Genomic DNA, 56,941 nt, shown 5'->3' with positions numbered 1-56,941 from the left:
CGCGCGCTGACGAAACAACAGCCTGAGTTAACGGCGCAGGTCGCTCATGCGCTGCTGATGCCCGATTATTTCAGCTACCGCCTGACCGGTGAAATGAACTGGGAATACACCAACGCCACAACCACCCAGTTGGTCAATATCAATACCGATGACTGGGACGAGACCCTGCTGGCGTGGACCGGCGCGAAAAAGAGCTGGTTCGGTCGCCCCTCACACCCTGGCAATGTTATCGGCGACTGGATTTGCCCGCAGGGCAACCGTATTCCGGTGGTAGCCGTCGCCAGCCACGATACCGCCAGCGCCGTTATTGCCTCTCCGCTGGCAAATAAACATAGCGCTTACCTGTCTTCAGGCACCTGGTCGTTGATGGGTTTTGAAAGCAAAAAACCTTACACCACTGACGAGGCGCTGGCCGCCAATATCACCAACGAAGGCGGCGCGGAAGGGCGTTATCGGGTACTGAAAAACATTATGGGTTTGTGGCTGCTCCAGCGTGTGCTGAAAGAACGGCGCATTACCGATCTGCCTGCGCTTATTGCCCAAACAGAAGCGCTGCCGGCCTGCCGTTTCCTGATTAACCCGAATGACGATCGCTTTATCAATCCTGACGATATGCGCGCTGAAATCCAGGCAGCCTGTCGCGAGATCGACCAGCCCGTTCCCGTCAGCGATGCCGAACTGGCGCGCTGCATTTTCGACAGTCTGGCGCTGTTGTATGCCGACATTCTGCACGAACTGGCAAATCTGCGCGGCGAAAAATTTACCCAACTGCATATTGTCGGCGGCGGATGCCAAAACTCGCTACTCAACCAGTTGTGCGCCGATGCATGTGGCATTCGCGTGATGGCCGGGCCGGTTGAAGCCTCCACCCTTGGCAATATTGGTATTCAGCTTATGACCCTCGACGAATTAAACAACGTCGATGACTTCCGTCAGGTCGTCAGCGCTAACTACGACCTGACAACCTATATCCCTAATCCTGATAGTGAAATTGCCCGCCACGTTGCGCAGTTTCAACCCAAACGACAGACAAAGGAGCTTTGCGCATGACCACTCAACTGGAACAAGCCTGGGAACTGGCAAAACAACGTTTCGCCGCAGTAGGTATTGATGTCGAGGAGGCGCTGCGCCAGCTCGATCGCCTGCCGGTTTCCATGCACTGCTGGCAGGGCGACGATGTTGCCGGATTCGAGAACCCGGAAGGTTCGTTGACGGGCGGAATTCAGTCGACCGGCAACTATCCGGGCAAAGCGCGTAACGCCACCGAACTGCGCGCCGATCTGGAACAGGCGCTGCGTCTGATCCCAGGACCAAAACGGCTGAACCTGCACGCCATTTACCTTGAGTCGGATACGCCGGTTGCTCGCGACCAGATCAAACCGGAGCATTTTAAAAACTGGGTGGAGTGGGCGAAAGCGAACCGGCTGGGGCTGGATTTCAACCCCACCTGTTTTTCTCATCCACTGAGCGCTGACGGTTTTACCCTCTCTCATCCAGACGCGAAAATTCGCCAGTTCTGGATCGATCACTGCAAGGCCAGCCGCCGCGTCTCGGCATACTTTGGTGAGCAGCTCGGTACGCCGTCGGTGATGAACATCTGGATTCCGGACGGCATGAAAGACATTACCGTCGACCGTTTAGCCCCGCGCCAGCGCCTGCTGGAAGCGCTGGATGAGGTCATTAGCGAGAAATTCGACCCGGCGCACCACATCGACGCCGTTGAGAGCAAACTGTTTGGCATCGGCGCGGAAAGCTACACCGTCGGCTCCAATGAGTTCTACATGGGCTACGCCACCAGCCGTCAGACCGCGCTGTGTCTGGATGCGGGCCACTTCCATCCCACTGAAGTGATTTCCGACAAAATTTCCGCCGCCATGCTCTATGTGCCACGGCTGCTGCTGCACGTCAGCCGCCCGGTACGCTGGGATAGCGACCACGTGGTGCTCCTGGACGATGAAACCCAGGCAATTGCCAGCGAGATCGTCCGTCATAACCTGTTCGACCGTGTGCATATCGGTCTGGATTTCTTCGACGCCTCTATCAACCGTGTCGCCGCGTGGGTTATCGGTACCCGCAACATGAAAAAAGCGCTGCTGCGCGCTCTGCTGGAACCCACAGATCAACTGCGTCAGCTTGAGGCCAGCGGCGATTACACCGCGCGTCTGGCGCTGCTGGAAGAGCAGAAATCTCTGCCGTGGCAGGCCGTCTGGGAAATGTATTGCCAGCGTCACGACACGCCGACTGGCAGCCAGTGGCTGGACAGCGTTCGCACCTACGAAAAAGAGATCCTGAGCAAACGTAGCTGACAGCGACACCTGATCTGTAGGCCGGATAAGACGCCCGCGTCGCCATCCGGCAATAAATGAAACACGATTGCCGGATGGCGCTGCGCTTATCCGGCCTATGTAAGACCCGAATAACCTTCGGGCAATGAATGGGAACACGAACATGCAAAATATTACCGATTCCTGGTTTGTCCAGGGCATGATTAAAGCCACGTCTGATGCATGGCTGAAAGGGTGGGACGAACGTAATGGCGGTAACCTGACGCTGCGTCTGGATGAAGCCGATATCGCACCGTTTGCGGCTAATTTCCACGAAAAACCGCGCTATATCACGCTAAGTCAACCCATGCCGCTGCTGGCGAATACGCCGTTTATCGTTACCGGTTCCGGCAAATTCTTCCGCAACGTGCAGCTCGATCCGGCAGCCAATTTAGGCGTGGTCAAAATCGACAGCGACGGCGCAGGCTACCACATTCTGTGGGGCTTAACCCACGACGCGGTACCCACCTCTGAACTCCCGGCGCATTTCCTTTCCCACTGCGAACGCATCAAAGCCACCCACGGCAAAGACCGCGTCATTATGCATTGCCATGCGACTAACCTGATCGCCCTCACCTACGTACTGGAAAACAACACTGCGCTGATCACCCGCAAACTGTGGGAAGGCAGCACCGAATGTCTGGTGGTATTCCCGGACGGTGTCGGCATTCTGCCGTGGATGGTGCCAGGCACCGATGAAATCGGCCAGGCCACCGCGCAAGAAATGCAGAAACATTCGCTGGTGCTGTGGCCGTTCCACGGCGTGTTCGGAAGCGGACCTACGCTGGATGAAACCTTCGGTTTGATAGATACCGCAGAGAAATCCGCTGAGGTATTAGTCAAAATCTATTCGATGGGCGGTATGAAGCAGACCATCACGCGCGAAGAACTGGTCGCACTCGGCAAACGTTTTGGCGTGACACCGCTGGCCAGCGCCGTAGCGCTGTACTGATACCTGCCAACTCAACGCCGGATGCGGCTTTGCCTTATCCGGCCTACAGGCCGGTGCGCATTTTACCGTAGGCCCGATAAGCGTAGCGCCATCGGGCAACAGGGAATTTTTTTAAGGAGAATAGTGATGAGCTTTATGTTGGCACTGCCAAAAATTAGCCTGCATGGCGCTGGAGCGATTGCCGATATGGTGAACCTCGTGGCGAATAAGCAATGGGGCAAAGCGCTGATCGTTACCGATGGTCAACTGGTAAAGCTGGGCCTGCTGGATAGCCTGTTTAGCGCACTGGATGAACATCAAATGTCTTACCACCTGTTTGATGAGGTGTTCCCAAACCCGACAGAAGAGCTGGTGCAGAAAGGTTTTGCGGCGTATCAGAGCGCAGAATGTGACTACATTATCGCCTTCGGCGGCGGCAGCCCGATCGATACCGCAAAAGCGGTGAAAATTCTGACCGCCAACCCAGGTCCTTCTACCGCCTACTCCGGCGTCGGCAAAGTGAAAAACGCCGGCGTACCGCTGGTAGCGATTAATACTACGGCAGGTACCGCGGCAGAGATGACCAGCAACGCGGTGATTATCGACTCTGCCCGTAAGGTCAAAGAGGTAATCATCGACCCGAATATCATCCCGGATATTGCCGTGGATGACGCCAGCGTCATGCTGGAAATCCCCGCTTCTGTGACCGCCGCAACCGGCATGGATGCCCTGACCCATGCGGTGGAAGCCTATGTCTCCGTTGGCGCGCATCCGCTTACCGACGCTAACGCGCTGGAAGCGATTCGCTTAATCAATTTGTGGCTACCGAAAGCGGTTGACGATGGCCATAACCTCGAAGCCCGTGAGCAAATGGCATTCGGCCAGTACCTGGCGGGTATGGCGTTCAACAGCGCCGGTTTGGGGCTGGTTCACGCGCTGGCGCACCAGCCGGGCGCAACTCACAACCTGCCGCACGGAGTCTGCAACGCTATCCTGCTGCCAATTGTCGAGAACTTTAACCGTCCGAACGCCGTCGCGCGTTTTGCCCGCATCGCACAGGCGATGGGCGTGGAGACGCGCGGTATGTCTGACGAAGCCGCAAGTCAGGAAGCGATTAACGCTATCCGTACGCTGAGCAAACGCGTCGGCATTCCAGAAGGTTTCAGCACGTTGGGCGTCACAAAAGAAGATATCGAAGGCTGGCTGGATAAAGCCCTCGCCGACCCGTGCGCGCCGTGTAACCCGCGCACCGCCAGCCGCGATGAAGTTCGCGAGCTGTACCTGGAGGCGTTATGATCCGCAAAGCCTTTGTGATGCAGGTAAATGCCGACGCGCACGAGGAGTATCAGCGTCGTCATAACCCAATCTGGCCGGAGCTGGAAGCCGTATTAAAATCTCACGGCGCGCATCACTACGCGATTTATCTCGATCAGGAGCGCAATCTGCTGTTCGCCACCGTTGAGATTGAATCCGAGGAGCGCTGGAATGCCGTTGCCAGCACCGACGTTTGCCAGCGTTGGTGGAAACATATGCGTGACGTTATGCCCGCGAATCCGGATAACAGCCCGGTCAACGCAGAGCTAAAAGAGGTGTTTTATCTGCAGTAAGTCGTGTGCCCGGTGGCGCAAGCTTACCGGGCCTACGGTTTTATTTTTTGTCGGCCGGATAAGGCGGTTACGCCGCCATCCGGCAAGTTCAATTCTGCTCCGCTACCAGGATAGCCTGAGTATCCGGTTCCAGCGCTTTAAAGATATGCGCCTGGTCGCCGGGATAACAAATGTAATCGCCCTCCGCCAGCTCTTCCGGCGCCTCGGTTAAGCCGACGAGGGCTTTTCCCTGCGTAACAATAATATGTTCCACCGACCCCGGCGGATGCGGGTGAGAGATCCGGTCGGCCCCCGGCTGCGTCAACAGCAGATAGATATCACGCCGCGCGCCGGGCGGACATGCCGCCAGTAATATCGCCTGATAATGCGCCTGCTCCGCCACCACTTTGGTGCCTTCTCCGCGGCGAATCACCTGCGTTTTTTGTACCTGCGGCTCCAGCAGCCTGGCAAAGGGAATGTCGAGCGCGACGCATAGCGACCATAACGTCTCCAGGCTGGGGTTGCCGTTCCCTGCTTCCAGTTGTGAAAGCGTAGATTTAGCGATGCCTGCGCGCCGCGCAATCTCCGCCAGCGACAGTCCGGTTCGCTGGCGTTCGCGTACCAGACTTCTGGCAATGACGCTAATAGGTTGTGTCATAAAGCATCCAACGTTCACTATAACGAACGAAATGTTCGTCTTGTAAAGCAAATCTGTTCCGTTCATTATAATGAAAATTCGTTCGATATGACTAAAGAAGATGAAACACTATTTTTCCTGTCTCAAGGGAGACACGATAAAAGCGATATTTTTAGTGTGCCTGGCCGTGGGCGTCGTCGGCATGTCCTATGGCTCACTGGCGATGGCCTACGGTTTCCCACTGTGGGTGCCGTTTGTCCTCTCTATTTTTGTACTGGCGGGCGCGTCCGAATTTATGTTTATCGGCATTGTTGCCAGCGGCGGCAATCCGTTAGCGGCGGCGGCGGCAGGACTGCTGGTGAATGCGCGCCACGTGCCGTTTGGCGTAACGGTGCGCGATTTGGTTGGCACCCGCGCCGCCAGCTTTTTCGGCTGCCATATTATGAATGATGAGAGCGTGGTGTTCGGCCTGTCGCAAAAAACACCCGAACAACGTAAAGCCGCCTACTGGCTATGCGGTCTGGGCGTCGCCCTATTCTGGCCGATTGGCACACTGATTGGCGCTGGTGTCGGCAAACTGCTCCCGGCCCCAGAAACCATTGGTCTGGATGCCGTATTCCCGGCAATCTTACTGGCGCTGGTGATCCCGGCGTTTAAAAACCGCACCACATTGATTCGTGGTTGCAGCGGCGCCGCGCTGTCGCTTGCCGCCGTTCCCTTTGTGGCTGCCGGATTGCCGGTGTTGCTTTCGCTGCTTGGCCTACTGGCGAGGAAAAAATAATGGGCAATATGACGCTATTTATTATCGGTATTGCTCTTTTATCTGCGGGAACCTATTTGATGCGCCTCGGCGGCGCGAAACTTGGCAGCCGTCTGGCGCTGTCTGAGCGTTCACAGGCGCTGCTCTCGGATGCGGCAACGGTGCTGCTATTCTCCGTCGCGCTGGCGACCACCTTTTACGAAGGCGAACATTTTGCCGGAATGGCGCGCGTTCTTGGGGTTGGCTTCGCCGTATTTTTAGCCTGGCGTAAAATGCCGCTTATTGTGGTGATTATCGCCGCTGCAGTGGTGACCGCGTTATTACGAATGGCGGGTATTAATTAACGTCTTACAGAATAGTTGGACGTGACACCCTATAAGTGATGAAGGCTGGGCCGCCCTATGCTGAAGTAGCCCAGAACTTTCGCATCAGGCGGGATAAATGCTTTCCATATGAATGCCGATCCTCAATGACACTGTCAGAGTAACTTCAACATCTTGTGATAGCTTCAGATTACTGGTTTTCCTAATAACTCTCTTTAGTTAATGTTTACGTCAGCTATTTTACGGATATTGCCTGACGAAATACATGAACGAAAAAAGCGCCTGATCGGCGCTTTTTATTGGCGTTATAGCGTAATTTTATAGGCACTTGCGCCAGCCTGTGCGCAGTTAATGTGCCGTCACTCAACGCAGGCGGTTATAATCATCCACCATCTCGTTATAACTTCTCAACGACGCCGGATAAGAATCCGCAACCATCCATCCTGTTGCAGGGTCCTGCACCCGTTTCTTTTCAAAATCAGAATACTCAACATTGTCTCTGATACGACGAATATATTTTTTAGCTTGTAGCTGATAATCAGCCGCAGAGCTGATGAAAGAAGAATTACGGCCATCAGTATTCACTTCTTTCAATTGCGCAATCATTGTTTCCAGTTCCGCGACTTTTTTCATCATCGCTTCGGCATCAAAGGTATCGGCAGAAATAACCTTGTTGATCTGCTTTGCCGAGATCATGACAGCCAGAGAATAATAGTTAAATGTTTTACCTTCCGCTTCTTCTATTCTCTTCAACTGTGTCAATTGCCGCCTGTCATTTATTTCCTGAATAGCCTCATGATATTTTTCCGAGACGGGTTTAAAATCCTCGATATTCTTCAGTAATGTCTGATGCAGCGCCTTACCTTTAGCAAAGGCATCATCTTTATAGTTTTCCTGGGTATAATATTTTTCCATTTCGTTAATGGTATTACCCAGCGCGGCAGCGCTATCAATATAGCTAACGGCAACGCCATCAATAGGCTCAAGTAATGGCGTTAAGGCGGCCACCTGTTTCATCTCTTTCTGGCAATTCGTTATGTAAGACTCCGTAATACCATAAATGCCATAAACCAGGCTCTCTTTCCCTGTCGGACCTTTTTTAAAGTCTTTCACCCAATCCGCGTAACGCGCCAAACTGTGCTGAACGGGCAATTGAAGTTTATTAAAACAATCGATATAGACATCCATTTTTTCACTATAAACTTCTTCAGCGTCAACCTCCGGCTGAGCTGGCGTTTCTGGTTTCGCCGCCGGGGGCTGCGCTGGACTTTCGCCAGATTGCGTTTCCGGCGTCTGAGAAGGCGCTGGCGTCGCAGGCTGACTGCTGGCGGTCGGCGTCGCCTCGGTTTTAACATTATTGTCATCACATCCTGTTGCGCCCAGGGTCATTAGCGCAATGATTATCGCTGAGGATAATAAATTCCTTTTCATTTAATTGCCTTCTGTATATTTACGTTGGGGTTCTCTTATTTTAACGAACACATTGATATTGATAATGTTAATTATAATGAAATATGGATTAAGTATTTTTTGTGTTGAATAAATCACATACCTGTTTTTTTTCATTAAAATGAATCTGTAAATTTCAATGATATTATTTATAGGTTATTCTAATGAAAAAGGATTTGTTATCATCAATTATTATCGCTATGCTGATGACTGCCGGGCTAAGCGCTTGTGATGAAAAAAAAGCGGACGAACAACCTGTAGCTCGGAGTGCGGATTCATCAGCGAGCAATACACAATCCACATCAGCGGAAAGCGCAGATGCGAACGATGTTCTTAACCAAAAGCTGAATGTTTACATTGATTGTTATAATAATCTCCAGGCAGATATTTACCGTGCTGTAAATCGTTATGCTAACACATTCGACGATTTCCGTACCGGTCCTACCGGTAAGGAAGACGATCCCTCTCCGCTGGTTCCTGTGTATCCTGCATTTATCCAGGACTGCCGGAAAGACATCAAGGCGGCGGCTGAATTAAAGCCGGCGTTTGCCTCTCTGGATAGTGCTGCTCTGGCATTTATTAATGCGGCTGGGCCACTAGCTGAAACAATCAATAGTATGAATAAATACTATGATCAAGATAACTTCAAGGATGATGCCTTTGCTGGCGCTAAAGCGTTCCATAAAACGTTTATAAAACAGTTCGATGAGTTTGATCCCATTGCGAAGAAATATATCGCCGAGATTAACATTATGAGTGGGCAGCATGCGGCTAATGAAATTAAGGCGACCGAGAAGAAAGAAGGTAAATCCATTAAGTACTATACGCTTTTGACGATGCAGGAAGCCGAGACGCTTAATGACGCTGTAGCTGATGATTCTTTTGATGTGGCGGCAGTAAGCAAACAGCTCGCTGATTTTGAAGAGCATACTCAGAAGCTAAACGAGAAGATCAACGTTGATATAGATAAACATCGTAGCTTCCCTGGTTTTATTTCTGAGCTGGAAAAATTCCAGGGCAAGGTGAAAAAACGCATTCGGCGCGTGCGCGATAACGTGGCGTATACCTCGCATGAGCAGGACTACCTCAATAGCGGCAGCGGTGATATGGTAGATGGTTCTTATGAGGCTGTGGTTAAAGCTTATAACGAGCTCATCGATACCTATAATGGCTATCATCTTGAGCGTGAGTTCTAAGCTTTTCACGCTGCAAATCGCGTGCATATGACCGCTAAACTGAACAAATAAGTCGTTAGCGACTGTCGAAAGAGCGCCCCAGGGGCGCTTTTTTCGTTCGAAGTATTACCGGGTAGCAAGCGCCTCGTGAATGGCTGGAATAAGCTGCGGCCCAGCATAAAAACGATTAAAACCTGTATGGCCTCGCCACTATACGTGATTCCGTTATCAAGAGAGGCTGTAAAATTGAGAAAATATATATTTTACGCAAATGTAGAGGGTACTATTTTAGTCTGCGATTAACCGCTGCGGATGGGTATAAATCGTCGCCCGACCCGGCTTACAGAACCCCACCAGCGTAAGATTACACCGTTCAGCGACGTCAACCGCGAGCGTGGTGGCAGCAGAAACCGCAAACAAAATTTCCACACCGCACATCGCCGACTTCTGCACCATTTCGTAACTCGCACGACTGGAAACCAGCGCCGCGCCTTGCCGCCATTCCTCACCTTCCGTAGCGCGGCGGCCGAGCAGTTTATCCAGCGCAACGTGGCGTCCGACATCTTCATGGCCCCCCGCCAGTTCACCCGACGGCATGACCCACGCCGCAGCGTGCGTACAACCCGTCAGCTTACCCGTCGGTTGAAAATCATTCAGATGTTTTAACGCGCGATCAAGGTTACCGAGATTAAACGTTTGGCTAAACGGCAGCGGTTGCACCGGCTTACCAATGTCATTGAGCTGTTCCACGCCACACACGCCGCAACCGGTGCGTCCGGCCAGCGCGCGACGACGCGCTTTCAGCCCCATAAATCGACGGCTGGAAAGATCAATCTGCACTTCAAGTCCGTTACAGGACGGCACAACGTCCATGCCATAGATTTCACGCGGGCTGTCAATGATCCCTTCCGACAGAGAAAACCCCATTGCGAAATGCGTCAGATCTTTCGGAGAGGCCATCATAACGACATGCGAAATGCCGTTATACACCAGTGCCACTGGCACTTCCTCGGCAACATCATCAAGTTGGGAGGACTGCAAATCCTCGCGTTTCCAGAGAGTCAACTGGCGTGAGGTTGTGAAATCAGTCACATTTAGGACTTCTTCAGACAGTATATTGTTCACTTTATTTTAACCATATAAGAACACACACACCAACATTATGGTATTCTGTTACAACTCCTCCCGGATGGAGGAAAATTTATCCAATTCTGAACCTTTGCGGGCCCGTCCGCAAAGAAAAATAACAACCACTCCCTGAGCGTTTCGGATAGAGAAATGTGAAAGAGAAGTGACAATGTCGAAACAAGGAGCAAACCATGCAGGTCAGCAGAAGGCAGTTCTTTAAGATCTGCGCTGGCGGTATGGCAGGCACCACGGCGGCGGCACTGGGCTTCGCGCCCGGCGTAGCGCTAGCGGAAACACGGCAATATAAACTGCTGCGCACCCGCGAAACCCGTAACACCTGCACCTACTGTTCCGTTGGCTGCGGGCTGTTGATGTACAGCCTCGGCGACGGTGCGAAAAACGCCAAAGCATCTATTTTCCATATCGAAGGGGACCCGGATCATCCGGTAAGCCGTGGCGCGCTGTGCCCGAAAGGGGCCGGTCTGGTGGACTTTATCCACTCTGAAAGCCGCCTGAAATTCCCGCAATACCGCGCGCCGGGTTCAGATAAGTGGCAACAGATCAGTTGGGAAGAAGCGTTTGACCGCATCGCTAAACTGATGAAGGAAGATCGCGACGCCAACTATCAGGCGCAGAACGCCGAAGGCGTTACCGTTAACCGCTGGCTCACCACCGGGATGCTGTGCGCTTCCGCATCCAGTAACGAGACGGGTTATTTAACGCAAAAATTCTCCCGCGCGCTGGGTATGCTCGCGGTCGACAACCAGGCGCGTGTCTGACACGGACCAACGGTAGCAAGTCTTGCTCCAACATTTGGTCGCGGTGCGATGACCAACCACTGGGTCGACATCAAGAACGCCAACCTCGTCGTGGTGATGGGCGGTAACGCCGCAGAAGCTCACCCGGTCGGGTTCCGCTGGGCGATGGAAGCCAAAATTCACAACGGCGCAAAGCTGATTGTGATCGATCCGCGCTTTACGCGTACCGCGTCGGTGGCCGATTTCTATGCGCCAATACGCTCTGGTACTGACATTGCCTTCTTGTCAGGCGTGATGCTGTATCTGCTGACTAACGAAAAATACAACCGTGAATACACCGAGGCCTATACCAATGCCAGCCTGATCGTGCGTGAAGATTTTGGCTTCGATGATGGTCTGTTCACTGGCTATGACGCAGATAAGCGGCAGTACGATAAAACCAGTTGGCACTATGAGCTGGACGAAAACGGTTTTGCCAAACGCGATACGACACTGCAACACCCGCGCTGTGTCTGGAATCTGTTGAAACAGCATGTCTCACGCTATACGCCGGACGTGGTAGAAAATATCTGCGGTACGCCGAAAGCGGACTTCCTGAAAGTGTGCGAGTACATTGCAGAAACCAGCGCAAAAGATAAAACCGCGTCGTTCCTGTACGCGCTGGGCTGGACGCAGCATTCCATCGGCGCGCAGAACATCCGTACTATGGCAATGATCCAGCTTCTGCTCGGTAACATGGGGATGGCGGGCGGCGGCGTTAACGCCCTGCGCGGTCACTCCAACATTCAGGGACTGACCGACTTAGGACTGCTGTCGCAAAGTCTGCCGGGCTACCTGACGCTGCCGAGCGAAAAACAGACCGACCTGCAAACCTATCTGGCTGCCAATACGCCGAAGCCATTGTTGAAGGATCAGGTCAACTACTGGGGCAACTATCCGAAATTCTTCGTCTCAATGATGAAGGCCTTCTTTGGTGATAAAGCGACAGCGGAAAATAGCTGGGGCTTCGACTGGCTACCGAAGTGGGACAAAGGCTACGACGTGTTGCAGTACTTCGAGATGATGAAACAGGGCAAGGTCAACGGCTATATCTGCCAGGGCTTTAACCCGGTGGCCTCATTCCCGAACAAAAACAAAGTGGTCGCGTCGCTTTCCAAACTGAAGTACCTGGTGACTATCGATCCGCTCAACACCGAAACGTCCACCTTCTGGCAAAACCACGGTGAGTCGAACGACGTTGATCCCGCAAAAATCCAGACCGAAGTGTTCCGTCTGCCTTCCACCTGTTTTGCCGAGGAAAATGGTTCCATCGTTAACTCCGGTCGCTGGTTACAGTGGCACTGGAAGGGCGCGGACGCCCCGGGAATTGCCATGACCGACGGCGAAATCCTCGCCGGTATCTTCTTACGCCTGCGTAAGATGTACTCTGAACAGGGCGGCGCCAACCCGGAACAGGTGCTGAATATGACCTGGAACTACACCAAACCATACGAACCCGCCTCTGAAGAAGTGGCGATGGAAAGTAATGGTAAAGCGCTGGCCGATCTTATCGACCCGGCAACCGGCGCGGTGGTAGTGAAGAAAGGTCAACAGCTCAGTTCGTTCGCGCAACTGCGTGATGACGGTACGACGTCCAGCGGCTGCTGGATTTTCGCCGGTAGCTGGACGCCGGAAGGCAACATGATGGCGCGTCGTGATAACGCCGACCCGTCTGGTCTCGGCAACACGCTGGGCTGGGCATGGGCATGGCCGCTTAACCGCCGCATCCTCTATAACCGCGCCTCCGCCGATCCGCAGGGTAATCCCTGGGACCCGAAACGTCAGCTACTGAAATGGGAAGGCGGAAAATGGGCCGGATGGGATATTCCGGACTACAGCGCCGCCGCGCCCGGCAGCGACGTCGGACCGTTTATCATGCAGCCGGAAGGGATGGGCCGCCTGTTTGCTATCGATAAGATGGCGGAAGGGCCGTTCCCGGAACACTACGAGCCGTTTGAAACGCCGCTGGGCACTAACCCGCTGCACCCGAACGTTATCTCTAACCCTGCCGCCCGTATCTTTAAAGACGATGCCGACGCGCTGGGTAAAGCGGATAAGTTCCCGTATGTCGGAACCACTTACCGTCTGACCGAGCACTTCCACTACTGGACCAAGCACGCGTTGCTTAACGCTATCGCCCAGCCGGAACAGTTTGTGGAAATTGGCGAGAAGCTGGCGAATAAGCTCGGTATCGCGCATGGCGATACCGTGAAGGTCTCCTCGAACCGCGGCTATATCAAAGCCAAAGCGGTGGTGACCAAGCGTATTCGCACGCTGAAAGCGGACGGCAAGGATATCGATACCATCGGTATTCCTATTCACTGGGGCTACGAAGGCGTGGCGAAAAAAGGCTTTATTGCCAATACGTTAACGCCTTTCGTCGGTGATGCGAACACGCAAACGCCGGAGTTTAAATCCTTCCTTGTGAACGTGGAAAAGGTGTAACGGAGACGACCTATGGCTTATCAATCGCAAGACATCATTCGTCGTTCCGCCACTAACGGTTTCACCCCCGCGCCCCAGGCGCGGGACCACCAGGAAGAGGTGGCGAAACTCATCGACGTCACCACCTGTATCGGCTGTAAAGCGTGTCAGGTGGCGTGCTCCGAGTGGAACGACATCCGTGATGAAGTGGGCAATAACGTCGGGGTGTATGACAACCCGGCGGACTTAACTGCGAAATCCTGGACGGTGATGCGCTTCTCGGAAGTGGAACAGAACGACAAACTGGAGTGGCTGATCCGTAAGGATGGCTGTATGCACTGCGCCGATCCCGGCTGCCTGAAGGCCTGTCCGGCGGAAGGGGCGATCATTCAGTATGCTAACGGTATTGTCGACTTCCAGTCCGAGCAGTGTATCGGCTGCGGCTACTGTATCGCTGGCTGCCCGTTCAACGTGCCGCGCCTCAACCCGGAAGACAACCGCGTCTATAAATGTACGCTGTGCGTTGACCGTGTGGTGGTCGGCCAGGAACCGGCCTGCGTGAAGACCTGTCCAACCGGCGCCATTCATTTTGGCTCGAAAGAGGATATGAAAACGCTGGCGGGCGAGCGGGTGGCCGAACTGAAAACCCGTGGTTACGACAATGCAGGGCTGTACGATCCGGCCGGCGTAGGCGGTACGCATGTCATGTACGTGCTGCATCATGCCGACAAGCCGAATCTGTATCACGGTCTGCCGGAAAACCCGGAAATCAGCGAAACCGTTAAGTTCTGGAAAGGCGTCTGGAAACCGCTCGCCGCGTTCGGTTTTGCCGCGACCTTTGCCGCCAGCGTCTTCCACTATGTCGGCGTCGGCCCGAACCGCGCGGAAGAGGAAGATGACAACCTGCATGAAGAGAAAGACGAGGTGCGCAAATGAAACGACGTGACACCATCGTGCGCTATACGGCGCCGGAACGCATCAACCACTGGATCGTCGCCTTCTGCTTCGTGCTGGCGGCGGTGAGCGGGCTGGGCTTTTTATTCCCATCCTTCAACTGGTTGATGCATATCCTGGGCACCCCACAACTGGCGCGAATTCTGCACCCGTTTGTGGGCGTGGTTATGTTTGCCTCGTTCATCATCATGTTTTTCCGTTATTGGCACCACAATCTAATCAATCGGGATGATATCTTTTGGGCGAAGAATATTCGTAAGATCGTCGTCAACGAGGAAGTGGGTGACACCGGGCGTTATAACTTCGGTCAGAAATGCGTATTCTGGGCGGCGATTATCTTCCTGGTGCTGCTGCTGGTGAGCGGGGTAATTATCTGGCGTCCGTACTTTGCGCCTGCTTTCTCAATCCCGGTGATCCGATTCGCGTTAATGTTGCATTCTTTTGCCGCAGTAGCGTTAATTGTGGTTATCATGGTGCATATCTACGCCGCCCTTTGGGTGAAAGGCACCATTACCGCGATGGTGGAAGGCTGGGTAACCCGGTCGTGGGCGAAGAAACATCACCCGCGCTGGTACCGAGAAGTCCGCAAGACAACGGAAAAAGAAACTGAATGAGTATTCGCATAATCCCGCAAGATGAGCTGGGGTCGAGCGAGAAACGTACGGCGGATATGATTCCGCCGTTATTGTTCCCCCGACTCAAAAACGTCTACAACCGCCGCGCCGAACGTCTGCGCGAGCTGGCTGAAAATAACCCGCTGGGCGATTACCTGCGCTTTGCCGCGCTTATCGCGCACGCGCAGGAAGTGGTGCTGTACGACCATCCGCTGGAGATGGATCTGACCGCACGTATTAAAGAAGCGAACGACCAGGGCAAGCCGCCGCTGGATATCCACGTGCTGCCGCGTGATAAGCACTGGCAAAAACTGCTGCATTCGTTAATTGCCGAGCTAAAACCCGAGATGAGCGGCCCCGCGCTGGCGGTGATCGAGAACCTGGAGAAAGCCTCAGAGCAGGAGCTGGAGCAGATGGCCAGCGCGCTGTTTGCCTCGGATTTTGCCTCCGTCAGCAGCGATAAAGCCCCCTTTATCTGGGCCGCGCTCTCCCTTTACTGGGCGCAAATGGCCAGCTTGATTCCAGGCAAAGCCCGCGCGGAATACGGTGAAGCGCGCCAGTATTGCCCGGTGTGCGGTTCGATGCCGGTCTCCAGCATGGTGCAGATCGGCACCACGCAGGGGCTGCGTTATCTGCACTGTAACCTGTGCGAAACCGAATGGCATGTCGTGCGCGTAAAATGCAGTAACTGCGAACAGAGCCGCGACTTACACTACTGGTCGCTGGAAAATGAGCAGGCTGCGGTGAAAGCCGAAAGCTGCGGCGATTGCGGGACTTACCTGAAGATTCTCTATCAGGAAAAAGACCCGAAAGTAGAAGCAGTGGCCGACGACCTCGCCTCGCTGGTGCTGGACGCGCGCATGGAACAGGAGGGCTTCGCCCGCAGTTCCATCAACCCGTTCCTGTTCCCGGGGGAAGGGGAATAAGTTCTCTGGTATACCGGCTAGCAATCTACGTTAGCCGGATCATTGCTCAATAACGCAATGCTTGTATAACGTTTCTCGGGTCGTTGGCAATGGCGCGAAGTAACGCTTTGGCTGGCCCTGTCGGTGAACGTCTTCCTTGCTCCCAGTTGCGCAGCGTATCCACGTTGACCGAAATCAGCTCTGCAAACTTAGATTGCGACAACCCAGATGCCTGCCGTATTTCTTTAATCTTCATTGCATCAATATGAAAGGTACGAGAAGGTTCACGGGTCCCTTCAATGATTTCATTCATTTGAGACATACTTTGAGTTAATCGCTCAAATAACACTTTATCCATCTACCACCTCTCATTCAGCATACGAAGCACCGCTTTTTCCTGCGGCGTGAGATCATCTTTAATGCCTTTTTGATAAATCAGAAGCAAGCGAATCTCATACCGTTGACTACGGTGAAAATAGATAATTCGCACGCCACTACGCTTTCCTTTGCCTCGCGCTCCCCAGCGCATTTTTCTCAGGCCGCCCGTTTCCTGAATGACATCACCACAATCTGGATGCTGAGCCATAAAAACCTGAAGCTTATGGTATTCATCCTCATCGAGCAGTTTTTTAACATCTTCAGTAAAGAGTTCCGTTTCTATAAATTGCATATTCCATACGCCATTGGCTTATAGTAGTGAAAATAATCTATACGTCAATGGCGTATAGCATCATCATTTCACAGTACAAAAATTAAAAACCCAGCGCCAACCGCATTCCATTTTTTGCGAACCTCTATCCAGAATCATTATCCCCTCGTTTCACCACTTTCCATCCCCAACGAACCAGGTTATAAACTGTACATACATACAGTCAAAGGAGCGTTATATGCCACTGGAAAAAGGAATTGCCGAACTGGTCGCTGGGTTTATCGCCGCGGGACGCCCCTCTTCTCGCAAACAGAATATTGATGACCGGAGGGCGGGCTACATCGCCAGCACGACACTGGCAGGAGAAACTGAAACCCGCGTCCAGGTTGAAGATATTAAACTCAATGCCATGACGTTTCGCGTGGTTTCGCCGCTCAATGCCACAGGGAAATTACCCTGCATCATTTATTATCATGGTGGCTGCTTTGTCAGCGGCGGTTTTGCCACTCACGATAACCAGTTAAGGCAGTTAGCTTTTTACAGCCGTTGTCGCGTGATTGCGGCACAGTACCGACTTGCACCAGAGCACACCTTCCCGGCCGCACATAACGATGCCGAAACCGGAGCTAATACTATCTGGAAATATGCCCAGAAACTGGGGATAGATCGCGAGAACATTACGCTTGCCGGTGACAGCGCGGGTGGGCATCTGGCGCTGGTCACCGCGCTACGCCTGAAAGCCGCCCGTCAATGGCAACCTGCACAGCTGATTCTGATCTACCCCATGCTGGACGCAACCGCCAGGTTTGCGAGCTACACCTGTAATGGGCTGGATTACATTATCACGCGTGACACGCTGCTTTCAGGCTACGAGATGTATATGCCGCGAACCGATCCACTGCATCCTGAAGCCAGTCCGCTCTGGCGTGAGGACTTCGCCGGACTGCCATCCACGCACATCATTACTGCCGAATTCGACCCACTGCGCGATGAGGGCGAGGCCCTGTATCAACGGTTCCAGGAACAGGGTGTGGAATGTACTTGCCAGCGCTATCTCGGTGTCATCCATGGCTTTTTCCAGCTCGGAGGCGTGAGCCAGGCGGCACGAAGCGCCATGCGAGATGTGGCCTGGCGTGTTGTAAGCCCATCAACAGGCAAAATGACCTAAAATTCAATTTTGTTTTCAACTTGAAAACTGGATAACGTTGCGCTAAATTGTTTTCAGGTTGAAAACTTTGTAATGGAACTACATTGTGCATGTTATCAGCCGAAAACCGTTCAATGAAGCGATGCTCATGTATCCAAACCATGAGCTTGCTCTCACTGAGTTGCTGAATGTTCTGGAGAAAAAAACATTCACTCAGCCTGAAGAGATGAAGCGGTATATTCCTTCACTGGATAATTTTAAGCACAGAGATAAATGGTGGGTGATTGATGTTTCTGGTAACAGCCTGAGACTCATTTCCTACATAGATTTCAGGTTACATAAGATATTTGTGAAACATATCGTTTCCCATGCCGAATATGACAAACTGACCGCATACTATCGGGGTAATAAAGAATGAGAACTCATCGTCAGATGGATGCAACCAGCGCAAAAAAGATCGTTGATACCTTCAGCGATGCGGTAAAAACCGTCCCACTGATGGGGGAAGACCGAAATGACAATGAGTATCGCAGGGCACTAGCGCTAGTGGAGTTTCTGGTCGACCACGACGATCTTGAAAACCCACTATTTGAATTACTCTGTGCCCGAATCAGTGAATACGAAAAACATGCGCCGGAATTCAAAGCACTCAACCAACATCTGGAGGAAACGCCCCCTGGCGTTTCAGTATTGCGAACGCTCATGGATCAATACGGTCTCAAAGCAGCAGATCTTGCCAACGAACTTGGTTCTAAATCGAACGTCAGCAACATCTTAAATGGCCGCAGAGCACTAACGGTTAATCATATTAAAGCGCTTACACAACGCTTCAAACTACCAGCAGATGCCTTCATCGAGTAGTTGGATATGTCCAGCTACTCCTCCTCATTCCCGCCCTCTTCATACGGGCCGAACGGTTTCGCAGGTAGTACGATATAAATGCCTTCGAAAATTGCCCCAGCGGTCTCGCCGCCCAACAGTTCAACCTGCAACTGGACACGCGCTTTTTTACCCCGCGCCAGCCTGTCCAAATCACCGCTTAGCGACCCCAAATCAGCCACGGCGTTTGGCTTTCCGCTAATGGGTTTACTGTAGCGAATATGGGCGTCAGCAAGAATAATCGTCCCGCCCAGGTGGCGTTCACGGAGCATCAGCCAGATAAGTCCCCATCCGGTCAGCGTCGCCAGGGAGAACAGGCTGCCGGCAAACACCGTGTGATGCGGATTTTGATTACCGGTTTCCGGCATCGTGGTGATAAATTTTTGCCCGGTGTACTGCTGAATGCGCACCCCCATCTTTTCACTCAATGGAATGTGCTCATACCAGGCCTGCTGAAGCTGCCCGCACCAGTCGCCGCGATGCAGGATATCATCCAGCGATGCTACCGGTTTAATCATCAGAAAATGGCGGATTGGCGTGGTTGTGGGCGTAGTAATCTCCCCCTGATTGACAAACCCGAGTTTGGCAAAGAACTCAACCGCATCTTCGCGCGCGCTGCAGGTGACGCGCTTAACGCCTTCCTGGCGGGCGACAGACTCCAGGGTCATCGCCATCAATGTCCCCAGCCCTTTATCCTGTACCGAGGGATGTACAGCCATAAAACGGATAGACGCCTCGTTATCTGCATTGATATACAGGCGGCCCACTGCAACTAAGTTTCCTTCTTCGTCCACCACCATTTGATGGTGCGCCAACGCATCCCAGCCATCCCGTTCCGACCCTTTCGGCTGGTGCAGCGGTTTACGCAGCATCTCCCAGCGAAACTGGTAGTAACGTTCTAATTCTTCTTCTGTTTGCGGAACTCGAAGGTGATACATAGCCGTACTCTCTCTTGTTATCCGCGGCCACGCCGGAAGCTGACTCATACCTGGAGCCAGAATGTCACGGGGCCGTCATTAACCAGCTCAACCTGCATATCGGCAGCGAAGCGTCCGGTTTGCGTGTTTATCGCCTGCTGGCGGCAGCGCTCGACAAAATATTCATAAAGCGCCTGCGCGCGATCCGGCGCAGCCCCGCCGGAAAAGCTTGGTCGCATACCACGCTCGGTATCTGCCGCCAGCGTAAACTGCGACACCACCAGCACGCTGCCGCCAGCCTGTTGTACATTCAGATTCATCTTGCCGTCAGCATCGCTGAAGATACGGTATCCCAGCACGCGCTCGCACAGACGATTCGCTTTTTGTTCGTCATCTTCTTTTTCGACACCCAATAACACCAAAAGTCCTGGGCCGATTTTACCCGTCACCTCGTCCTCCACGGTGACGCTGGCACGGGTTACGCGTTGAATTAATGCAATCATGGTTGGTCAGCTTCTTCTTGTTCTGCGGCTTGTTTGAGTTTTCGGTATTCCCCGAGAGTGACAGTTATTTCTGCGCCAAGCAAGACTATACACCAGGTCCAGTATACCCAGACAAACAGGATAGGGATCACTGCCAGTACGCCATAAATGAGCTGATATGACGGGAACATGGTGATATAAAGCGCGAAACCTTTCTTTCCGGCCTCGAACAGCAACGCTGCGACAAACGCGCCGACAAGGGCGTCACGGTTCGGTACGCGAGTTGTTGGGACAATACTGTAAAGTAACCAGAATGAGATCCACGAGAGCAGCAGCGGAAGGATGCGCAATACATTGTCGATGACCGTATTCAGATCGCTGGCCCAGCGTAAAGAAAGCAGGTAGGAGCTGATCGCCAGGCTGGCGCCAGCGAGAAGCGGGCCGAGCGTGAGGATCATCCAGTACACCGCAAAAGAGTACACTTTTGGCCGTGTGCGTTTGCTGCGCCAGATAGTGTTTAAGGCGCTATCAATGGCGTACATCAACAGCAATGCCGTCACAATCAGTCCACAGGCGCCCACCGCCGTCATTTTGTTGGAATTAGCGACAAACTGCTCAATATAGCGCTGAATCACGTCTCCGGTGGCTGGCATAAAGTTAGCAAAAATAAAATGGCGTAACTGAATGCTGACATCAGAAAACATCGGAAAAGCAGCGAAAAGGGCAAAAACGACGGCAATAAGCGGTACTAAGGAGAGTAATGAGACATAGGCGAGATTTCCCGCCAGAGTCGTCATATTATCCTCATCAATACGCTGCCATAATAGCTTGAGCCAGGCCCGAACAGGGCGCGTATGGCGTCCAGCTTTTTGGTGAACGGTTTTTAGCATAACAGCTTCGCGAAATAGTCAGGGATGGTGGCTTTATCCTTCACCAGAATGCTGGTGATCCCCAACTGGTTGGCCCCTTCTATATTATCGGCATTGTCGTCGAAAAAGACCGCATCGGCAGCGGAAAAACCCTCTTTCTGCAGGACGTGCTGATAAATACGCGCTTCCGGCTTACGCATTCCCAAATTCTGCGATAAATAGATATGGTCGGCGGCAGCGCGCACCTCCGGGTATTCCTCCGGCCAGAAGTGGGTATGCAGTCGGTTAGTATTGGATAACACCACCACGCGATGCCCCTGCTCGCGCAGTTTATGCATGATAGCAATCACTTCGGGCCGTAATCCGACAAATACCGCCTGCCAGCCGTGCGCGAATTGTTCATAACTGAGCGATAACGCCATTTCATGACAGAAAGCTTCAGCAAACGCTTCGTCCGTTATCTCACCGCGTTCATGTTGGTGAAAAGTCTCGCCCATCGTAAATTTTTGCTTCAGCGAAGCCAGCGGTACTCGACTCAGATCGCTCCACACACCTAATACGCGGTTAAAGTCGATGTCGACAATCACATTACCTAAATCAAAGATGTAGAGCATGTCATTCTCCTTGCTAACCGGGGATGAATAACTGTAGCGGGAAAGGAGAAGTTTGACTATGTATCCCTTTATAAATCAATTAACAAAAAGACAATAGAAACGCAGACGATGTTCAATATCGCCTGCATCACAGCGCCGTTTTATTGGCCGGATAAAGCGCTGACGCGACCATCCGGCGCAAGGACGCTTGTCACGCTGAAACAGCGTCGTCCAGCGAAGGACTCGCCTGAACCACTTCGATTTGCTGGGATTGAAGTAAATTCTGTAATGCCGGACCGGGATACTCGTCCGTAAACAGAGCGGTAATCTGTGACACATTGCCGATCTCAACCGCCGCAGAAGCATGGTATTTCGTATGATCGGCGGCCAGCAAAATATGTCGCGAGTGGGCCATCATGGTTTTCACTACGCTGGCTTCGTTGACATCAAACTCCAGTAACGCGCCATCGCTCTCTATCGCACCTACGCTGGTGACGAGATAGTCAGCCCGGAACCCCGCGACAAACGCCGCCGCGGATGGCCCGATAATGCCGCTATTATGCGGGCGCAGCGTGCCGCCAGGCACCATCACTTCAAAACGAGGGTTATTATAAAGAATGTGCGCGACGCGCAGGCTATTGGTGATAATGCGCAGATGATTATGGTTGAGCAGCGCGCGCGCCACCTGCTCAACCGTCGTTCCAATCGTGATAAATATCGTGGAGCCATCCGGAATATAGTCAGCCACGGCTTCCGCAATGGCTTTTTTCTCTTGCGTCCAGGAGACCTCTCGCTGCTCAAAGGCGGTATTGACCACACTGGACGCTCTGCCAGCGCCGCCGTGATGACGCGTAATCAGCCCCTGCTCGCTTAATTTACGAATATCGCGGCGAACCGTCTGGGTAGAGACCTCCAACAAACTGGCTAACTCATCGATATTCATATAGCCGCGCTCATCAATTAGCATTAACAGCCGATCGTGTCGCGGATTACCGGTCAGTTCGGTAAGACTCATGAGCATTCCTCTAAAAGCTTCCTACTGCTCATATTATACAAAAAGTGACAAGAAAGATCGGGTTTGCTCACAATCAGGGATACCCGCCCGGCCACCCGGGCGCGTACACTTCAGCGCGGCAACGCCGCTGGCGAATCTGACAGCCTCTTCGATGGCGTATCCGCTTGCCAGGCCAAATGCCAGTGCGCCATGAAAAACATCGCCCGCGCCAGTAGTATCCACCAACTCCACGGTAAAACCCGGTTGGTGGCGTACCGCCGCTTTTTCCAACCAGTTGCAGCCTTCGCTGCCTCGCGTGACATAGACATGTCCATTTGTGAGCATTTGTGCTTTTTTTAGCGCATCAATGGCTTCGCTCATCCCCGTCAGGCGTGCCAGCCCTGGCTCGGAGAAGGCGGCGTGGTCGCTTAACGCCACCAGCTCGCTAATATCCTGCGGCGTAATATCGCCATCAAGAACAGTCATGACGCCAGCCTGACGCGCCAGCGTAAACGCCTGTTTTGCGCCGTCATGCCAGCGCACATCCGCCAACACCACATCCCACTGCGAAAAATCGATGTAGTTAAGCCAGTCGGCGTCAGGTAATAAATCCGGGCTGGGATAATTAACGATAATCCGCTCTCCTTTGGCATCCACCATAATCGCTGACTGCGACGACATGGCCTGCGTGTAGCGGCGGGTATAACGGGTATTTACCCCCAGGGATTCCAGTTCCGCCAGCAGGCTGTTTCCGGTGTCGTCATCGCCCACACGGCCAATAAAGTCCACCTGTGCGCCCAATTTCGCCGCAGCCACGGCAGCGGTCGCCGCAGGCCCGCCGCCCACTTCCGTATAGCGCTTCGCCACATATTTACCCCCTTCTGTCGGTAATCCTTCCACGTAATAGATGCGATCCATCACGGTAATACCTACACAAGCAATACGAACCATGGTCATTCCTCAAGCATTTTCGATGTGCTCATTTTAATTTCACGAAATGTTTAAAAAGTGACGGCTGTCAATTTTTTGACTATAAATTACAAATACGATCACAAACAGACAGAAAAAGTCTCATTAATGACAAAAAATGACACCACCGTGTTCAGGAGAACGATATGGCAGTTATAGCATTTATCGGGTTGGGACAGATGGGCTCCCCTATGGCGAGCAATCTGCTAAAGCAGGGCCATCAACTCAGCGTCTTCGATGTTAATCCCGACGCCGTACAGCGTCTGGTAGACAAAGGCGCGCAACCTGCAAGCAGCCCGGCTCAGGCAACCATCGGCGCTGAATTTGTTATCACCATGCTCCCGAACGGCGATCTGGTTCGTTCCGTTTTGTTTGGCGAGCAAGGCGTTTGTGAAACTCTTTCCCGTGAAGCGCTGGTCATTGATATGTCCACTATTCATCCGTTGCAAACCGATAAGCTGATTGCCGACATGCAGAGCAAAGGGTTCAGCATGATGGATGTGCCGGTAGGCCGGACATCCGACAACGCGATTACCGGCACATTGTTGCTGCTGGCAGGCGGTACGGCGGAGCAAGTAGAGCGTGCTACCCCTGTTCTGATGGCGATGGGTAATGAGCTGGTCAACACCGGCGGCCCGGGAATGGGTATTCGCGTAAAACTGATCAACAACTACATGAGTATTGCGCTAAATGCGCTCTCCGCCGAAGCCGCCGTGCTGTGTGAAGCGCTGGGGCTTTCCTTCGACGTGGCTTTAAAAGTGATGAGCGGCACTGCCGCAGGCAAAGGGCATTTCACCACCACCTGGCCGAATAAAGTGATGAAAGGGGATCTGTCTCCCGCCTTCATGATCGATCTGGCGCACAAAGATCTTGGCATCGCGTTGGATGTCGCCAATCAACTGCACGTCCCGATGCCGCTCGGCGCCGCCTCCCGTGAAGTTTATAACCTGGCGCGGGCCGCAGGCCGCGGTCGGGAAGACTGGAGCGCCATCCTGGAACAGGTGCGCATCAGCGCCGGGCTGACCGCCAACGTAAAAAAGTAACGACTGTATAAAGGAAAATTGAATGAACAACTACACCATCAAAGACATTACGCGAGCGTCCGGCGGGTTTGCCATGCTGGCTGTCGATCAGCGCGAGGCGATGCGTTTAATGTTTGCTGCTGCTGGTGCGAAAACACCCGTTGCCGATAGCGTGCTGACGGATTTCAAAGTGAATGCGGCGAAAATTCTTTCCCCGTATGCCTCTGCCGTTCTGCTGGATCAGCAGTTCTGTTATCGCCAGGCCGTAGAACAAAACGCGGTCGCTAAAAGCTGCGCCATGATCGTCGCGGCGGATGATTTCATCCCGGGCAACGGTATTCCCGTTGATAACGTGGTCATTGATAAAAAAATTAATGCGCAGGCGGTAAAACGGGATGGCGCGAAAGCCTTAAAACTGTTGGTGCTGTGGCGCAGCGATGAAGACGCGCAGCAGCGTCTGGATATGGTCAAAGAATTCAATGAATTATGTCACTCCAATGGTTTGCTGAGCATTATCGAACCGGTTGTTCGTCCGCCGCGCTGCGGCGACAAGTTCGATCGCGAGCAGGCGATTATCGATGCGGCCAAAGAGCTGGGCGACAGCGGCGCCGATCTTTACAAAGTTGAAATGCCGCTCTACGGCAAAGGCGCGCGTTCCGATCTTCTTACCGCCTCACAACGCCTGAATGGGCATATCAATATGCCGTGGGTCATCCTCTCTTCCGGTGTGGACGAAAAACTGTTCCCTCGCGCGGTCAGGGTCGCCATGGAAGCTGGCGCATCCGGGTTCCTGGCGGGACGCGCGGTCTGGTCATCAGTGATTGGTTTACCGGATACCGAGCTGATGCTACGTGATGTTTCTGCGCCTAAGTTGCAACGTCTGGGCGAGATCGTCGATGAAATGATGGCGAAACGTCGTTAATACGAGGATGAAAGAATGAAATGGTTTAACACGTTGAGCCACAACCGCTGGCTGGAGCAGGAAACCGACCGCATCTTTAATTTCGGTAAAAACGCCGTGGTGCCGACAGGTTTCGGCTGGCTGGGAAATAAAGGGCAAATTAAAGAAGAGATGGGCACCCATCTTTGGATCACGGCGCGTATGTTGCACGTTTATTCCGTGGCGGCGTCGATGGGCCGACCGGGCGCTTATGATCTGGTCGATCATGGCATCAAAGCCATGAACGGCGCGCTGCGCGATAAAAAATACGGCGGCTGGTATGCCTGCGTTAACGATCAGGGCGTGGTGGATGCCTCTAAACAGGGTTATCAACACTTCTTCGCCTTGCTGGGCGCGGCCAGCGCCGTCACGACCGGGCATCCTGAAGCCAGGAAATTGCTGGATTACACCATAGAAGTGATTGAGAAATACTTCTGGAGTGAAGAAGAGCAGATGTGCCTGGAGTCCTGGGACGAAGCCTTCAGCCAGACGGAAGATTACCGTGGCGGTAACGCCAATATGCACGCCGTCGAAGCGTTCCTGATTGTTTATGACGTTACCCATGACAAAAAATGGCTGGATCGCGCGCTGCGTATCGCGTCGGTAATTATTCATGATGTGGCGCGCAACGGTGATTACCGCGTCAATGAGCACTTCGATTCACAGTGGAACCCTATCCGCGACTACAACAAAGATAATCCTGCCCACCGTTTCCGCGCCTACGGCGGTACGCCAGGTCACTGGATTGAATGGGGCCGTCTGATGCTCCATCTCCATGCTGCGCTGGAGGCCCGCTTCGAAACGCCACCCGCCTGGCTGCTGGAAGACGCGAAAGGTCTGTTCCATGCCACTATCCGCGACGCCTGGGCGCCAGATGGCGCAGACGGTTTTGTCTACTCAGTCGACTGGGACGGTAAACCTATCGTACGTGAACGCGTGCGCTGGCCGATTGTGGAAGCGATGGGTACGGCCTACGCCCTCCACACCCTGACGGGCGATAGCCAGTATGAAGAGTGGTATCAGAAATGGTGGGACTACTGCATTAAGTACCTGATGGACTATGAAAATGGTTCCTGGTGGCAAGAGCTGGACGCCGATAACAAAGTGACCACCAAAGTGTGGGACGGCAAGCAAGATATTTACCATCTGCTGCACTGTCTGGTCATTCCTCGTCTGCCACTGGCGCCGGGCCTGGCTCCGGCGGTCGCGGCGGGTCTCCTGGATATCAACGCGAAATAGGTCATGAGGATGGCAGCCATGCATAGCGGTGGAAAAACTATTCAGCTTAATGCGGGCCATTACCAGGCGAAAATCGTCACGGTTGGCGCAGGTCTGGCGGAACTGACCCATCATGGACGCCATGTGGTCATCCCGCATAAACCGGAAGAAATACCCATGGCGCATCTGGGGAAAGTATTGATTCCCTGGCCCAATCGCGTGACAAATGGCTGCTACTCCTATAACGGCAAGCTTTTCCAGCTTGCCGTTAACGACCCGGTTTCGCAGACCGCCATTCACGGTCTGTTAGCCTGGCGAGACTGGCAGATTAATTATCAGTCGGCGACGGAAGCGTCGCTAACGATTTTTCTGCCGCCCTCTTACGGCTATCCCTTTGCGTTGATATCGGAAGTGATTTATCGGTTAGATGCCGCCAGTGGGCTGCACGTATTGATTCGTACGCAAAACATTGGCGATGAATCAGCCCCTTATGGCGCGGGCGCGCATCCTTATTTGACTTGCAATCTGCAAAGCATCGATAGCTGTGTATTAACACTGCCTGCAAGCGAAGAATTGCCCGCAGGCAGAGATTTTTCCGCATCATGCCTGCTCGGCGAAACGCGCCTTGATCATGCGGTTAAGACCGCGACTACCCCGGCTGAGTGGGAGGTCAGACTTACCAGCCCAACGCAGAACATGTCCACATTTTTACGCAGCACCCAGCCCTGGTTGCAGATCTATACCGGCGAAAAACTCAGCCGAAAAGGTCTCGCGGTAGAGCCTATGAGCTGCCCGCCCGATGCATTTAATTCCGGGATCGCACTGATTCATCTTGCCCCAAAAGCGATCCATCAACTGCATTTTTCCATCGGCTGCGACTAGCCCAAATGGATTACCGAATTACCCTACATTCACGGAGATTACAATGAATTCTCTACCACAACGGTCAACCGATTTTGAACTGACAAAATCACAGGATGGTTTTGCGCTTAGCTGGCAACAGCGCCTGATTTTACGCCACAGCACCGAAAATCCCTGTCTGTGGATTGGCGCGGGCGTTGCCGACATTGACATGTTTCGCGGCAACTTCAGCATCAAAGACAAACTTAACGAAAAGATTGCATTAACGGAGGCCACCGTCAGCGAGCTACCCGACGGCTGGCTGGTACAATTCAGCCGTGGCGCAACAATTAGCGCCACCCTTCGCATCTCCGCCGATGAGGCGGGACGCCTGAAGCTGGATCTGCAAAACGACGACCTGCACCATAACCGTATCTGGTTACGCCTCGCAGCTAATCCAGACGACCATATCTACGGCTGCGGCGAACAGTTCTCTTATTTCGATTTGCGCGGCAAGCCGTTCCCGCTGTGGACCAGCGAACAGGGCGTTGGCCGTAATAAAACCAGCTATGTCACCTGGCAGGCAGACTGTAAAGAGAACGCCGGCGGCGACTATTACTGGACCTTCTTCCCGCAACCGACCTTTGTCAGCACGCAGAAGTATTACTGCCACGTCGATAATAGCTGCTATATGAATTTCGACTTCAGCGCGCCGGAGTATCACGAACTGGCGCTGTGGGAAGATAAAACTACGCTGCGTTTTGAGTGTGCCGACACCTACATCGCCCTGCTGGAAAAACTGACTGCGCTGTTAGGCCGCCAGCCGGAGCTGCCGGACTGGGTTTATGACGGCGTCACGCTAGGCATTCAGGGCGGTACGGAAGTTTGCCAGCAAAAACTGGATACCATGCGCAACGCAGGCGTAAAAGTGAACGGTATTTGGGCGCAGGACTGGTCCGGCATTCGCATGACCTCTTTCGGCAAACGCGTGATGTGGAACTGGAAGTGGAATAGCGACAACTATCCACAGCTGGATAGCCGTATCAAACAGTGGAAAGAAGAAGGCGTACAGTTCCTCTCTTATATCAACCCATACGTCGCCAGTGATAAAGACCTCTGCGCCGAGGCGGCGAAACACGGCTATCTGGCGAAAGACGCCACGGGCGGCGACTATCTGGTCGAGTTTGGCGAATTCTATGGCGGCGTGGTCGATCTGACCAATCCTGAAGCTTACGACTGGTTCAAAGACGTCATCAAAAAGAACATGATCGCGCTCGGCTGCAGCGGCTGGATGGCGGATTTCGGCGAATATCTGCCGACCGACACGTATCTGCACAACGGCGTCAGCGCCGAGATCATGCATAACGCCTGGCCTGCGCTGTGGGCGAAATGTAACTACGAAGCGCTACAGGAGACCGGCAAGCTCGGCGAGATCCTGTTCTTTATGCGTGCGGGTTACACCGGCAGTCAGAAATATTCCACCATGATGTGGGCAGGTGACCAGAACGTTGACTGGAGCCTTGATGATGGTCTGGCCTCTGTCGTGCCTGCGGCATTGTCGCTGGCGATGACCGGCCATGGTCTGCATCACAGCGATATCGGCGGCTACACCACCCTGTTTGACATGAAACGCAGCAAAGAGTTGCTGCTGCGCTGGTGCGATTTCAGCGCCTTTACGCCGATGATGCGCACCCATGAAGGCAACCGCCCCGGCGATAACTGGCAGTTCGACGGCGACGCGGAAACTATTGCCCACTTTGCCCGCATGACCACCGTCTTTACCACGCTGAAACCGTATCTCAAGCAGGCGGTGGCGCAAAACGCGGCTACCGGTCTGCCGGTCATGCGTCCGCTATTCCTGCACTACGAGAACGATGCCGCAACCTACACCCTGAAATATCAATATCTGCTCGGTCAGGATCTGCTGGTCGCGCCGGTTCATGAGCAGGGGCGTTGCGATTGGACGCTGTACCTGCCGGAAGATCACTGGGTGAATATCTGGACCGGCGAAGCTCACCACGGCGGTGAAATTACCGTGGATGCGCCCATTGGCAAGCCGCCGGTCTTCTATCGCGCGAAGAGCGAGTGGGCTTCACTTTTTGCTTCTTTACGGAATATCTAATACGGCTCGCCCGCAGGGAAACCTGCGGGCAGATGGAGAAGAATAATGAGTCAAACATCATCGAATCCGGCAACCCTACGCTTGCCGTTTAAAGAAAAACTTGCCTATGGACTGGGGGATTTAGGTTCTAATATCCTGTTAGATATCGGAACCCTCTATTTACTCAAATTTTATACCGATGTGCTGGGTTTACCAGGGACTTACGGCGGGATCATTTTCCTGATCGCCAAATTTTTTACCGCATTTACCGATATGGGTACCGGCATTATGCTCGACTCGCGGCGTAAAATTGGTCCGAAGGGCAAATTCCGCCCGTTCGTGCTTTACGCGGCATTTCCGGTAACGCTACTGGCGATTGCTAACTTTGTCGGCACACCGTTTGAGGTGACGGGAAAAACCGTCGTCGCAACGATGCTGTTTATGCTGTACGGGCTGGTTTTCAGCATGATGAACTGCTCGTATGGCGCGATGGTACCCGCGATTACCAAGAACCCGGATGAACGCGCCTCGCTTGCCGCCTGGCGTCAGGGCGGCGCCACTCTCGGCCTGCTGCTGTGTACCGTTGGCTTTGTGCCGGTCATGAACCTGATCGAAGGCAATGCCCAACTCAGCTATATTTTCGCCGCCACGCTATTTTCATTGTTTGGCCTGCTATTTATGTGGCTGTGCTACGCCGGCGTTAAAGAGCGCTACGTTGAAGTGAAACCTGTCGATAGCGCGCAAAAGCCTGGATTATTGCAGTCGTTCCGCGCCATCGCCGGTAACCGTCCGCTGTTTATTCTGTGTATCGCCAACCTTTGTACTCTCGGCGCCTTCAACGTCAAACTGGCGATTCAGGTTTATTACACCCAGTACGTTCTTAACGACCCGATCCTCCTCTCCTGGATGGGCTTCTTTAGCATGGGCTGTATTTTTATCGGCGTCTTTTTGATGCCCGGCGCAGTCAGGCGTTTTGGCAAGAAGAAAGTCTATATCGGCGGGCTGTTAATATGGGTGGCAGGCGATCTGCTCAACTACTTCTTTGGCGGCGGCTCGGTCAGTTTTGTCGCCTTCTCCTGCCTGGCGTTCTTCGGTTCCGCCTTCGTCAACAGCCTGAACTGGGCGCTGGTTTCCGACACGGTGGAGTACGGTGAATGGCGCACCGGCGTCCGCTCGGAAGGGACGGTTTACACCGGCTTCACGTTCTTCCGTAAGGTCTCCCAGGCGCTGGCAGGGTTCTTCCCCGGCTGGATGCTGACGCAAATCGGTTATATCCCGAATGTGGTGCAATCGGCAGGCACCGTCGAAGGCCTACGCCAGTTGATCTTTATTTATCCTTGCGTGCTGGCGGTCATCACCATTATTGCGATGGGCTGTTTCTACAACCTCAACGAGAAGATGTACGTGCGAATTGTGGAAGAGATTGAGGCCCGGAAACATACGGTTTAACAACAATAAAATATAACGCCCTGCGGGGCGTTTTGAGAGGCGATTATGTCTAATCATGATCCGCTAACGCTAAAGTTGAGCCTGCGGGAAAAATGCGCCTATGGCGTGGGCGATTTCGGCTCAAATCTGATGCTGTGTATCGGTACGCTGTATCTACTGAAGTTTTATACCGATGAACTCGGGATGCCTGCATATTACGGTGGAATTATCTTTCTGGTGGCGAAATTCTTCACCGCTTTTACCGATATGCTCACCGGCGTATTGCTGGACTCACGCCGTAATATTGGCGCAAAAGGAAAGTTTCGGCCTTTTATTCTGTATGCGTCATTTCCAGTCGCTCTGGTTGCTACTGCGCAATTCTTTGCCACTCACTTTACTTTACCCGTTAAAACAGCCTTCGCGACGGTGCTGTTTATGTTGTTCGGTCTGTTCTACAGCCTGATGAACTGCTCATACGGCGCGATGGTACCCGCTATTACCAAAAATCCGCATGAGCGGGCCCAGCTCGCCGCATGGCGACAAGGCGGCGCTACCATTGGCCTTCTTCTTTGTACCGTAGGTTTTATGCCCATTCAGGCACTGTTTACCCATTCCCCTTCGCTGGGTTATCTGGTTGCAGCAGTCATCTTTTCGGTCTGCGGGCTGTTCAGCATGTGGTGGTGCTTTAGTGGGGTGAAAGAACGGTATATCGAAACCGTGCCTGACACGCATAAACCCAGCATATTGAAATCCTTCTGCGCGATTTTTCGTAATCCGCCGCTGCTGGTGCTCTGCGTTGCCAATTTGTGCACGCTGGCCGCCTTTAATATCAAGCTGGCCATTCAGGTTTATTACACTCAGTACGTGCTGAACGATATTCATTTGTTGTCATGGATGGGTTTTTTCAGCATGGGCTGTATCCTGATTGGTGTTTTATTAGTACCTGCTGCGGTAAAACGCTTCGGGAAAAAACAGGTTTATCTTGGTGGTCTGATATTGTGGGCCGTTGGCGATATCCTGAATTTTATCTGGGGTGGAACGTCATTCCTGTTTGTTATTTTCTCTTGTATCGCCTTCTTCGGTACCGCTTTCGTCAACAGCCTGAACTGGGCGCTGGTTCCGGATACGGTTGACTACGGTGAATGGAAAACGGGTATTCGCGCTGAAGGCTCGGTGTATACGGGTTATACCTTTTCCCGCAAAATTTCCGCTGCGCTTGCTGGCTTTTTGCCAGGTATTATGCTGACGCAAATCGGTTATATCCCCAACATAGCTCAAAGTGACACCACGTTGCTTGGTTTGCGTCAGCTCATTTTTTTATGGCCTTGCGGTCTTGCCATTATCGCAGCACTAACGATGGGCTTTTTTTATAAGCTCAATGAACAACGTTTCGCTTTTATTATCGAGGAAATTGCCCAACGAAAGAAAACAGGTAATCAAATTGTCGCGACTAATAATAAACAAAGTATTTCTACTGTAAATAATTAAACGACGCTTGCCGCTTTATCCATCCCGATGGATGGCGGCTTCCCTATATTTGAAAAATGGATTTATTATGAAATCTCTGAATACTCTAGTGATATTAACTTCAGTAATATCCACCTCTGTTTTTGCTGGCGCTTATGTAGAAAACCGTGAGGCCTATAACCTGGCGTCTGACCAAATGGAGTTTATGCTGCGCGTCGGCTATAACTCCGATATGGGGGCCGGAATTATGTTGACCAATACCTATACGCTACAGCGTGATGATGAATTAAAGCACGGTTATAATGAGATTGAGGGCTGGTATCCATTATTTAAACCTACAGATAAATTAACCATCCAGCCTGGGGGGTTAATAAACGACAAAAGCATTGGTTCCGGCGGCGCCGTCTATCTGGATGTTAACTATAAATTTACCCCGTGGTTTAATCTTACGGTACGTAACCGATATAATCACAATAATTATAGTTCAACCGATTTGAATGGCGAACTGGATAATAATGACAGCTATGAAATCGGTAACTATTGGAATTTTATCATTACCGATAAATTTTCTTATACCTTTGAACCACACTATTTTTATAACGTTAATGATTTTAATAGTAGTAATGGTACGAAGCATCATTGGGAAATCACCAATACCTTCCGTTATCGTATCAATGAACACTGGTTGCCCTACTTTGAATTACGCTGGTTAGATCGTAACGTGGGCCCCTACCATAGAGAGCAAAACCAGATTCGTATCGGGGCGAAGTATTTCTTCTGATATTATCGCCTCTATTTTTCGAATCTGCATCACAGCGGGTAGTTGTTCTGCCCGCTCATTCATCCTGAATCAGACTCCCGATATCCCGCCCCTAAGCGCCATGATAATATTCGCAAAGCGTTTTACCATATTCATGCTTATAGAAAAGGGAAACAAATGAATAAGCGATTTAATATTGATTGGGGCAATGAATTAACCCAGGAACAGCTCATTAATTTGATTTTAACCGATGAAGATCTGCCAAAGCTTCGCTCACTGACCATTGGTAACTGGGGTGATTGTTGGGAAGACGAAACCTGCCAGCCTATTATTGATATGATTGTGGAGAACGCCCCCCGCTTTTCTCACCTGGAATCACTGTTTATCGGTGATATGGAGAGCGAAGACTGCGAGATCTCCTGGATTAAACAAGGTGACTATTCCAGGCTCTATGCGGCGTTACCCAATCTGAAAGAACTGATTATTAAAGGCGCGTCGGATCTGCAACTGGGCGCTATACATCATGAGAAACTGGAGCACCTGGAAATCATTTCCGGCGGCATCCCTTCTAATGTGCTTGCCGAACTACAAAATGCGCAGCTCCCTGCATTAAAAACGCTGAAGCTCTTCCTGGGCGTAGAGGAATACGGTTTTGACGGTTCGCTGGATGACGTGATGACGCTGGCATCGAAAGATCTTTTCCCTCAGCTCACCCATCTGGGGTTGATGAACAGCGAAGAGCAGGATGATATCGCCCGCCGGGTGCTGGAAAGTAATATCCTGCCGCAGCTTAACGTGCTGGAACTCTCATGCGGTACCTTAACGGACAACGGCGCAGAGGCGCTGCTGGAGCATAAAGACCGAATTGCGCATCTGGAAACACTCGATCTCCACCACCACTATTTGACGCCGGAGATGCAGGAAAAGCTAAAAGCCACACTGCCGATAAACCTGAATCTTTCAGAAGCTCTGGAGCCTGATGATTACGATGGCGATATTTATATGAATGCGATGTACACCGAGTGATTGTGTAGGGGAATGTGCACATTCCCCTACACAACGATAAAGGGATTTATTGTGATTACGCTCATTGGCCCCCGTCAGAGCAAGCGCACGCATTATTTTATGCAGGCTGCCGCCGTACTTGGGGAACCCGTCACGGCGCTGACTCATCCGCAAGCGCTGGACGCTTCGCTGACCTCTGGCATCGTTAAAATCGACCCGCCAGTACACAGTGAAACAGACATCCGCAAAATAAACGCGATCGGTCTGGACTATATCCATTTTTTGCAGAACATGGCGGCGCGTCCTGGCGTCACCTGGCTTAACCATCCGGCGGGCCTCATTCACCTGTTGGATAAAAAACTCTGCAAGCGGCGCTTACTGGAACACGGCATCCCCACGCCGCCATTGGTAGCGGAAGACGTAAAAAGTTTTGCACAGCTCACCGCCATCATGGAGGAAAAAAGGGTCGCCAGCGTGTTTATTAAGCCCTCGCTGGGTTCTAGCGCGGCGGGCGTTATCGCTTTGCGCCGCCACCCCGATGGCATAAAGCAGGTGCTTTACAGCGCGATTGTCATATCAGGACAACAGCTATTTAACAGCAAAAAAATCCAACAGTATCGTCAGAAAGAAGATATCCAGCTCATTATTAATGGCGTTCTTCAGCAGGAAAACCTCGTCGAACAGTGGCTGCCCAAAGCCAGCGTAAAGCATAAAACCTATGATTTACGCATCGTCTGCCTGGATGGCGAAATTATCTGGCGAGTGGTCAGAACCTCCTCGCAGCCCATTACTAACTTACATCTGCAAAACCAGGCTTACCGCTTCGAAAGTCTGGAGTTATCTGCCGCAAAAGTGACTGAGATCGATACGCTCTGTCAAAATGCCATGCGGCTTTTCCCTGGCATTCGCTTAGCGGGTATTGATGTTTTACTTACTACCAGCCTGACGCCGTATATTATTGAAATTAATGGCCAGGGTGATTTGATTTATCAGGATGCGCAGCAGAATAATCTAATTTATCAGGCGCAAATCCGGGCCATGAGGAAGCAAAATGTATAATTCAATGGATGAAGTCCCCGTCTCGCTACACGCGTCGATTGACACAGGCGATGGCGAATTCGATATGAATACGCTAATTAGTAATAACGCTCATATTCTTTTTATTGTGCTGGACTCGTTACGCTACGATATTGCGCTTCAGGAACAAACCGCCGGAAATACGCCCAACCTTAATCATTATGGACAATGGACGAAATGCGAGGCGGCCGGTAATTTTACCTGGCCTTCGCATCACGCCATGTTTTCAGGTTTTATGCCAAAACCTATTGATGATACCGTTAATCAGACCATGCTGTTTTTCCCAAAAGATATCGGACTTGGTCGTAAAGGGCCGAAAAATGCATTTGCCTTTGATGACGCAACATGGATAAAAAGTCTGGAAAATAAAGGCTACCAGACCATCTGTATTGGCGGCGTCTCTTTCTTTAATAACCGCTCCGGCATGGGAAAAGTGTTCCCGTCGATGTTTAAAGAGAGTTACTGGCATCCACGCTTTGCCTGTACGGTTAAAGAGAGTATGGATAACCAGATCCATTATATCCAGAAAATCATGGCCGAACGTGCTGGCAGCCAACCGGTCATGATGTATATCAATATCGACACGATTCATTACCCTAACCATTTTTACGTGGAGGGCGCGGCCCCTGGCGATACCGTTGAGACTCATGCCGCCGCGCTACGCTATATCGACGCCCGCATCGACGGATTACTAAACATTTTCCGCCAAACCGGCGGCGAAACGTTCGTTATTGTCTGTTCCGATCACGGTACCTGCTATGGCGAAGACGGGAAATATTTCCATAGTTTTAATCATCCGATCGTTAATACCGTTCCCTATATGCATTTCTTGCTGAGCTGTAATCATTAATATGAATAACAATGATATTTATCGTCAGTATATGTACAGTTATCCGCATAAGACGGCTTATCGGGAGCTGGAGAACGTCAGCTTTAGCGAAGTAAAACCGCGGATTTACGAGCACGACACACATCTGTATGTTCATATGCCGTTTTGTCAAAGTCGCTGCGGATTCTGTAATTTATTTACCTGCACAGGCGCAGATAATACGTTCATTGATAGCTATATCGACGCGATTATTACCCAGGGCCAACAAATGGCGCTGGCGCCCGTCCACTGGGCAAGCTTTACCGTAGGCGGCGGCACACCTCTGCTATTAAACATTGCGCAATTAGAAAAGTTATTTTTTTCCGTCTTTGATGTGCTCAATGTTGACTGGAATATTTATAAAACAATTGAAACTTCCCCTACGGATACCACGGCAGAAAAAGTAGCGCTATTAAACGCCTTTTCCGTTAATCGCGTCAGTATTGGCGTACAAAGTTTTCATGATAGCGAGTTACATACGCTGCATCGCCGCCACAATACCGCCAGCGCGCACCAGGCGTTGGAATGGCTAAAGGCAGGTCATTTTCCATCACTCAATATTGATATTATTTACGGCATTCCCGGCCAGACTCACGCAAGCCTGACGGAATCGTTACATCAGGCGCTCGTTTATCAACCGGAAGAGCTGTTTCTTTATCCGCTTTATAATATGCCTCGCCAGGAAAATATGCATAGCTACTACGTTTTAGCCCGCGATCTTTTACGCAACGCGGGCTACACCCAAACGTCCATGCGCCGTTTCGTCCTTAATCCAGCGCCATCCGCCGCGGCGGAAAGCTGCGGATTTGAAAACTCACTGGCGCTCGGCGCGGGCGGCAGAAGTTATCTTGGCAATCTGCATTACTGTTCACCGTGGTCGTCGAACCTGCAAACATCACGAAAAATCATTCAGGCGTTTATCGACAGCCCGGACAAAACCGTCATTAATCACGGTTATCTGCTCCCCCCTGATGAAATGAAACGCCGCTTTATCATTAAAAATCTATTTTTCTGGCAAGGACTTTCTCTTAGCGATTATCAGCAATATTTTACCAGCGATGCGCTAAGGGATTTCCCCGACCTGGAACGCTTTATACGGCAGGGCTACTGTTATCAGAATGGCAGTCGCCTCCGGCTAACGGAGACCGGTATGGCATTATCCGATTGCCTTGCTCCTGTGTTCGTTTCGCCTGAGGTGATGCTACGGGAGAATCGGCAGAGATGAGCGCCCCCGCCCTGCGCGATATTCACACGCTGTTTTATCGCGGCTATCTTAAATCGTGTAATTATCATTGCGGCTATTGCCCGTTCCATAAACACGCCCGTAACGATAAAAAACGGGACGAAGCCGCGCTATGGCGCATGGTTGACCATTTGCCTCTTTTAGGTACGCCGTTGAATGTGATGATTACGCCTTATGGCGAGGCGCTACGCTTGCGTTATTACATGGCGGCGCTGGCAGAAATTAGCCGCTATCCTCATGTTCAGGCGGTCGGCATACAAACTAACGCCTCTTTTTCGTTAATGTCATTGCTGGAGTCATTTCGTGCCGGCAGCGGAGATATCTCAAAGCTTCGGTTATGGTGTTCTTTTCATCCCTCACAAATTACCGCTGAGCGCTTTCTCCAGCAGTGTTTAGCGCTCTCTGCCGCCGGAATAACCTGGTGCGCGGGGGCTGTCACCAGTATGAAAGATATCGACCAGTTTCGTTGGCTACGCCAGCGGTTGCCTGACCAGAATTATTTTTGGTTTAACGCCAACGAGTGTGCCAATACCCGGCATACCGTTGAGGAAACCATCGCCTTCAGCGAACTCGATCCGCTGTATGTGGTTGAAACGCAGCAGTGGCCAGCGCAGCTGGATATCTGTACCGCAGGAAGAAAAAGTATTTTTATGAATGCAGAAGGCGATCTTTTTGCTTGTCATATCAGCAAAATTAAAATGGGTAATTTATATCAGCAACGGCTTAATTCTCCCGCCTGCCAGGCAAAACAATGCCACTGTTTTCTCGCTTATCAGCACCGTCTCGATATTCCATTGCTGAATCACCTGGATGCCTCACGCTGTTTTAGGATCGGACGCTCATGCGATATCGTTTAATCGCTTTTGATCTTGATGGAACGCTGCTAAACCGTAATAAACAAATTCTGCCAGAGTCGCTAACCGCTATCCGTCAGATGCAGGACATGGGCTGCCGAATAATGCTTGTCACCGGTCGCTCTCATCGTGAAGCCTATGCGTATTATCAAACGCTGGCGCTCACCGAACCGATGATCTGTTGTAACGGAAGTTATATTTATCAACCGGCTCAACAGCAGATCCTTGATCCGCTGCCGCTGACGCACTTACAAGCGGAAAAAATACTGGCGCGGGTATATCCGCTTAAACCGACAATTCGTGCTGATGATAAAATAATCTTTCAGGCTGATGAGCTAAGCAGTAGGGAGAATATTTGGCAAATCAGCATCGTTCATCGGCACATAAAACAACTACAACATATTGCTGAGTTTATACAGCATGAATTACAGCTAAGCTGTACCTGGTCCTGGCATCATCAACTGGATATTCTCCAGAAGGGTTGTAGCAAAGGACAAAGCCTCGCCAGATATGCACAGCAACAGCATATCGCAATGCGCGAAGTGATGGCGTTTGGCGATAATGATAACGATGCGGAAATGCTACGTTTAGCAGGATTGGGTGTCGCGATGGGGAATGCCAGCGCTCGGGCAAAGGTGTATGCGGATAGCGTCATTGGTCGGCATAATACGCCAGCGATTGCTGATTTTTTGGTAACCTTATCCCTTTCTCAACGTGAATAAAAAAACCCCGCCGAGCTTTCATTTCGGCAGGGTTTTTATCCGTAAGAGCGTTAATTACTCTTCTTTCTGACCACGGTTCGCACGGCGGCGATCGTTTTCCGTCAGGTGACGTTTACGGATACGGATAGAGGTTGGGGTGACTTCTACCAGTTCGTCGTCATCAATGAACTCCAGCGCTTGCTCAAGGCTCATTTTAATTGGCGGAACCAGAATCACCGCTTCATCCGTACCGGACGCACGCATGTTGGTCAGTTTCTTACCGGTCAGGCAGTTTACCGTCAGGTCGTTGGAACGACTGTGAATACCAATAATCTGGCCTTCATAAACTTCCGCGCCGTGACCCAGGAACAGCTTACCGCGATCCTGCAAACCGAACAGCGCAAACGCCACCGCTTTACCCTGACCGTTGGAGATCAGTACGCCGTTCTGACGCTGGCCCACTTCACCCGGACGAATATCGTCGTAATGGCTGAAGGTGGAGTACAGCAGACCCGTACCGGAAGTCATGGTCATGAATTCTGAACGGAAACCAATCAGCCCACGGCTTGGGATCACGTAGTCGAGACGTACGCGGCCTTTACCGTCCGGATTCATGTTTTTCAGGTCGCCCTTACGCTCGCCCAGCGCCTGCATGACAGACCCCTGGTGCTGCTCTTCGACGTCCAGCGTCACGTTTTCGTACGGCTCTTGTTTACGACCGTCGATTTCACGGAAGATAACTTTCGGACGGGAAACCGCCAGTTCGAAACCTTCACGACGCATATTTTCAATCAGCACGGACAGGTGCAGTTCGCCACGACCGGATACACGGAACGCATCCGCATCTTCGGTTTCTTCAACGCGCAGCGCCACGTTATGCACCAGCTCTTTGTTCAGACGGTCAAGAATCTGACGAGAAGTCACAAACTTACCTTCTTTACCGCAGAACGGCGAGGTGTTAACGCAGAAGAACATAGACACGGTCGGCTCATCAACGGACAGCGCCGGCAGCGCTTCAACGTTCTGCGGGTCGCAGATGGTGTCGGAAATGTTCAGCTCGCCCAGACCGGTGATCGCAATGATATCGCCCGCTTCGGCGATATCGCTGTCGATACGCTCCAGACCCAGATGCGTCAGCACTTTACCTACTTTCGCGTTACGGGTTTTCCCTTCACTATCGATGATAGTGACCTGCTGGTTCGGCTTCACTTTGCCGCGTTTGATACGGCCGATGCCGATAACGCCAACATAGTTGTTGTAGTCCAGCTGGGAGATCTGCATCTGCAACGGACCATCGAGGTCAACGTCCGGCGCCGGAACATGATCAACGATCGCCTGATACAGCGGGGTCATGTCTTCCGCCATATCTTCGTGGTCCAGACCCGCGATACCGTTCAGCGCCGAAGCGTAGATGATCGGGAAGTCCAGCTGTTCGTCGGTCGCGTCGAGGTTAACAAACAGGTCGAATACCTGGTCAACAACCCAGTCAGGGCGCGCGCCAGGACGGTCAACCTTGTTGATAACCACAATAGGTTTCAGGCCATGAGCAAAGGCTTTTTTGGTCACGAAGCGCGTTTGCGGCATCGGGCCGTCAAATGCGTCAACCACCAGCAGCACAGAGTCAACCATGGACATGACGCGCTCTACTTCACCACCGAAGTCAGCGTGCCCGGGAGTATCAACGATGTTGATACGGTAATCATTCCATTTAATAGCGGTGTTTTTAGCGAGGATAGTAATACCACGCTCTTTCTCCAAATCGTTGGAGTCCATCACTCGCTCTTGAGTTTCGGCACGCGCGTCGAACGTACCGGATTGCTGGAGCAGCTTATCAACCAGGGTAGTTTTACCATGGTCAACGTGCGCGATGATGGCGATGTTACGCAAATTTTCGATCACAACTTTGCCTCAGGCATTAGAAATAGCGCGTTATTGTACACGGATTAATCGCACTACAAAACAGGATCACAAACATCCTCCGCAAACAAGTATTGCAGAGTCTCTTTGTGATCGCTTTCACGGAGCGTTAAAAGGGTGGCTTGCGTTCTATTGCACCAATATGGTGCTTAATGTTCACATTGAAGCACTATTTTGGTGCAACATAGTCACCGTGGTGCAGCCCTTTTGCACGATGGTGCGCATGATAACGCCTTTTGGGGGCAATGTGAAAGTTGGCACAGATTTCGCTTTATATTTTTACGGCGACACGGCCAGCAGAATTGAAGATCTCGTTACCACGACGACCGACCATGACCAATCCGGGAGAGTACAAGTATGTCCGCTGAACACGTTTTGACGATGCTGAACGAGCACGAAGTGAAGTTTGTCGATCTGCGCTTCACCGATACCAAAGGCAAAGAACAGCACGTCACGATTCCTGCTCATCAGGTAAATGCCGAATTCTTTGAAGAAGGCAAAATGTTTGACGGCTCCTCTATCGGCGGCTGGAAAGGCATTAACGAATCCGACATGGTGCTGATGCCAGACGCATCCACCGCAGTGATTGACCCGTTCTTCGCGGACTCTACCCTGATTATCCGTTGCGACATCCTGGAGCCTGGCACTCTGCAAGGTTATGACCGTGACCCACGTTCCATCGCAAAACGTGCGGAAGACTACCTGCGCGCGACCGGTATCGCCGATACCGTCCTGTTTGGGCCGGAACCTGAATTCTTCCTGTTCGACGACATCCGCTTCGGCGCATCTATCTCCGGCTCACATGTTGCGATTGACGATATTGAAGGCGCCTGGAACTCCTCTACCAAGTACGAAGGCGGCAACAAAGGCCATCGTCCGGGCGTGAAAGGCGGTTATTTCCCGGTTCCGCCAGTTGACTCCGCGCAGGATATCCGTTCTGAAATGTGTCTGGTCATGGAGCAGATGGGCCTGGTCGTTGAAGCGCACCATCACGAAGTAGCGACCGCAGGTCAGAACGAAGTGGCGACCCGCTTTAACACCATGACCAAAAAAGCCGACGAAATTCAGATTTACAAATATGTCGTGCATAACGTGGCTCACCGCTTCGGTAAGACCGCGACCTTTATGCCAAAACCGATGTTCGGCGATAACGGTTCCGGTATGCACTGCCACATGTCGCTGGCGAAGAACGGCACCAACCTGTTCTCTGGCGACAAATATGCCGGCCTGTCTGAACAAGCGCTGTACTACATCGGCGGCGTCATCAAACACGCCAAAGCCATCAACGCCCTGGCGAACCCGACCACCAACTCCTACAAGCGTCTGGTCCCGGGTTACGAAGCGCCGGTGATGCTGGCCTACTCCGCCCGTAACCGTTCCGCCTCCATCCGTATTCCGGTGGTGGCGTCTCCGAAAGCGCGCCGTATCGAAGTTCGCTTCCCGGACCCGGCGGCTAACCCGTATCTGTGCTTTGCCGCCCTGCTGATGGCCGGTCTGGACGGGATTAAGAATAAGATTCACCCGGGCGAAGCCATGGACAAAAACCTGTATGACCTGCCGCCGGAAGAAGCGAAAGAGATCCCACAGGTAGCGGGTTCTCTGGAAGAAGCGCTGAACGCGCTGGACCTGGACCGCGAGTTCCTGAAAGCAGGCGGCGTGTTCACGGATGAAGCGATCGATGCGTATATTGCGCTGCGTCGCGAAGAAGATGACCGCGTGCGTATGACCCCGCACCCGGTAGAGTTTGAGCTGTACTACAGCGTTTAATCGTATATTAAAAATCCGACGAATTTCGCGTTGCTGCAAGGCGGCAACTGAGCACATCCCCAGGAGCATAGATAGCGATGTGACTGGGGTAAGCGAAGGCAGCCAACGCAGCAGCAGCGTGAAAGGCGTCAGGAGTTTTTGAGTTGCCGTGGAAACTTTCAGCCCATCCCAGGATGGGCTTTTTTCTCCACCAACAATCTGATCTCACGCGCTTTTTAGTAGTAAAAAGCTATAATGCACTAAAATGGTGCAACCTTTTCCAGGAGACTGCTGAATGGCAAGCGGCATACAGCCCGATGCTGGGCAGATCCTCAATTCGTTAATCAACAGCGTGCTGGTGGTCGACGACGCGCTGGCAATCCATTACGCCAACCCTGCCGCGCAGCAGTTGCTCGCGCAAAGCTCACGCAAACTGTTCGGGACGCCGTTACCTGAACTGTTGAGCTATTTTTCGTTAAACATTGACCTGATGCGCGAAAGTTTAGCGGCAGGGCAAGGCTTTACCGATAACGAAGTGACGCTGGTGATTGATAGTCGCTCGCACATTCTCTCTTTGACCGCCCAACGTCTGCCCGACGATTTTATACTGCTCGAAATGGCGCCGATGGATAACCAGCGTCGTCTGAGTCAGGAGCAGTTGCAGCACGCGCAGCAAATCGCCGCCCGCGATCTGGTGCGCGGTCTGGCGCACGAAATCAAAAATCCGCTCGGCGGCCTGCGCGGCGCGGCGCAGCTACTCAGCAAGGCGCTGCCCGACCCGGCGCTAACGGAATATACCAAAGTCATCATTGAACAGGCCGACAGGCTACGCAACCTTGTCGATCGTTTGCTGGGGCCGCAGCACCCGGGAATGCACATTACCGAGAGCATACATAAAGTCGCGGAGCGCGTGGTGGCGCTGGTGTCGATGGAACTGCCGGATAATGTCCGGCTTATCCGCGATTACGACCCCAGTCTGCCAGAACTGCCGCACGATCCGGAACAAATTGAGCAAGTACTGCTGAATATTGTCCGCAATGCCTTGCAGGCGCTGGGGCCGGAAGGCGGCGAAATTACGCTGCGTACCCGTACCGCCTTCCAGTTAACGCTGCATGGCGAACGCTATCGCCTGGCGGCGCGTATAGACGTTGAAGACAATGGGCCGGGCATTCCTCCCCATTTACAGGATACGCTGTTCTACCCGATGGTCAGCGGTCGCGAAGGCGGCACCGGGCTTGGGTTATCTATCGCCCGCAATCTTATCGATCAACACGCCGGCAAAATTGAATTTACCAGTTGGCCGGGGCATACCGAGTTTTCGGTTTACCTGCCGATTCGGAAATAGAGGTGTTTATGCAACGAGGAATAGTCTGGGTCGTCGATGATGATAGTTCCATCCGTTGGGTGCTTGAACGTGCTCTCGCCGGGGCAGGGTTGACCTGTACCACCTTTGAGAATGGTAATGAAGTACTGGCTGCGCTGGCCAGTAAAACGCCGGACGTCTTGCTGTCGGATATCCGAATGCCGGGAATGGACGGGCTGGCGCTATTAAAGCAGATTAAACAGCGTCACCCGATGCTTCCGGTCATCATTATGACCGCGCATTCCGATTTAGATGCCGCCGTGAGCGCCTATCAGCAGGGGGCGTTTGATTATCTGCCTAAACCGTTTGATATTGATGAAGCCGTCGCTCTGGTCGAGCGCGCGATTAGCCACTATCAGGAGCAGCAGCAGCCGCGTAATATCGAGGTTAACGGCCCGACAACAGACATGATAGGCGAAGCGCCCGCCATGCAGGATGTGTTTCGCATTATTGGTCGGCTGTCGCGTTCTTCGATTAGCGTGCTGATTAACGGCGAATCAGGAACCGGTAAAGAACTGGTCGCCCATGCGCTACATCGCCATAGCCCACGCGCCAAAGCGCCGTTTATCGCGCTCAATATGGCGGCCATCCCGAAAGATTTGATTGAATCCGAACTGTTTGGCCATGAGAAAGGCGCTTTTACCGGGGCGAATACCATCCGGCAGGGCCGTTTCGAGCAGGCTGACGGCGGTACGCTGTTTCTGGACGAAATTGGCGATATGCCGCTGGATGTCCAGACTCGTCTGTTACGCGTGCTGGCTGACGGACAGTTCTACCGTGTGGGCGGGTACGCGCCGGTAAAAGTGGATGTGCGCATTATCGCCGCCACCCACCAGAACCTCGAACGACGCGTTCAGGAAGGGAAATTCCGCGAAGACCTGTTCCACCGCCTGAACGTGATTCGTATCCATCTTCCGCCGTTGCGTGAACGCCGTGAGGATATTCCGCGCCTGGCGCGCCATTTTTTGCAGGTCGCCGCCCGTGAATTAGGCGTGGAAGCCAAATTATTACATCCAGAAACCGAAACGGCGTTAACACGCCTGGCATGGCCTGGTAACGTGCGTCAGTTAGAAAATACCTGCCGCTGGCTCACCGTCATGGCCGCCGGACAGGAGGTATTGATCCAGGATTTACCGGGCGAACTGTTTGAAGCCTCGACGCCGGATAGCCCGTCCCACCTGCCGCCGGATAGCTGGGCTACATTACTGGCACAATGGGCGGACCGCGCCTTGCGATCCGGTCATCAAAACCTGCTTTCTGAAGCGCAGCCAGAACTGGAAAGAACGCTACTGACCACGGCGTTACGCCATACGCAGGGTCATAAACAGGAAGCCGCCAGGCTGCTCGGTTGGGGGCGAAACACCCTAACGCGGAAGTTGAAAGAGCTGGGAATGGAGTAAACATTACCCGCGAGTGTAAAGATTAATAATTGAGCGCAAAACGCTGCTATTTTGCGCTTTACTGTTCCGATGAGTTCAGTATGATCATGCCCGGCAAACGGGGGGATTCATTATGTTAGAATCTATTATTAATCTGGTATCAAGTGGAGCGGTCGACAGCCACACGCCACAAACTGCGCTAGCCGCCGTGTTGTGTGCCGCGCTGGTAGGACTGTTCAGCTGACAATGTGCCGGATGGCGCTAATGCTTATCCGGCCTACAGGTTGTCGCAACGTGTAGGCCCGGTAAGCGCAGCGCCACCGGGCAACCCGGCTAAATGACGCGCGAGAACTGCTGCATCCGCGCTTTCTGGCGCAGATACGCGTCAAAGCACATGCAGATATTGCGGATCAGCAAACGACCTTTCGCCGTCACCTGAATTCCCTTCTCGCTAATATCCACCAGCCCATCTTTCGCCAGCGGCGACAGTAACTGCAAATCTTCGGCAAAATACTCAGCGAAATGCAAACCCCACTGCTGTTCGACAGCGTTAAAATCCAGGCGGAAGTTACAAATCAGCGCCTTGATAACATCGCGACGAATGCAATCATCACGGGTCAGCGTAATACCACGCCATAGCGCATTGCCCCGCTCATCCACTTGCTGGTAATAACGCTTCAGCTCTTTCTGGTTCTGCATGTAGCCATCGCCAATCATGCTGATAGCAGAAACCCCCATCCCCAGCAGATCGGTATCGCCCTGGGTCGTATAGCCCTGAAAATTACGGTGCAGCACGCCTTCGCGCTGCGCGACGGCCAGTTCGTCGTCCGGACGGGCAAAATGGTCCATCCCGATAAACTGATAACCGGCCTGAGTAAGCGATACGATGGTCTCCTGCAAAATATCCAGTTTCTGCTGCGCACTGGGTAAATCGGCATCTTTAATTTTACGCTGGGCGGCAAAAAGCGTTGGCAGATGCGCATAGTTAAAGACGCTCAAACGATCGGGGTTCAGCTCCGTCACACGCTTCAGCGTGAAAGCGAAGCTTTCCGGCGTCTGTTTCGGTAGACCGTAGATCAAATCGATATTGGTCGAGGTAAAGCCGATATCGCGGGCGTGATTAAGCAGCGCAAAGATGAATTCTTCATCCTGCTCGCGGTTAACCAGGCGCTGCACCTCTTTATTAAAGTCCTGCACGCCCATACTCAGGCGGTTAAAACCTTCCGCACGTAAATGATCGAGCACATCCAGCTCAATTTCACGGGGATCGACTTCGATCGAGATTTCCGCGTCGGTATTAAAGTGGAAATTTTCACGCAACAGCGTCATTAAGCGGCTGATTTGCGCTTTATTCAGGTAGGTAGGCGTACCGCCGCCCCAGTGAAGCTGGCTGACATGACGGTCTGCAAACAGCGGCGCGCGATGACGAATTTCCTGCTCAAGCGCGTCAAGATACTGGTCGGCTTTATGCTGTTGGCGGGTGACAATCTTGTTGCAGCCGCAGAAATAACACAACTTGTGACAAAACGGGATATGCACATACAGCGAGAGCGGACGTTCAGGATAACGCGCCACAGCCTGCAAGAATGCGGCGTCCTCGAAGTCTTCAGAAAACTCCAGCGCGGTTGGGTACGAGGTATATCGTGGCCCGGAATAGTTATATTTCTGGATCAGGGCCAGATCCCAGTCTATTTGCTGTTCAGACATGCTCACTCCTTCCGATGGCGTCTCTGGCGGGTACGGCGTACCGGCTTCACGCCATGACGGGCGGCAAGCCGGCTGCGCAGCCATTTCTGTCGCCGCGACAATCGCTGTAGTTTAACGAATAACCACACCAGATAACATATAACCGGAAGGGTTATAAGCAGGACGGGCAAGCCCACGGTGTAAACCCGTTAGTTGCCGCCTCTTAGCAGGCGCATCATATCTTCCTGCTTCTCGTCCTCTTCGTCGTCTTCTTCGTCGTCATCGTAAGACAGACCAAGCTTCTGCATCAGTTCATCAATACGATCCAGTTTGGCATCTACCCAGGCTTGATCTTCCGCACTCAGGGTTTCGCCCGCTTCCAGACGTTCTAACAGCGCATCCAGGCGCTCATCCGTTTCCAGTAAATCCAACTCCGCCTGCGGTGAAAGCATAGGTTTCTCACTTTTCGGTTTATGCTGTTGGGTCACTTTTTCAGTCACGCCCAATGGAACAGGTGTTTTACTGCCAATACGTGGATCTTTTTGTTGATTCTGATTGCCGCCGCCCGAAGCGGAATTGCCGCCCGCCGCGCGACTTCCCGGCGCATGACCGCGATGTTTTTTCAGGCGTTTACGGTCGCGCGCCTCCTGGTTTAACTCTTCACGCGTTTTACGACGCTGTTTGCCAAAGGCTTTACTGCGCGGTGCAGAGGTTGGTTTTTTCATGATGTCAGATCTTTAAGCCGTTTTATTCAGTATAGAATTGAGGCGGAATCTAGCAGAAAGCAAGCAAAGAAAAAAGGCGACAGAGTAATCTGCCGCCTTTTTTTCTTGACTCACGACCCTTAACGGGTTCCACCATCCCTGTTGGCTATCAACACGCCCTGTTTTTCCCTTAGCCTGGAACATTCCATGTTGTTTCCATTTCCTTTTACTAACGTCTCCGGACGTTTGTCTTCCTGACAATCCTGTGTCTTCGCCTCCTGGCGCTCCTGACCCTCATCCTGAGTCGTTGATCCTGTTAGCGTCCTCGCTATGTGCATTACTTTACTCTTTTGGGGTAAACTCACAAGATACCGACACGGCAAATCCCTTTTTTTCAGACAATTACCTTTCTATAAATTCATGATTTAACTATATTAACTGGCTTTGAGCCTGACAACGACTCTGTCATGTCGCATAAGTGCAATGGACAATGTCTCACAAATCGTATGGCTTTTGCTTACAGCACCGACGCGCCGAAAAATCCGTCTTTTGCTGGCGTTCAGGTATAATCGCCACAATGCTTTGACTGACGGAGACGACCGCTTTGACTAACCTGAATTATCAACAGACGCATTTTGTGATGAGTGCGCCTGATATTCGCCATTTACCTTCCGATTGCGGAATTGAAGTGGCTTTTGCTGGCCGTTCCAATGCAGGCAAATCCAGCGCCCTGAACACGTTGACCAACCAAAAAAGCCTGGCGCGCACCTCTAAAACGCCGGGCCGTACCCAATTGATTAACCTGTTTGAAGTCGTAGATGGCAAACGGTTGGTCGACCTGCCGGGCTATGGCTACGCGGAAGTCCCGGAAGAGATGAAACGCAAGTGGCAACGCGCGCTGGGGGAATATCTGGAGAAACGTCAAAGCCTACAGGGCTTAGTCGTTTTAATGGATATCCGCCATCCGTTGAAAGACCTCGACCAACAGATGATCCAGTGGGCTGTAGAGAGCAATATCCAGGTTCTGGTTCTGCTGACCAAAGCGGACAAACTGGCCAGCGGCGCGCGCAAGGCGCAGTTGAATATGGTACGTGAAGCCGTGCTGGCTTTTAATGGCGATGTGCAGGTAGAAGCGTTTTCCTCGCTGAAAAAGCAGGGCGTGGATAAGTTACGTCAGAAGCTGGATAGCTGGTTTAGCGAACTGGCACCGGTCGAAGAGATTCAGGACGGGGAATAATCACCCGCTATGCCGGATGGCGCCGCTGCGCGTCTTATCCGGCCTACGGTGTGAGCGAAACTTTTCTTACGCCCAATAAAAAACGCCCCAGTCATAAACTGACTGGGGCGGCTAAAATATTCAGCCAAATCCGATTACGTGAAGTAAAAGGTCTGAAAGATAGAACATCTTACCTCTGTACCCTACGCGAATAACTTTACTCTTTTTTGAGCAACACAGAAAGACCTTTTCGTAATTTTTTTTCATTCTTTACATAGGGAATTCTAATACCCATCACAAAACCCCCGTGCTTATGTTGCTTAATTACGAAAAAAGCGCGTTATTCCTTAAATGCTTAGTGCGCTTGATCCCAATTTTCCCCGCTACCGACTTCTACCAGCAACGGCACATCAATACGCGTGCAGTTTTCCATCAACTGATGGATACGTTTTGCTACCGCATCTAAGTCGTCTTTATGCACCTCGAACACTAATTCATCGTGTACCTGCATAATCATCCGCACGCGTGGCTGCTCGGCCTGTAGCCAGGCATCGACGGCAATCATGGCGCGCTTGATGATATCGGCAGCCGTTCCTTGCATGGGAGCATTGATCGCCGCGCGTTCCGCCCCCGCGCGCCGCGCCGCGTTGCTGGATTTAATATCCGGCAGATAAAGGCGGCGTCCCTCCAGCGTTTCCACATAGCCTTGTTCTTTTGCCTGAGCGCGGGTGCGCTCCATATATTCCAGCACGCCAGGGTAGCGTTCGAAGTAGAGATCCATATACTTCTGCGCCTCTTTACGCGGAATATTAAGCTGGCGAGAAAGACCGAAGGCGCTCATCCCGTAAATCAGGCCAAAGTTAATGGCTTTCGCACTTCGGCGCTGTTCCCCGGTCACGCTATCCAGCGGCAAGCCAAAGACTTCCGCCGCCGTTGCACGGTGAATATCTTTCCCTTCGGCGAACGCCGTGAGCAGCCCTTTATCACGGGAAAGATGCGCCATAATACGCAGCTCAATCTGTGAATAGTCCGCAGATACGATGAGATAATCCTCAGGCGCAATAAATGCCTGACGAATGCGGCGGCCCTCTTCATTGCGCACCGGAATATTTTGCAGGTTCGGATCGGTGGACGATAAACGTCCCGTCGCCGTTACCGCCTGATGATAGGACGTATGGACGCGCCCGGTTTTCGGGTTAATCATCAGCGGCAGCTTATCGGTATAGGTGGATTTTAGCTTCGCCAGACCACGATACTCCAGAATCACTTTCGGCAGCGGATAGTCCAGCGCCAGCTCTTCCAGCACCTCTTCCGACGTTGACGGCGCGCCGCCAGGCGTTTTCTTCAACGGCTTAATACCCTGCTTTTCAAACAGGATAGTCTGCAACTGCTTCGTTGAGGACAGGTTGAACGCCTCGCCCGCAATGTCATGCGCTTTCTTTTCCAGTTCCGCCAGACGTAGTGTGATTTCTTCCGAATGTTTGTGCAGGACGGCAGGATCGATTTTTACGCCATTGCGCTCAACGCGTGACAGTACCGGCACCAGCGGCATTTCGATGTTTTCGAAAACATTCAGCGGGCCTTTGTGCTGCTGGAGCTCAGGCCACATTTTGAGATGCAACTGTAACGTGACATCCGCATCTTCTGCCGCATAGCGCCCCGCTTCCTCCAGTGCGATCTGGTTAAAGGTGAGCTGGTTTTTACCTTTACCGGCAATGTCTTCAAAGGTGATAGTTTTGTGCTTCAGCCAACGATCGGACAAACTGTCCATATCATGGCGTCCGGCGACGCTGTTCAGAATGTAAGACTCAAGCATGGTATCGAAGGCGATACCGCGCAGCTCAATACCGTAATTTTGCAAGACGCCGCGATCGTACTTGAGGTTTTGCCCCACTTTGCGCACTTTTTCATCTTCCAGCAGCGGCTTCAGCAGTTCCAGAGCACGCTGGCGGGAGATTTGATCCGGAGCGTCCAGATAATCATGCGCGACAGGTACATACGCGGCAACGCCAGGTTCGATAGCAAACGAGAGGCCCACCAGGTTGGCGGCGATATTATCCAGACTGTCGGTCTCCGTGTCGAAAGCAAAAACTGGCGCTTTTTTCAGCTTTTCAATCCAGCTTTCCAGCGTAACGTCGTCCAGAATCGTGACATAATTTTCATAAGAGAGCGCCGCTGCCGGTTCGCTGGGCGATTCATCAATAACGACCGTTTCCTGCGGTTTGGCCGCCGGTTTCGCGCCCTTTGCCTGTAGCCACTTGCCTGACTCGACGTCCGCCGTCCAGCGCTTAAACTCATATTTTTTAAACAGGCCCAGCAGTTCATCCGCAATCGGCTGCTGCACTTCAAGCTGTTCGCAGGTCAGCTCCAGTTCAACATCCGTTTTAATGGTGGCGAGTTTATAAGACAGGTACGCTACGTCTTTATTCTGCGCTAATTTACCGGCCATCGTTTTGGCGCCGCGGAAAGTGAGGCCGGCAATTTTTTCCGGCTCGGCGTACAGCGTATCCAGGCCGCCCAATCCCTGAAGCAAGGCTTGCGCCGTCTTCTCACCCACGCCTGGTACGCCTGGAATATTATCCGAGGAGTCCCCCATCAGCGCCAGAAAGTCGATAATCAGCTCAGGCGGCACACCGTACTTATTAACGACTTCATCCGGGCCGAGGATGGTGTTAGTCATGGTGTTGATCAGCGTAATATTCGGCGTCACCAACTGTGCCATATCTTTATCGCCGGTGCTGATTAATACCGGACGCCCCACCTTCTCCGCTTCCCGCGCCAGTGTACCGATAACGTCATCCGCTTCTACGCCAGAGACCGCCAGCAGAGGTAACCCCATGGCTTTAACCATGGCATGTAACGGCTCTATTTGCGCACGAAGATCATCCGGCATCGGAGGACGATGCGATTTGTAATGTTCAAAGAGCTCATCACGGAAGGTTTTTCCTTTGGCGTCAAACACCACCGCAGCATGCGTCGGCTGATACTGCATGATCAGGCTGCGCAACATGTTGAGGACACCATACATTGCGCCCGTAGGTTCTCCCGCGCTGTTGGTTAACGGCGGAAACGCATGATAGGCGCGATAGAGATAGGATGAGCCATCTACGAGAATAAGTGGGTTTTCTGGGATCTGAACCATAATGTCCGTGCCTGTTTAACAGATTATGGTTAAAGGATGCCACATACAGGAGGAAAACTTGAGTTTTTCGCCGCATTTGCGGAAAAGTTTTGTCGATCTTCAGGATCGCTCGCAAAATAACCTGTGGATAACTTTGTGTGTAAATTCTTACCATTACTTTAAAATCAGCGCGATAGCCTTCTCGTCTTAATAATTACCCATTATTTTCAATGAGTTGTTAACATCACGTTTTTCTGATTATCTGATTCATGCCGTTATCATAATGTGGATAGTTGTTACGAGTGTTTCTATTTCACTCAGCGCCATCATTAGCATCGTTTTCTGATAGAATCAGCCCCTTGCGCCCTTTTCGCGCACCGTTTATGGCTAACTTTTGAATAATTTATTATGACGAGAATACTCGCGGCTATCACGCTCCCATTAAGTATCGTATTGACCATCCTGGTCACTATTGTTTGCTCAGTACCGATCATCGTTGCCGGTATGGTAAAGCTCCTTTTGCCTGTTCCCTGTATCTGGCGCAAGGTCTCCATTTTCTGCAATTTCATGATGTATTGCTGGTGTGCTGGTCTTGCAGCGCTGTTACGCCTTAATCCGCACTTGCAATGGGATGTAGAAGGGTTAGAAGGGCTGAGCAAGAAAAATTGGTATTTACTGATTTGTAATCATCGCAGCTGGGCCGATATCGTTGTGCTTTGCGTTCTGTTCCGCAAGCATATCCCAATGAATAAGTACTTTCTTAAACAGCAATTGGCCTGGGTACCGTTCATTGGCTTGGCGTGCTGGGCATTAGATATGCCGTTTATGAAGCGCTACTCCCGTAGCTACCTGCTCCGCCACCCCGATCGACGCGGCAAAGATGTTGAAACAACTCGTCGCTCTTGCGAAAAGTTTCGTCGGTATCCCACCACTATCGTTAACTTTGTTGAAGGCTCGCGATTTACGCATGAGAAACGTCAGCAAACGCATTCACCTTATCAACATCTGTTGCCGCCAAAAGCAGCCGGTATTGCAATGGCGATTAACGTTTTAGGCTCACAGTTCGATAAGCTGCTTAATATTACGTTGTGTTACCCAAACAACGATCGCCACCCTTTCTACGATATGCTAAGCGGTAGGCTGACGCGTATTGTTGTTCGGGTGCAACTGGAACCCATAAATGAAGAACTGCACGGCGATTACGTGAACGACAAAACATTCAAACGCCGTTTTCAACGTTGGCTTAATACGCTGTGGGATAAGAAAGATATACAGATAGAAGAGATTAAAACATCTTATAAAAACGCCGGTCAGTGACCGGCGTTCTTTTTATTTTTTATCAACCAAATATTTCACAGTATCAGCATACTGCTGAACAAAAACATCCATGCTGCTGGTATCCATGCCTTGTGGGTTAATCTGGTATTTGCCATTGACGAACATCGCCGGAACGCCCTGCAGTTGCAGGTCAGCCGCGGCTTTCTCCTGTTGCGCAACCAGTGATTTCACCACGAAGCTGTTCCATGCCGCATCGTAATCTTCGCCTTTGACGCCCGCATCTACGAACACTTTACGGATATCCGCGGCAGATTGTACTGTCTGGGTTTTCTGTACGGCTTCAAACAGCGGGACCGTGACTTTATCTTCTACACCCAACGCCATCGCCACCGCCCATGCCTGGGTGAGCTCCTTGCCCAACGGCCCCAGGAACTCAACGTGGTACTTGGTCATTTTGGTGCCTTCCGGCAGCTTTTTCTTCACATTGTCAGACACATGAAGCACTTCTTCAAACTGATAACAATGTGGGCAGTAGAAGGAGAAAAACTCCAGTACCTGGGGTTCGCCAGCGACCGGTTTATCCAGCGTGATATACTGTTTACCGTCGCTGATCTGTGCTGCCGAGGCGCTAAAAGCTAAAACCATACCAGCCAGCGCCAGCCAAATCTTTTTCATGATCAACTCTCTCCGATTAATACATTGGCGTTAATTGTAAAGGGGGTTCGTGCAAAATTTTAGTCTGCTCAATAAAAGCCGTTGTCTGTCGCTGCCAGTAATCTTCCCCTGTTAACCAGGGAAAGTTTTTTGGAAACGCAGGATCGCCCCAACGACGAATCAACCAGGCAAGATAATAAACTAAACGCATGGCGCGTAAAGGTTCAATGAGACCAATTTCAGCCGTATCGAACTCACTAACTTCTTCATAAGCTTCAATAATGGTTTCAAGCTGCATTCGCTGTTCGGCTTTGTCGCCGTTCAGCAGCATCCATAAATCCTGTATCGCCGGACCGTTACGGGCATCATCTAAATCGACAAACAGCGGTCCATCACGCCATAGAATGTTGCCGGCATGACAATCGCCGTGCAATCGCAGCGTGGCGAAATCGGTGCGCCAGCATTCGGTAACTGCAGACAGTAGAGTATCAGTGGCTTTCAGGAAAGCCGCTTTTTGCCCGGAGGGAATCAGTGCGGCATCTTCGAATACCTGGCGAGGTTCAAAAAGATACTCTGCAAGCCCAATGTCAGGCCGGAAAGTGAAAGGACGTTTTCGCCCCGTCTGATGCAATCGGCCAAGATAACGCCCTACCGCCTCCATCTGATCGATATTGTCTGCTTCAAACTGACGACCGCCTACGCTGGGGAAAATGGCATAATGATAGCCCTGATGCGCTAACAGTGTCTGGCCATTAAACGCGAGCGGAGCAGCAACCGGAACCTCATCCTTCACCAGTTCAAGCGCGAATTGGTGTTCTTCCCGAATTTGATCAACAGACCAGCGTTCAGGACGATAAAACTTAACGACAAAACGTCGACGGTCTTCATCCTGAAACTGATAGACGCGGTTTTCATAACTGTTTAGTGGAGTCAGCCCGGAATCCACCCTGATCCCCTGTTCAAACAGCGCATCCATGATGGTTTCCGGGTGTAGCGTCTGGAAAGTAAAAGCGTTGTCGTTCATCCCACCATCATCCGGAAAATACTACGAATGATTCAGGATATCATTTCGTGGCGATTTCGGTGGCGCCGCTTACAAGGTTTTACTCTTTAATAACGCCGCGGGCGCGTAAAAGCGCCGTTTTAAAGTCCTCTTCATAGTCTTTTTGAATCCCTGGAATGGCGGCGTCTTTGGCGGAATCGCGCATTTTCAGATGGTAGATCAGGATATCATCAGTTAAATCTTCCAGTTTGCCGTCAAAACCTGACTCTTTCGCCAGTTTCTGCAAAAATTGCGTCAGATTAAGATCAGGCTCTTTCTGCCAGGCTGGCTGGAGGAGTTCAATGACTTCATTCAGGCGTTTACATTTCATAGCTGTGCTCCTTATTCTTGATACAGACACGGTAGCAGGGTCAATCCCACAATAAAAGAGGCGATATCGGTGAATCTGGATGAAGTAATAACCGGCGTGGTGCTGGCAGGCGGTAAAGCCCGGCGGATGGGAGGTGTGGATAAAGGTCTGCTTGAACTGAACGGTAAACCGCTCTGGCGACACGTTGCCGACGCGCTCGCGCCGCAACTGGCTACGGTCGTCATTAGTGCTAATCGCCATCTGGATATCTACCAGGCCAGCGCCCTGAAAGTCATTCCGGATTCAATTGCTGACTTTCCCGGTCCGCTGGCGGGTATGCTTTCCGTTTTTCAGCAGGTAGCAGGCGACTGGTTTCTGTTTTGTCCCTGTGACAATCCCTGTATCCCCCACACCCTGGTCGATCGTTTAGCAGCGCAGCGTCATGGCGCACCCGTGGTTTGGGTTGATGATGGAGAGCGCGATCATCCAACGATCGCGTTGATTAATCGTGCCGTTGAGCCCCAGTTGACAGCTTATTTGCAAGCAGGCGAGCGGCGGGTAATGATTTTTATGCGCCAGGTAGGCGGACACGCCGTTGATTTCAGCGATTGTAAGGAGGCATTTGTGAACGTCAACACGCCGGAGGAACTCGCGCAATGGCAAAAGAGACCATGATACCGCTACTCGCCATTGCCGCGTGGAGCGGCACGGGAAAAACAACACTGCTGAAAAAACTGATCCCAGCACTTTGTGCGCACGGTATTCGGCCAGGGCTGATTAAGCATACCCATCATGATATGGATGTTGATAAACCGGGTAAAGATAGCTACGAATTACGTAAGGCCGGGGCGGCACAGACGCTGGTTGCCAGTCAGCAGCGCTGGGCGTTAATGACTGAAACGCCGGGGCAAGAAGAGTTGGATCTGGCATGGCTGGTGAGCCGGATGGATGCATCAAAGCTGGATATGGTGCTGGTAGAAGGGTTTAAACACGAGGCAGTTGCGAAGATCTTACTTTTTCGTCAGGGATGTGGGCACAGCGAGGAAGAATTAATTCTTGATGAGCATGTTATTGCGGTTGCCAGTGATATTCCACTTGCCGTAGCGGTACCCGTTTTGGATCTTAATGATGTATCGCAGATTTCTGCCTTCATTTTGCGGTGGTTAGAGAAAGCACGTTCCTTGTAGGCCGGATAAGGCGAAGCTGCCATCCGGCGGTGCCGGTTGCCTGATGGCGCTGCGCTTATCAGGCCTACATTTTTACAGTTACCACACACGCAAAAAAGCCCGTCCAGACGGACGGGTTTCTTCACTTGTCTGATGCCTGGCAGTTTATGGCGGGCGTCCTGCCCGCCACCCTACGGGCCGTTGCTGCGCAACGTTCAAATCCGCTCCCGGCGGATTTGTCCTCCTCAGGAAAGTGCTCACCGGCAGACCACAGATAAAACAAAAGGCCCTGTCTTCCGACAGGGCCCTTCGTTTTATTTGATGCCTGG

The 56,941-nt window shown here is 52.0% G+C and carries 56 protein-coding genes (1 of these 56 cut by a window edge); 37 read left to right on the top strand and 19 right to left on the bottom strand.

Features of this window, described 5'->3' with window-relative positions:
• The 5 genes from rhaB to rhaM all read left to right on the top strand — a co-directional run.
• Positions 1-1,050: the 3' portion of a rhamnulokinase gene (gene rhaB / locus ACLJTG_RS20225; RefSeq protein WP_410959054.1), read on the top strand. Its footprint begins 420 nt before the window's first position; the window shows 1,050 of its 1,470 coding nt (coding positions 421-1,470); its start codon lies off the left edge, out of view; it ends in the stop codon at positions 1,048-1,050.
• On the top strand, positions 1,047-2,306 hold the full coding sequence (locus tag ACLJTG_RS20220) for an L-rhamnose isomerase (protein ID WP_000211472.1): 1,260 nt from the start codon (positions 1,047-1,049) through the stop codon (positions 2,304-2,306). Before rhaB ends, ACLJTG_RS20220 begins: the two co-directional genes overlap by 4 nt.
• A 142-nt stretch (positions 2,307-2,448) precedes the next feature.
• Positions 2,449-3,276, top strand: coding sequence for a rhamnulose-1-phosphate aldolase (gene rhaD / locus ACLJTG_RS20215; protein WP_103133684.1), 828 nt, complete (start codon positions 2,449-2,451; stop codon positions 3,274-3,276).
• 126 nt (positions 3,277-3,402) lie between these two features.
• A complete protein-coding gene (gene fucO, locus ACLJTG_RS20210) occupies positions 3,403-4,551 on the top strand; it encodes a lactaldehyde reductase (RefSeq protein ID WP_020437535.1) in 1,149 nt (382 codons plus the stop codon).
• A complete protein-coding gene (rhaM, locus tag ACLJTG_RS20205; RefSeq protein WP_000619477.1) occupies positions 4,548-4,862 on the top strand; it encodes an L-rhamnose mutarotase in 315 nt (104 codons plus the stop codon). The genes fucO and rhaM overlap by 4 nt, the downstream gene beginning before the upstream one ends.
• Before the next feature lie 88 nt (positions 4,863-4,950).
• On the opposite strand, the gene ACLJTG_RS20200 is transcribed toward rhaM, so the two are convergent.
• The gene (locus ACLJTG_RS20200) at positions 4,951-5,499 is read right to left on the bottom strand and encodes a helix-turn-helix domain-containing protein (RefSeq protein ID WP_001517951.1); all 549 of its coding nucleotides are present in this window, start codon (positions 5,497-5,499) and stop codon (positions 4,951-4,953) included.
• Between the two features lie 100 nt (positions 5,500-5,599).
• Here ACLJTG_RS20200 and ACLJTG_RS20195 point away from each other — a divergent pair, with 100 nt between their 5' ends.
• Positions 5,600-6,259 (top strand): AzlC family ABC transporter permease, encoded by a 660-nt coding sequence (locus tag ACLJTG_RS20195; protein ID WP_000683586.1) that lies wholly within the window; start codon positions 5,600-5,602, stop codon positions 6,257-6,259.
• Complete coding sequence (locus ACLJTG_RS20190; protein ID WP_000527677.1) at positions 6,259-6,582, top strand: AzlD domain-containing protein; 324 nt, start codon at positions 6,259-6,261, stop codon at positions 6,580-6,582. Before ACLJTG_RS20195 ends, ACLJTG_RS20190 begins: the two co-directional genes overlap by 1 nt.
• Positions 6,583-6,924: 342 nt before the next feature.
• Here the strand turns inward: ACLJTG_RS20190 and ACLJTG_RS20185 are convergent, their stop codons facing one another.
• Positions 6,925-7,992, bottom strand: coding sequence for a YiiG family protein (locus ACLJTG_RS20185; RefSeq protein WP_023260221.1), 1,068 nt, complete (start codon positions 7,990-7,992; stop codon positions 6,925-6,927).
• A 182-nt stretch (positions 7,993-8,174) separates the two neighbouring features.
• On the opposite strand from ACLJTG_RS20185, the gene ACLJTG_RS20180 reads away from it, so the two are divergent.
• Positions 8,175-9,206, top strand: a complete 1,032-nt coding sequence (locus tag ACLJTG_RS20180) for a DUF3829 domain-containing protein (protein ID WP_198898375.1) — start codon at positions 8,175-8,177, stop codon at positions 9,204-9,206.
• 267 nt (positions 9,207-9,473) lie between these two features.
• Here the strand turns inward: ACLJTG_RS20180 and fdhD are convergent, their stop codons facing one another.
• Positions 9,474-10,310, bottom strand: a complete 837-nt coding sequence (gene fdhD / locus ACLJTG_RS20175; RefSeq protein WP_001059746.1) for a formate dehydrogenase accessory sulfurtransferase FdhD — start codon at positions 10,308-10,310, stop codon at positions 9,474-9,476.
• A gap of 194 nt (positions 10,311-10,504) precedes the next feature.
• Between fdhD and fdnG the strand changes: the two genes are divergently transcribed.
• Genes fdnG through fdhE form a run of 4 tightly spaced genes read left to right on the top strand, consistent with a single transcriptional unit; the run spans position 10,505 to position 16,028 of the window.
• On the top strand, positions 10,505-13,555 hold the full coding sequence (fdnG, locus tag ACLJTG_RS20170) for a formate dehydrogenase-N subunit alpha (protein WP_077248424.1): 3,051 nt from the start codon (positions 10,505-10,507) through the stop codon (positions 13,553-13,555).
• 12 nt (positions 13,556-13,567) lie between these two features.
• The gene (fdxH, locus tag ACLJTG_RS20165; RefSeq protein ID WP_000331364.1) at positions 13,568-14,470 is read left to right on the top strand and encodes a formate dehydrogenase subunit beta; all 903 of its coding nucleotides are present in this window, start codon (positions 13,568-13,570) and stop codon (positions 14,468-14,470) included.
• The gene (gene fdoI / locus ACLJTG_RS20160) at positions 14,467-15,102 is read left to right on the top strand and encodes a formate dehydrogenase cytochrome b556 subunit (protein WP_000829025.1); all 636 of its coding nucleotides are present in this window, start codon (positions 14,467-14,469) and stop codon (positions 15,100-15,102) included. The genes fdxH and fdoI overlap by 4 nt, the downstream gene beginning before the upstream one ends.
• On the top strand, positions 15,099-16,028 hold the full coding sequence (fdhE, locus tag ACLJTG_RS20155; protein WP_000027730.1) for a formate dehydrogenase accessory protein FdhE: 930 nt from the start codon (positions 15,099-15,101) through the stop codon (positions 16,026-16,028). The genes fdoI and fdhE overlap by 4 nt, the downstream gene beginning before the upstream one ends.
• A gap of 46 nt (positions 16,029-16,074) precedes the next feature.
• Here the strand turns inward: fdhE and ACLJTG_RS20150 are convergent, their stop codons facing one another.
• Together ACLJTG_RS20150 and ACLJTG_RS20145 are read right to left on the bottom strand one after the other, a co-directional pair.
• Positions 16,075-16,365, bottom strand: a complete 291-nt coding sequence (locus ACLJTG_RS20150; RefSeq protein ID WP_000362050.1) for a helix-turn-helix domain-containing protein — start codon at positions 16,363-16,365, stop codon at positions 16,075-16,077.
• The gene (locus ACLJTG_RS20145) at positions 16,366-16,677 is read right to left on the bottom strand and encodes a cytotoxic translational repressor of toxin-antitoxin stability system (RefSeq protein WP_001159635.1); all 312 of its coding nucleotides are present in this window, start codon (positions 16,675-16,677) and stop codon (positions 16,366-16,368) included.
• Between the two features lie 217 nt (positions 16,678-16,894).
• Between ACLJTG_RS20145 and ACLJTG_RS20140 the strand changes: the two genes are divergently transcribed.
• The 3 genes from ACLJTG_RS20140 to ACLJTG_RS20130 all read left to right on the top strand — a co-directional run bounded on the left by ACLJTG_RS20140 (position 16,895) and on the right by ACLJTG_RS20130 (position 18,664).
• Positions 16,895-17,824 carry an alpha/beta hydrolase fold domain-containing protein gene (locus tag ACLJTG_RS20140; protein ID WP_198898376.1) on the top strand — a complete coding sequence of 310 codons (930 nt, stop codon included), beginning with the start codon at positions 16,895-16,897 and terminating at the stop codon, positions 17,822-17,824.
• Positions 17,825-17,909: 85 nt separating this feature from the next.
• The gene (locus ACLJTG_RS20135) at positions 17,910-18,221 is read left to right on the top strand and encodes a type II toxin-antitoxin system HigB family toxin (RefSeq protein ID WP_000558163.1); all 312 of its coding nucleotides are present in this window, start codon (positions 17,910-17,912) and stop codon (positions 18,219-18,221) included.
• Entirely contained in the window at positions 18,218-18,664 is a 447-nt protein-coding gene (locus ACLJTG_RS20130; protein ID WP_001259010.1) for a type II toxin-antitoxin system HigA family antitoxin, read from the top strand. Before ACLJTG_RS20135 ends, ACLJTG_RS20130 begins: the two co-directional genes overlap by 4 nt.
• Positions 18,665-18,678: 14 nt before the next feature.
• Here ACLJTG_RS20130 and fabY read toward each other — a convergent pair whose 3' ends face one another.
• The 6 genes from fabY to ACLJTG_RS20100 form a co-directional block, all read right to left on the bottom strand.
• Complete coding sequence (gene fabY, locus ACLJTG_RS20125; RefSeq protein WP_001518251.1) at positions 18,679-19,620, bottom strand: fatty acid biosynthesis protein FabY; 942 nt, start codon at positions 19,618-19,620, stop codon at positions 18,679-18,681.
• 44 nt (positions 19,621-19,664) lie between these two features.
• A complete protein-coding gene (dtd, locus tag ACLJTG_RS20120) occupies positions 19,665-20,102 on the bottom strand; it encodes a D-aminoacyl-tRNA deacylase (protein ID WP_000560974.1) in 438 nt (145 codons plus the stop codon).
• Entirely contained in the window at positions 20,099-20,971 is an 873-nt protein-coding gene (locus tag ACLJTG_RS20115; protein WP_000921423.1) for a virulence factor BrkB family protein, read from the bottom strand. The genes dtd and ACLJTG_RS20115 overlap by 4 nt, the downstream gene beginning before the upstream one ends.
• Positions 20,965-21,564 (bottom strand): glucose-1-phosphatase, encoded by a 600-nt coding sequence (gene yihX / locus ACLJTG_RS20110; protein WP_000965698.1) that lies wholly within the window; start codon positions 21,562-21,564, stop codon positions 20,965-20,967. Before yihX ends, ACLJTG_RS20115 begins: the two co-directional genes overlap by 7 nt.
• A 190-nt stretch (positions 21,565-21,754) precedes the next feature.
• Complete coding sequence (locus ACLJTG_RS20105; RefSeq protein ID WP_021000967.1) at positions 21,755-22,558, bottom strand: DeoR/GlpR family DNA-binding transcription regulator; 804 nt, start codon at positions 22,556-22,558, stop codon at positions 21,755-21,757.
• A 33-nt stretch (positions 22,559-22,591) separates the two neighbouring features.
• The gene (locus tag ACLJTG_RS20100) at positions 22,592-23,488 is read right to left on the bottom strand and encodes a PfkB family carbohydrate kinase (protein ID WP_198898377.1); all 897 of its coding nucleotides are present in this window, start codon (positions 23,486-23,488) and stop codon (positions 22,592-22,594) included.
• Between the two features lie 164 nt (positions 23,489-23,652).
• Between ACLJTG_RS20100 and yihU the strand changes: the two genes are divergently transcribed.
• The 14 genes from yihU (at position 23,653) to ACLJTG_RS20030 (ending at position 39,051) form a co-directional block, all read left to right on the top strand.
• Positions 23,653-24,549 (top strand): sulfolactaldehyde 3-reductase, encoded by an 897-nt coding sequence (gene yihU / locus ACLJTG_RS20095; RefSeq protein WP_000268248.1) that lies wholly within the window; start codon positions 23,653-23,655, stop codon positions 24,547-24,549.
• Between the two features lie 22 nt (positions 24,550-24,571).
• On the top strand, positions 24,572-25,450 hold the full coding sequence (gene yihT, locus ACLJTG_RS20090) for a sulfofructosephosphate aldolase (protein WP_001067413.1): 879 nt from the start codon (positions 24,572-24,574) through the stop codon (positions 25,448-25,450).
• A 15-nt stretch (positions 25,451-25,465) separates the two neighbouring features.
• A complete protein-coding gene (gene yihS, locus ACLJTG_RS20085) occupies positions 25,466-26,707 on the top strand; it encodes a sulfoquinovose isomerase (protein ID WP_000870945.1) in 1,242 nt (413 codons plus the stop codon).
• A 3-nt stretch (positions 26,708-26,710) separates the two neighbouring features.
• Positions 26,711-27,568, top strand: coding sequence for an aldose-1-epimerase (locus ACLJTG_RS20080; protein ID WP_024792372.1), 858 nt, complete (start codon positions 26,711-26,713; stop codon positions 27,566-27,568).
• A 43-nt stretch (positions 27,569-27,611) separates the two neighbouring features.
• Positions 27,612-29,648 carry an alpha-glucosidase gene (locus ACLJTG_RS20075; RefSeq protein ID WP_198898378.1) on the top strand — a complete coding sequence of 679 codons (2,037 nt, stop codon included), beginning with the start codon at positions 27,612-27,614 and terminating at the stop codon, positions 29,646-29,648.
• Positions 29,649-29,693: 45 nt separating this feature from the next.
• On the top strand, positions 29,694-31,076 hold the full coding sequence (locus ACLJTG_RS20070) for an MFS transporter (protein ID WP_000084251.1): 1,383 nt from the start codon (positions 29,694-29,696) through the stop codon (positions 31,074-31,076).
• A gap of 45 nt (positions 31,077-31,121) precedes the next feature.
• On the top strand, positions 31,122-32,543 hold the full coding sequence (locus ACLJTG_RS20065) for an MFS transporter (protein ID WP_079951469.1): 1,422 nt from the start codon (positions 31,122-31,124) through the stop codon (positions 32,541-32,543).
• A gap of 67 nt (positions 32,544-32,610) precedes the next feature.
• Positions 32,611-33,303 carry a porin OmpL gene (ompL, locus tag ACLJTG_RS20060; protein ID WP_000838828.1) on the top strand — a complete coding sequence of 231 codons (693 nt, stop codon included), beginning with the start codon at positions 32,611-32,613 and terminating at the stop codon, positions 33,301-33,303.
• Positions 33,304-33,459: 156 nt separating this feature from the next.
• On the top strand, positions 33,460-34,308 hold the full coding sequence (locus ACLJTG_RS20055; protein ID WP_064042974.1) for an STM4015 family protein: 849 nt from the start codon (positions 33,460-33,462) through the stop codon (positions 34,306-34,308).
• A gap of 12 nt (positions 34,309-34,320) precedes the next feature.
• The gene (locus ACLJTG_RS20050) at positions 34,321-35,346 is read left to right on the top strand and encodes an STM4014 family protein (protein WP_410959053.1); all 1,026 of its coding nucleotides are present in this window, start codon (positions 34,321-34,323) and stop codon (positions 35,344-35,346) included.
• Positions 35,339-36,214: an STM4013/SEN3800 family hydrolase gene (locus tag ACLJTG_RS20045; RefSeq protein WP_000282799.1), complete on the top strand. Its 876-nt coding sequence runs from the start codon at positions 35,339-35,341 to the stop codon at positions 36,212-36,214. The genes ACLJTG_RS20050 and ACLJTG_RS20045 overlap by 8 nt, the downstream gene beginning before the upstream one ends.
• A 1-nt stretch (position 36,215) precedes the next feature.
• Positions 36,216-37,457 carry an STM4012 family radical SAM protein gene (locus ACLJTG_RS20040; protein WP_077464286.1) on the top strand — a complete coding sequence of 414 codons (1,242 nt, stop codon included), beginning with the start codon at positions 36,216-36,218 and terminating at the stop codon, positions 37,455-37,457.
• Positions 37,454-38,332 carry an STM4011 family radical SAM protein gene (locus ACLJTG_RS20035; protein WP_021000959.1) on the top strand — a complete coding sequence of 293 codons (879 nt, stop codon included), beginning with the start codon at positions 37,454-37,456 and terminating at the stop codon, positions 38,330-38,332. The genes ACLJTG_RS20040 and ACLJTG_RS20035 overlap by 4 nt, the downstream gene beginning before the upstream one ends.
• A complete protein-coding gene (locus ACLJTG_RS20030; protein ID WP_021000958.1) occupies positions 38,317-39,051 on the top strand; it encodes a Cof-type HAD-IIB family hydrolase in 735 nt (244 codons plus the stop codon). Before ACLJTG_RS20035 ends, ACLJTG_RS20030 begins: the two co-directional genes overlap by 16 nt.
• 54 nt (positions 39,052-39,105) lie before the next feature.
• Here the strand turns inward: ACLJTG_RS20030 and typA are convergent, their stop codons facing one another.
• A complete protein-coding gene (gene typA, locus ACLJTG_RS20025) occupies positions 39,106-40,929 on the bottom strand; it encodes a ribosome-dependent GTPase TypA (RefSeq protein ID WP_000572064.1) in 1,824 nt (607 codons plus the stop codon).
• Positions 40,930-41,304: 375 nt separating this feature from the next.
• On the opposite strand from typA, the gene glnA reads away from it, so the two are divergent.
• The 4 genes from glnA to ACLJTG_RS20005 all read left to right on the top strand — a co-directional run bounded on the left by glnA (position 41,305) and on the right by ACLJTG_RS20005 (position 45,679).
• Positions 41,305-42,714, top strand: a complete 1,410-nt coding sequence (gene glnA / locus ACLJTG_RS20020) for a glutamate--ammonia ligase (protein WP_001271699.1) — start codon at positions 41,305-41,307, stop codon at positions 42,712-42,714.
• A 274-nt stretch (positions 42,715-42,988) separates the two neighbouring features.
• On the top strand, positions 42,989-44,038 hold the full coding sequence (glnL, locus tag ACLJTG_RS20015) for a nitrogen regulation protein NR(II) (protein WP_000146194.1): 1,050 nt from the start codon (positions 42,989-42,991) through the stop codon (positions 44,036-44,038).
• Between the two features lie 8 nt (positions 44,039-44,046).
• Positions 44,047-45,456, top strand: a complete 1,410-nt coding sequence (glnG, locus tag ACLJTG_RS20010; protein WP_001188783.1) for a nitrogen regulation protein NR(I) — start codon at positions 44,047-44,049, stop codon at positions 45,454-45,456.
• Between the two features lie 112 nt (positions 45,457-45,568).
• Positions 45,569-45,679 carry a YshB family small membrane protein gene (locus ACLJTG_RS20005; RefSeq protein WP_001578131.1) on the top strand — a complete coding sequence of 37 codons (111 nt, stop codon included), beginning with the start codon at positions 45,569-45,571 and terminating at the stop codon, positions 45,677-45,679.
• A gap of 89 nt (positions 45,680-45,768) precedes the next feature.
• Here the strand turns inward: ACLJTG_RS20005 and hemN are convergent, their stop codons facing one another.
• The 3 genes from hemN to ACLJTG_RS19990 all read right to left on the bottom strand — a co-directional run bounded on the left by hemN (position 45,769) and on the right by ACLJTG_RS19990 (position 48,190).
• On the bottom strand, positions 45,769-47,142 hold the full coding sequence (gene hemN, locus ACLJTG_RS20000; RefSeq protein WP_000003520.1) for an oxygen-independent coproporphyrinogen III oxidase: 1,374 nt from the start codon (positions 47,140-47,142) through the stop codon (positions 45,769-45,771).
• Between the two features lie 188 nt (positions 47,143-47,330).
• Positions 47,331-47,846, bottom strand: a complete 516-nt coding sequence (yihI, locus tag ACLJTG_RS19995; protein ID WP_000743292.1) for a Der GTPase-activating protein YihI — start codon at positions 47,844-47,846, stop codon at positions 47,331-47,333.
• A 119-nt stretch (positions 47,847-47,965) separates the two neighbouring features.
• The gene (locus tag ACLJTG_RS19990; RefSeq protein ID WP_001541209.1) at positions 47,966-48,190 is read right to left on the bottom strand and encodes a hypothetical protein; all 225 of its coding nucleotides are present in this window, start codon (positions 48,188-48,190) and stop codon (positions 47,966-47,968) included.
• Between the two features lie 239 nt (positions 48,191-48,429).
• On the opposite strand from ACLJTG_RS19990, the gene yihA reads away from it, so the two are divergent.
• Complete coding sequence (yihA, locus tag ACLJTG_RS19985; RefSeq protein WP_000183327.1) at positions 48,430-49,062, top strand: ribosome biogenesis GTP-binding protein YihA/YsxC; 633 nt, start codon at positions 48,430-48,432, stop codon at positions 49,060-49,062.
• Positions 49,063-49,396: 334 nt separating this feature from the next.
• On the opposite strand, the gene polA is transcribed toward yihA, so the two are convergent.
• Entirely contained in the window at positions 49,397-52,183 is a 2,787-nt protein-coding gene (polA, locus tag ACLJTG_RS19980) for a DNA polymerase I (RefSeq protein ID WP_000249972.1), read from the bottom strand.
• Positions 52,184-52,570: 387 nt separating this feature from the next.
• Here polA and ACLJTG_RS19975 point away from each other — a divergent pair, with 387 nt between their 5' ends.
• Positions 52,571-53,479 (top strand): acyltransferase, encoded by a 909-nt coding sequence (locus ACLJTG_RS19975; protein WP_000196894.1) that lies wholly within the window; start codon positions 52,571-52,573, stop codon positions 53,477-53,479.
• Positions 53,480-53,491: 12 nt separating this feature from the next.
• Here the strand turns inward: ACLJTG_RS19975 and dsbA are convergent, their stop codons facing one another.
• The 3 genes from dsbA to ACLJTG_RS19960 form a co-directional block, all read right to left on the bottom strand.
• A complete protein-coding gene (dsbA, locus tag ACLJTG_RS19970) occupies positions 53,492-54,115 on the bottom strand; it encodes a thiol:disulfide interchange protein DsbA (protein WP_000725364.1) in 624 nt (207 codons plus the stop codon).
• A 16-nt stretch (positions 54,116-54,131) separates the two neighbouring features.
• Positions 54,132-55,118 carry a serine/threonine protein kinase gene (locus tag ACLJTG_RS19965; protein WP_000999262.1) on the bottom strand — a complete coding sequence of 329 codons (987 nt, stop codon included), beginning with the start codon at positions 55,116-55,118 and terminating at the stop codon, positions 54,132-54,134.
• Between the two features lie 79 nt (positions 55,119-55,197).
• Positions 55,198-55,467, bottom strand: coding sequence for a YihD family protein (locus ACLJTG_RS19960; protein ID WP_000649858.1), 270 nt, complete (start codon positions 55,465-55,467; stop codon positions 55,198-55,200).
• A gap of 69 nt (positions 55,468-55,536) precedes the next feature.
• On the opposite strand from ACLJTG_RS19960, the gene mobA reads away from it, so the two are divergent.
• Both mobA and mobB read left to right on the top strand, forming a co-directional pair.
• Positions 55,537-56,121, top strand: a complete 585-nt coding sequence (gene mobA / locus ACLJTG_RS19955) for a molybdenum cofactor guanylyltransferase MobA (RefSeq protein ID WP_079951471.1) — start codon at positions 55,537-55,539, stop codon at positions 56,119-56,121.
• Complete coding sequence (gene mobB, locus ACLJTG_RS19950) at positions 56,118-56,633, top strand: molybdopterin-guanine dinucleotide biosynthesis protein MobB (RefSeq protein ID WP_010989085.1); 516 nt, start codon at positions 56,118-56,120, stop codon at positions 56,631-56,633. Before mobA ends, mobB begins: the two co-directional genes overlap by 4 nt.
• Positions 56,634-56,941: the final 308 nt, after the last annotated feature.

It is taken from the genome of Salmonella sp. SAL00672 (assembly GCF_046552175.1).
GTDB classification, from domain to species: domain Bacteria; phylum Pseudomonadota; class Gammaproteobacteria; order Enterobacterales; family Enterobacteriaceae; genus Salmonella; species Salmonella enterica.
The sequence above is the reverse complement of the archived record's forward strand: the minus strand, read 5'-3'. Positions and strand labels throughout refer to the sequence as shown.

What these genes read in the sequence shown, in the direction of transcription:
- ACLJTG_RS20220 (WP_000211472.1), top strand. Translation starts at nt 1,047, where the DNA reads ATGACCACTCAACTGGAACAAGCCTGGGAACTGGCAAAACAACGTTTC.
- rhaD (WP_103133684.1), top strand. Translation starts at nt 2,449, where the DNA reads ATGCAAAATATTACCGATTCCTGGTTTGTCCAGGGCATGATTAAAGCC.
- fucO (WP_020437535.1), top strand. Translation starts at nt 3,403, where the DNA reads ATGAGCTTTATGTTGGCACTGCCAAAAATTAGCCTGCATGGCGCTGGA.
- rhaM (WP_000619477.1), top strand. Translation starts at nt 4,548, where the DNA reads ATGATCCGCAAAGCCTTTGTGATGCAGGTAAATGCCGACGCGCACGAG.
- ACLJTG_RS20200 (WP_001517951.1), bottom strand. Translation starts at nt 5,499, where the DNA reads ATGACACAACCTATTAGCGTCATTGCCAGAAGTCTGGTACGCGAACGC.
- ACLJTG_RS20195 (WP_000683586.1), top strand. Translation starts at nt 5,600, where the DNA reads ATGAAACACTATTTTTCCTGTCTCAAGGGAGACACGATAAAAGCGATA.
- ACLJTG_RS20190 (WP_000527677.1), top strand. Translation starts at nt 6,259, where the DNA reads ATGGGCAATATGACGCTATTTATTATCGGTATTGCTCTTTTATCTGCG.
- ACLJTG_RS20185 (WP_023260221.1), bottom strand. Translation starts at nt 7,992, where the DNA reads ATGAAAAGGAATTTATTATCCTCAGCGATAATCATTGCGCTAATGACC.
- ACLJTG_RS20180 (WP_198898375.1), top strand. Translation starts at nt 8,175, where the DNA reads ATGAAAAAGGATTTGTTATCATCAATTATTATCGCTATGCTGATGACT.
- fdxH (WP_000331364.1), top strand. Translation starts at nt 13,568, where the DNA reads ATGGCTTATCAATCGCAAGACATCATTCGTCGTTCCGCCACTAACGGT.
- fdoI (WP_000829025.1), top strand. Translation starts at nt 14,467, where the DNA reads ATGAAACGACGTGACACCATCGTGCGCTATACGGCGCCGGAACGCATC.
- fdhE (WP_000027730.1), top strand. Translation starts at nt 15,099, where the DNA reads ATGAGTATTCGCATAATCCCGCAAGATGAGCTGGGGTCGAGCGAGAAA.
- ACLJTG_RS20150 (WP_000362050.1), bottom strand. Translation starts at nt 16,365, where the DNA reads ATGGATAAAGTGTTATTTGAGCGATTAACTCAAAGTATGTCTCAAATG.
- ACLJTG_RS20145 (WP_001159635.1), bottom strand. Translation starts at nt 16,677, where the DNA reads ATGCAATTTATAGAAACGGAACTCTTTACTGAAGATGTTAAAAAACTG.
- ACLJTG_RS20140 (WP_198898376.1), top strand. Translation starts at nt 16,895, where the DNA reads ATGCCACTGGAAAAAGGAATTGCCGAACTGGTCGCTGGGTTTATCGCC.
- ACLJTG_RS20130 (WP_001259010.1), top strand. Translation starts at nt 18,218, where the DNA reads ATGAGAACTCATCGTCAGATGGATGCAACCAGCGCAAAAAAGATCGTT.
- fabY (WP_001518251.1), bottom strand. Translation starts at nt 19,620, where the DNA reads ATGTATCACCTTCGAGTTCCGCAAACAGAAGAAGAATTAGAACGTTAC.
- dtd (WP_000560974.1), bottom strand. Translation starts at nt 20,102, where the DNA reads ATGATTGCATTAATTCAACGCGTAACCCGTGCCAGCGTCACCGTGGAG.
- ACLJTG_RS20115 (WP_000921423.1), bottom strand. Translation starts at nt 20,971, where the DNA reads ATGCTAAAAACCGTTCACCAAAAAGCTGGACGCCATACGCGCCCTGTT.
- yihX (WP_000965698.1), bottom strand. Translation starts at nt 21,564, where the DNA reads ATGCTCTACATCTTTGATTTAGGTAATGTGATTGTCGACATCGACTTT.
- ACLJTG_RS20105 (WP_021000967.1), bottom strand. Translation starts at nt 22,558, where the DNA reads ATGAGTCTTACCGAACTGACCGGTAATCCGCGACACGATCGGCTGTTA.
- ACLJTG_RS20100 (WP_198898377.1), bottom strand. Translation starts at nt 23,488, where the DNA reads ATGGTTCGTATTGCTTGTGTAGGTATTACCGTGATGGATCGCATCTAT.
- yihU (WP_000268248.1), top strand. Translation starts at nt 23,653, where the DNA reads ATGGCAGTTATAGCATTTATCGGGTTGGGACAGATGGGCTCCCCTATG.
- yihT (WP_001067413.1), top strand. Translation starts at nt 24,572, where the DNA reads ATGAACAACTACACCATCAAAGACATTACGCGAGCGTCCGGCGGGTTT.
- yihS (WP_000870945.1), top strand. Translation starts at nt 25,466, where the DNA reads ATGAAATGGTTTAACACGTTGAGCCACAACCGCTGGCTGGAGCAGGAA.
- ACLJTG_RS20080 (WP_024792372.1), top strand. Translation starts at nt 26,711, where the DNA reads ATGAGGATGGCAGCCATGCATAGCGGTGGAAAAACTATTCAGCTTAAT.
- ACLJTG_RS20075 (WP_198898378.1), top strand. Translation starts at nt 27,612, where the DNA reads ATGAATTCTCTACCACAACGGTCAACCGATTTTGAACTGACAAAATCA.
- ACLJTG_RS20070 (WP_000084251.1), top strand. Translation starts at nt 29,694, where the DNA reads ATGAGTCAAACATCATCGAATCCGGCAACCCTACGCTTGCCGTTTAAA.
- ACLJTG_RS20065 (WP_079951469.1), top strand. Translation starts at nt 31,122, where the DNA reads ATGTCTAATCATGATCCGCTAACGCTAAAGTTGAGCCTGCGGGAAAAA.
- ompL (WP_000838828.1), top strand. Translation starts at nt 32,611, where the DNA reads ATGAAATCTCTGAATACTCTAGTGATATTAACTTCAGTAATATCCACC.
- ACLJTG_RS20055 (WP_064042974.1), top strand. Translation starts at nt 33,460, where the DNA reads ATGAATAAGCGATTTAATATTGATTGGGGCAATGAATTAACCCAGGAA.
- ACLJTG_RS20050 (WP_410959053.1), top strand. Translation starts at nt 34,321, where the DNA reads ATGTGCACATTCCCCTACACAACGATAAAGGGATTTATTGTGATTACG.
- ACLJTG_RS20045 (WP_000282799.1), top strand. Translation starts at nt 35,339, where the DNA reads ATGTATAATTCAATGGATGAAGTCCCCGTCTCGCTACACGCGTCGATT.
- ACLJTG_RS20040 (WP_077464286.1), top strand. Translation starts at nt 36,216, where the DNA reads ATGAATAACAATGATATTTATCGTCAGTATATGTACAGTTATCCGCAT.
- ACLJTG_RS20035 (WP_021000959.1), top strand. Translation starts at nt 37,454, where the DNA reads ATGAGCGCCCCCGCCCTGCGCGATATTCACACGCTGTTTTATCGCGGC.
- ACLJTG_RS20030 (WP_021000958.1), top strand. Translation starts at nt 38,317, where the DNA reads ATGCGATATCGTTTAATCGCTTTTGATCTTGATGGAACGCTGCTAAAC.
- glnA (WP_001271699.1), top strand. Translation starts at nt 41,305, where the DNA reads ATGTCCGCTGAACACGTTTTGACGATGCTGAACGAGCACGAAGTGAAG.
- glnL (WP_000146194.1), top strand. Translation starts at nt 42,989, where the DNA reads ATGGCAAGCGGCATACAGCCCGATGCTGGGCAGATCCTCAATTCGTTA.
- glnG (WP_001188783.1), top strand. Translation starts at nt 44,047, where the DNA reads ATGCAACGAGGAATAGTCTGGGTCGTCGATGATGATAGTTCCATCCGT.
- ACLJTG_RS20005 (WP_001578131.1), top strand. Translation starts at nt 45,569, where the DNA reads ATGTTAGAATCTATTATTAATCTGGTATCAAGTGGAGCGGTCGACAGC.
- hemN (WP_000003520.1), bottom strand. Translation starts at nt 47,142, where the DNA reads ATGTCTGAACAGCAAATAGACTGGGATCTGGCCCTGATCCAGAAATAT.
- yihI (WP_000743292.1), bottom strand. Translation starts at nt 47,846, where the DNA reads ATGAAAAAACCAACCTCTGCACCGCGCAGTAAAGCCTTTGGCAAACAG.
- polA (WP_000249972.1), bottom strand. Translation starts at nt 52,183, where the DNA reads ATGGTTCAGATCCCAGAAAACCCACTTATTCTCGTAGATGGCTCATCC.
- ACLJTG_RS19975 (WP_000196894.1), top strand. Translation starts at nt 52,571, where the DNA reads ATGACGAGAATACTCGCGGCTATCACGCTCCCATTAAGTATCGTATTG.
- dsbA (WP_000725364.1), bottom strand. Translation starts at nt 54,115, where the DNA reads ATGAAAAAGATTTGGCTGGCGCTGGCTGGTATGGTTTTAGCTTTTAGC.
- ACLJTG_RS19965 (WP_000999262.1), bottom strand. Translation starts at nt 55,118, where the DNA reads ATGAACGACAACGCTTTTACTTTCCAGACGCTACACCCGGAAACCATC.
- ACLJTG_RS19960 (WP_000649858.1), bottom strand. Translation starts at nt 55,467, where the DNA reads ATGAAATGTAAACGCCTGAATGAAGTCATTGAACTCCTCCAGCCAGCC.
- mobB (WP_010989085.1), top strand. Translation starts at nt 56,118, where the DNA reads ATGATACCGCTACTCGCCATTGCCGCGTGGAGCGGCACGGGAAAAACA.